The organism is Oryzifoliimicrobium ureilyticum, from assembly GCF_037199735.1.
Taxonomy (GTDB): domain Bacteria; phylum Pseudomonadota; class Alphaproteobacteria; order Rhizobiales; family Rhizobiaceae; genus Rhizobium; species Rhizobium ureilyticus.
The window spans coordinates 1-57671 of sequence record NZ_JBBBVQ010000025.1; the positions used below are offsets into that span (position 1 = coordinate 1).

Annotated in this window: 49 protein-coding genes, 3 tRNA genes and 2 pseudogenes; 40 read left to right on the forward strand and 14 right to left on the reverse strand. The window is 55.5% G+C overall.

The window, feature by feature from the left end:
* Window positions 1-10: 10 nt before the first annotated feature.
* A pseudogene (locus VQ830_RS24590) lies at window positions 11-1036 on the reverse strand (IS110 family RNA-guided transposase); the annotation flags it as partial.
* Window positions 1037-1666: 630 nt separating this feature from the next.
* Between VQ830_RS24590 and VQ830_RS24600 the strand changes: the two are divergent.
* The 26 genes and pseudogenes from VQ830_RS24600 to dnaE all read left to right on the forward strand — a co-directional run bounded on the left by VQ830_RS24600 (window position 1667) and on the right by dnaE (window position 28979).
* Window positions 1667-1743: transfer RNA gene (locus VQ830_RS24600), tRNA-Asp, on the forward strand.
* Between the two features lie 69 nt (window positions 1744-1812).
* A tRNA-Asp gene (locus tag VQ830_RS24605) sits at window positions 1813-1889 on the forward strand.
* A 69-nt stretch (window positions 1890-1958) separates the two neighbouring features.
* Window positions 1959-2035: transfer RNA gene (locus tag VQ830_RS24610), tRNA-Asp, on the forward strand.
* A gap of 248 nt (window positions 2036-2283) precedes the next feature.
* Entirely contained in the window at window positions 2284-2649 is a 366-nt protein-coding gene (locus tag VQ830_RS24615; RefSeq protein WP_337270808.1) for an NADH-quinone oxidoreductase subunit A, read from the forward strand.
* A complete protein-coding gene (locus tag VQ830_RS24620; RefSeq protein WP_337270809.1) occupies window positions 2640-3227 on the forward strand; it encodes a NuoB/complex I 20 kDa subunit family protein in 588 nt (195 codons plus the stop codon). Before VQ830_RS24615 ends, VQ830_RS24620 begins: the two co-directional genes overlap by 10 nt.
* Before the next feature lie 12 nt (window positions 3228-3239).
* Entirely contained in the window at window positions 3240-3842 is a 603-nt protein-coding gene (locus tag VQ830_RS24625) for an NADH-quinone oxidoreductase subunit C (protein ID WP_337270810.1), read from the forward strand.
* 278 nt (window positions 3843-4120) lie between these two features.
* On the forward strand, window positions 4121-5311 hold the full coding sequence (locus tag VQ830_RS24630; protein ID WP_337270811.1) for an NADH-quinone oxidoreductase subunit D: 1191 nt from the start codon (window positions 4121-4123) through the stop codon (window positions 5309-5311).
* On the forward strand, window positions 5312-5584 hold the full coding sequence (locus VQ830_RS24635; protein ID WP_337270812.1) for a hypothetical protein: 273 nt from the start codon (window positions 5312-5314) through the stop codon (window positions 5582-5584). It begins immediately after the preceding gene.
* A 16-nt stretch (window positions 5585-5600) separates the two neighbouring features.
* Window positions 5601-6386 (forward strand): annotated as a pseudogene (gene nuoE / locus VQ830_RS24640) (NADH-quinone oxidoreductase subunit NuoE); the annotation flags it as partial.
* A 126-nt stretch (window positions 6387-6512) separates the two neighbouring features.
* Complete coding sequence (locus tag VQ830_RS24645; RefSeq protein ID WP_337270813.1) at window positions 6513-6701, forward strand: hypothetical protein; 189 nt, start codon at window positions 6513-6515, stop codon at window positions 6699-6701.
* Between the two features lie 3 nt (window positions 6702-6704).
* On the forward strand, window positions 6705-8009 hold the full coding sequence (gene nuoF / locus VQ830_RS24650; protein WP_337270814.1) for an NADH-quinone oxidoreductase subunit NuoF: 1305 nt from the start codon (window positions 6705-6707) through the stop codon (window positions 8007-8009).
* Window positions 8010-8266: 257 nt separating this feature from the next.
* Complete coding sequence (gene nuoG / locus VQ830_RS24655; RefSeq protein ID WP_337270815.1) at window positions 8267-10348, forward strand: NADH-quinone oxidoreductase subunit NuoG; 2082 nt, start codon at window positions 8267-8269, stop codon at window positions 10346-10348.
* An 11-nt stretch (window positions 10349-10359) separates the two neighbouring features.
* Window positions 10360-11403: an NADH-quinone oxidoreductase subunit NuoH gene (gene nuoH / locus VQ830_RS24660; protein WP_337270816.1), complete on the forward strand. Its 1044-nt coding sequence runs from the start codon at window positions 10360-10362 to the stop codon at window positions 11401-11403.
* A 40-nt stretch (window positions 11404-11443) separates the two neighbouring features.
* The gene (gene nuoI, locus VQ830_RS24665; protein ID WP_337270817.1) at window positions 11444-11935 is read left to right on the forward strand and encodes an NADH-quinone oxidoreductase subunit NuoI; all 492 of its coding nucleotides are present in this window, start codon (window positions 11444-11446) and stop codon (window positions 11933-11935) included.
* Between the two features lie 118 nt (window positions 11936-12053).
* Window positions 12054-12668 carry an NADH-quinone oxidoreductase subunit J gene (locus VQ830_RS24670; protein ID WP_337270818.1) on the forward strand — a complete coding sequence of 205 codons (615 nt, stop codon included), beginning with the start codon at window positions 12054-12056 and terminating at the stop codon, window positions 12666-12668.
* 26 nt (window positions 12669-12694) lie between these two features.
* Complete coding sequence (nuoK, locus tag VQ830_RS24675) at window positions 12695-13003, forward strand: NADH-quinone oxidoreductase subunit NuoK (RefSeq protein WP_337270819.1); 309 nt, start codon at window positions 12695-12697, stop codon at window positions 13001-13003.
* A 7-nt stretch (window positions 13004-13010) separates the two neighbouring features.
* Complete coding sequence (gene nuoL, locus VQ830_RS24680; RefSeq protein ID WP_337270820.1) at window positions 13011-15008, forward strand: NADH-quinone oxidoreductase subunit L; 1998 nt, start codon at window positions 13011-13013, stop codon at window positions 15006-15008.
* Window positions 15008-16519 (forward strand): NADH-quinone oxidoreductase subunit M, encoded by a 1512-nt coding sequence (locus VQ830_RS24685; protein WP_337270821.1) that lies wholly within the window; start codon window positions 15008-15010, stop codon window positions 16517-16519. The genes nuoL and VQ830_RS24685 overlap by 1 nt, the downstream gene beginning before the upstream one ends.
* 18 nt (window positions 16520-16537) lie before the next feature.
* Window positions 16538-17983 (forward strand): NADH-quinone oxidoreductase subunit NuoN, encoded by a 1446-nt coding sequence (gene nuoN / locus VQ830_RS24690; protein ID WP_337270822.1) that lies wholly within the window; start codon window positions 16538-16540, stop codon window positions 17981-17983.
* Window positions 17983-18747, forward strand: coding sequence for a biotin--[acetyl-CoA-carboxylase] ligase (locus tag VQ830_RS24695; protein ID WP_337270823.1), 765 nt, complete (start codon window positions 17983-17985; stop codon window positions 18745-18747). The genes nuoN and VQ830_RS24695 overlap by 1 nt, the downstream gene beginning before the upstream one ends.
* 17 nt (window positions 18748-18764) lie before the next feature.
* Window positions 18765-20435 (forward strand): ribonuclease J, encoded by a 1671-nt coding sequence (locus tag VQ830_RS24700; RefSeq protein WP_337270824.1) that lies wholly within the window; start codon window positions 18765-18767, stop codon window positions 20433-20435.
* 209 nt (window positions 20436-20644) lie between these two features.
* Window positions 20645-20920 (forward strand): DUF1467 family protein, encoded by a 276-nt coding sequence (locus tag VQ830_RS24705; RefSeq protein WP_337270825.1) that lies wholly within the window; start codon window positions 20645-20647, stop codon window positions 20918-20920.
* 705 nt (window positions 20921-21625) lie between these two features.
* On the forward strand, window positions 21626-22948 hold the full coding sequence (gene proS, locus VQ830_RS24710) for a proline--tRNA ligase (protein ID WP_337270826.1): 1323 nt from the start codon (window positions 21626-21628) through the stop codon (window positions 22946-22948).
* 10 nt (window positions 22949-22958) lie between these two features.
* Window positions 22959-24263 carry a lipoprotein-releasing ABC transporter permease subunit gene (locus VQ830_RS24715; protein WP_337270827.1) on the forward strand — a complete coding sequence of 435 codons (1305 nt, stop codon included), beginning with the start codon at window positions 22959-22961 and terminating at the stop codon, window positions 24261-24263.
* A gap of 15 nt (window positions 24264-24278) precedes the next feature.
* Window positions 24279-24962, forward strand: coding sequence for an ABC transporter ATP-binding protein (locus tag VQ830_RS24720; protein WP_337270828.1), 684 nt, complete (start codon window positions 24279-24281; stop codon window positions 24960-24962).
* A gap of 516 nt (window positions 24963-25478) precedes the next feature.
* A complete protein-coding gene (dnaE, locus tag VQ830_RS24725) occupies window positions 25479-28979 on the forward strand; it encodes a DNA polymerase III subunit alpha (protein ID WP_337270829.1) in 3501 nt (1166 codons plus the stop codon).
* Between the two features lie 194 nt (window positions 28980-29173).
* Here the strand turns inward: dnaE and VQ830_RS24730 are convergent, their stop codons facing one another.
* Window positions 29174-30409, reverse strand: a complete 1236-nt coding sequence (locus VQ830_RS24730; RefSeq protein ID WP_337270830.1) for a L,D-transpeptidase family protein — start codon at window positions 30407-30409, stop codon at window positions 29174-29176.
* 380 nt (window positions 30410-30789) lie between these two features.
* Between VQ830_RS24730 and VQ830_RS24735 the strand changes: the two genes are divergently transcribed.
* On the forward strand, window positions 30790-32133 hold the full coding sequence (locus VQ830_RS24735; RefSeq protein ID WP_337270831.1) for a GntP family permease: 1344 nt from the start codon (window positions 30790-30792) through the stop codon (window positions 32131-32133).
* A gap of 173 nt (window positions 32134-32306) precedes the next feature.
* Here VQ830_RS24735 and VQ830_RS24740 read toward each other — a convergent pair whose 3' ends face one another.
* Both VQ830_RS24740 and VQ830_RS24745 read right to left on the reverse strand, forming a co-directional pair.
* On the reverse strand, window positions 32307-32954 hold the full coding sequence (locus VQ830_RS24740; RefSeq protein ID WP_337270832.1) for a hypothetical protein: 648 nt from the start codon (window positions 32952-32954) through the stop codon (window positions 32307-32309).
* 2 nt (window positions 32955-32956) lie between these two features.
* Window positions 32957-33265, reverse strand: a complete 309-nt coding sequence (locus VQ830_RS24745; protein ID WP_337270833.1) for a DUF3572 domain-containing protein — start codon at window positions 33263-33265, stop codon at window positions 32957-32959.
* 131 nt (window positions 33266-33396) lie between these two features.
* Here VQ830_RS24745 and VQ830_RS24750 point away from each other — a divergent pair, with 131 nt between their 5' ends.
* Window positions 33397-33768, forward strand: coding sequence for a response regulator (locus tag VQ830_RS24750; protein ID WP_337270834.1), 372 nt, complete (start codon window positions 33397-33399; stop codon window positions 33766-33768).
* An 18-nt stretch (window positions 33769-33786) separates the two neighbouring features.
* The gene (locus tag VQ830_RS24755) at window positions 33787-35154 is read left to right on the forward strand and encodes a PleD family two-component system response regulator (RefSeq protein WP_337270835.1); all 1368 of its coding nucleotides are present in this window, start codon (window positions 33787-33789) and stop codon (window positions 35152-35154) included.
* 1001 nt (window positions 35155-36155) lie between these two features.
* On the opposite strand, the gene rpmG is transcribed toward VQ830_RS24755, so the two are convergent.
* From rpmG to VQ830_RS24800, 9 genes are all read right to left on the reverse strand, one after another.
* On the reverse strand, window positions 36156-36323 hold the full coding sequence (rpmG, locus tag VQ830_RS24760) for a 50S ribosomal protein L33 (protein WP_003547442.1): 168 nt from the start codon (window positions 36321-36323) through the stop codon (window positions 36156-36158).
* 92 nt (window positions 36324-36415) lie between these two features.
* A complete protein-coding gene (locus tag VQ830_RS24765; RefSeq protein WP_337270836.1) occupies window positions 36416-37606 on the reverse strand; it encodes an MFS transporter in 1191 nt (396 codons plus the stop codon).
* A gap of 503 nt (window positions 37607-38109) precedes the next feature.
* Window positions 38110-38541 carry a DUF983 domain-containing protein gene (locus VQ830_RS24770; protein ID WP_337270837.1) on the reverse strand — a complete coding sequence of 144 codons (432 nt, stop codon included), beginning with the start codon at window positions 38539-38541 and terminating at the stop codon, window positions 38110-38112.
* Window positions 38542-38608: 67 nt separating this feature from the next.
* Complete coding sequence (gene rnr / locus VQ830_RS24775; protein WP_337270838.1) at window positions 38609-40957, reverse strand: ribonuclease R; 2349 nt, start codon at window positions 40955-40957, stop codon at window positions 38609-38611.
* A gap of 2 nt (window positions 40958-40959) precedes the next feature.
* Window positions 40960-43617 (reverse strand): type I DNA topoisomerase, encoded by a 2658-nt coding sequence (gene topA / locus VQ830_RS24780; protein ID WP_337270839.1) that lies wholly within the window; start codon window positions 43615-43617, stop codon window positions 40960-40962.
* Between the two features lie 215 nt (window positions 43618-43832).
* Window positions 43833-44984 (reverse strand): DNA-processing protein DprA, encoded by a 1152-nt coding sequence (gene dprA / locus VQ830_RS24785; protein WP_337270840.1) that lies wholly within the window; start codon window positions 44982-44984, stop codon window positions 43833-43835.
* Window positions 44985-45605: a glycerol-3-phosphate 1-O-acyltransferase PlsY gene (gene plsY, locus VQ830_RS24790; protein WP_337270841.1), complete on the reverse strand. Its 621-nt coding sequence runs from the start codon at window positions 45603-45605 to the stop codon at window positions 44985-44987. It abuts the gene before it with no gap.
* An 80-nt stretch (window positions 45606-45685) separates the two neighbouring features.
* The gene (locus VQ830_RS24795) at window positions 45686-46978 is read right to left on the reverse strand and encodes a dihydroorotase (RefSeq protein ID WP_337270842.1); all 1293 of its coding nucleotides are present in this window, start codon (window positions 46976-46978) and stop codon (window positions 45686-45688) included.
* A complete protein-coding gene (locus tag VQ830_RS24800; RefSeq protein ID WP_337270843.1) occupies window positions 46975-47931 on the reverse strand; it encodes an aspartate carbamoyltransferase catalytic subunit in 957 nt (318 codons plus the stop codon). The genes VQ830_RS24795 and VQ830_RS24800 overlap by 4 nt, the downstream gene beginning before the upstream one ends.
* A 180-nt stretch (window positions 47932-48111) precedes the next feature.
* On the opposite strand from VQ830_RS24800, the gene VQ830_RS24805 reads away from it, so the two are divergent.
* From VQ830_RS24805 to VQ830_RS24820, 4 genes are all read left to right on the forward strand, one after another.
* Window positions 48112-49761 (forward strand): acyl-CoA dehydrogenase family protein, encoded by a 1650-nt coding sequence (locus VQ830_RS24805; RefSeq protein WP_337270844.1) that lies wholly within the window; start codon window positions 48112-48114, stop codon window positions 49759-49761.
* 131 nt (window positions 49762-49892) lie between these two features.
* A complete protein-coding gene (locus VQ830_RS24810; RefSeq protein ID WP_337270845.1) occupies window positions 49893-50552 on the forward strand; it encodes a TetR/AcrR family transcriptional regulator in 660 nt (219 codons plus the stop codon).
* A gap of 161 nt (window positions 50553-50713) precedes the next feature.
* Window positions 50714-50866, forward strand: a complete 153-nt coding sequence (locus VQ830_RS24815) for a hypothetical protein (RefSeq protein WP_337270846.1) — start codon at window positions 50714-50716, stop codon at window positions 50864-50866.
* The gene (locus VQ830_RS24820; protein ID WP_337270847.1) at window positions 50863-51189 is read left to right on the forward strand and encodes a DUF6105 family protein; all 327 of its coding nucleotides are present in this window, start codon (window positions 50863-50865) and stop codon (window positions 51187-51189) included. The genes VQ830_RS24815 and VQ830_RS24820 overlap by 4 nt, the downstream gene beginning before the upstream one ends.
* Here the strand turns inward: VQ830_RS24820 and ruvX are convergent.
* Window positions 51132-51620, reverse strand: coding sequence for a Holliday junction resolvase RuvX (ruvX, locus tag VQ830_RS24825; RefSeq protein ID WP_337270848.1), 489 nt, complete (start codon window positions 51618-51620; stop codon window positions 51132-51134). The genes VQ830_RS24820 and ruvX overlap by 58 nt on opposite strands.
* A gap of 113 nt (window positions 51621-51733) precedes the next feature.
* On the opposite strand from ruvX, the gene VQ830_RS24830 reads away from it, so the two are divergent.
* The 7 genes from VQ830_RS24830 (at window position 51734) to VQ830_RS24860 (ending at window position 57666) form a co-directional block, all read left to right on the forward strand.
* Window positions 51734-52438 (forward strand): metal-dependent hydrolase, encoded by a 705-nt coding sequence (locus VQ830_RS24830; protein WP_337270849.1) that lies wholly within the window; start codon window positions 51734-51736, stop codon window positions 52436-52438.
* A gap of 70 nt (window positions 52439-52508) precedes the next feature.
* Complete coding sequence (gene gatC, locus VQ830_RS24835) at window positions 52509-52796, forward strand: Asp-tRNA(Asn)/Glu-tRNA(Gln) amidotransferase subunit GatC (protein WP_337270850.1); 288 nt, start codon at window positions 52509-52511, stop codon at window positions 52794-52796.
* 48 nt (window positions 52797-52844) lie between these two features.
* Window positions 52845-54326 carry an Asp-tRNA(Asn)/Glu-tRNA(Gln) amidotransferase subunit GatA gene (gene gatA / locus VQ830_RS24840; RefSeq protein ID WP_337270851.1) on the forward strand — a complete coding sequence of 494 codons (1482 nt, stop codon included), beginning with the start codon at window positions 52845-52847 and terminating at the stop codon, window positions 54324-54326.
* A 240-nt stretch (window positions 54327-54566) separates the two neighbouring features.
* The gene (locus VQ830_RS24845) at window positions 54567-55076 is read left to right on the forward strand and encodes a GNAT family N-acetyltransferase (protein WP_337270852.1); all 510 of its coding nucleotides are present in this window, start codon (window positions 54567-54569) and stop codon (window positions 55074-55076) included.
* 77 nt (window positions 55077-55153) lie between these two features.
* Window positions 55154-56656: an Asp-tRNA(Asn)/Glu-tRNA(Gln) amidotransferase subunit GatB gene (gene gatB / locus VQ830_RS24850; protein ID WP_337270853.1), complete on the forward strand. Its 1503-nt coding sequence runs from the start codon at window positions 55154-55156 to the stop codon at window positions 56654-56656.
* 42 nt (window positions 56657-56698) lie between these two features.
* Window positions 56699-57199 (forward strand): GNAT family N-acetyltransferase, encoded by a 501-nt coding sequence (locus tag VQ830_RS24855; protein WP_337270854.1) that lies wholly within the window; start codon window positions 56699-56701, stop codon window positions 57197-57199.
* Entirely contained in the window at window positions 57196-57666 is a 471-nt protein-coding gene (locus tag VQ830_RS24860) for a GNAT family N-acetyltransferase (protein ID WP_337270855.1), read from the forward strand. The genes VQ830_RS24855 and VQ830_RS24860 overlap by 4 nt, the downstream gene beginning before the upstream one ends.
* The last annotated feature ends 5 nt before the right edge of the window (window positions 57667-57671 follow it).

Here is a 57671-nt window from a genome sequence, read left to right on the forward strand (position 1 = left end):
TAGACAACCATCAGGACAACCGGGATATCGTCGACGCGCCTTCCGTGGTGCTGGTGTCGCGCGGCTCATAAGCGCGCTGGTCACGCAGGATCTGGAAGGCGATCGTCAAAAGCTTGCGCGCAATGGCAACACGCGCCTTGTTTACTCCTCTTATCTTCAGATGTTCGTACTGAACTCGCAACTGCGGGTCCGTGGCGATGGCCGGCTGGACGGCCTCGACGAAGGCCCAGCGCAGCCACTTGTTGCCCTGCTTGATGATCTTGCCGTGGAAGGTCTTCCCGCCGCTCGAATAGGTCGAGGGCACCAGACCGGCATAGGCGGCGAGCTTCTTCGGATTGCGGAACCGCGATATGTCGTCGATCTCGGCATCGATCAGCCTTGCAAAGAACTCGCCGATACCGGGGATCGTCTTCAACAGCTTGACGTTGCCATTGGTCTTCGTCATCACCCGGATCGTCGCCTCCGACTGCTTGATCCGGCCGTCGATGTCGCCGATGAAGGCAAGACCACGGTCGATCTGGATACGGTCGACCTCCGACACATTGAGTGCGGCGAGCTGCTGGCGTCCAGCCTTGCCGAACAAGTCGCCCAGCTTCTTCAACTGCGCCGTCTGCTCCGGATAGCGATCGAATACCGTCACGATGCGGTTCTTCGTCATCGTGCGCAGCCGCACGTAAAACATCCGCTCGCGCAGGGCGACGCGCAGCTCTCGGGCCTTGTCGCTCGGAGCCCAGGCCTCCGGCACCAGGTCGGCCCGCAGCAGATGCGCCAGCACCGTCGCGTCGATCTTGTCGGTCTTGATCTTGGCGTCGGCGATCGCCTTCACCTTCAACGGATGGGCGAGAACGACATCATCACAAATGTCGTCGAGCCAGTCGTACATCACCATCCAGTTGCGCGTCGCTTCGACAACCGCATGGCTGTTTTCCCGGTAGCGTTCGAGAAACCCACCGAGCGACTGGCGATCGTTCTTCACCCGGCCGGATCTCAGCGTCTTGCCGCTGCTGTCCTGGACGACAAGGTGGCTATAGGATTTGNCTCGACGACGGCATGCGAGTTCTCGCGATACCGTTCGAGAAACCCACCGAGCGACTGGCGATCGTTCTTCACCCGGCCGGATCTCAGCGTCTTGCCGCTGCTGTCCTGGACGACAAGGTGGCTATAGGATTTGTGGTAGTCCACTCCGATATGGTATTCATAAGAGGCAGTCATGCTTCCAACTCCCTTGTTGAGATCTGCGAAACCCCAATAAGGTAAGCCTAAAGGCTGGAAGTGTGACTGTCCCTCGATCATCACCGGCATCTCAGTGATCCATTCTCTCAGCGGGCGCGGCCTCTTTCATGCCACCTCCTGTGGAAAAGCTGGCTTAGCGCGGAGGAGGGCGCGCTGACAACCGTCACGACGTTGCTGACCCAAGGTGACGAGATGGTCCAGTCTCAGTGCTGCACATCTCCGGCATTTGAAGGCTAATGAAGCACTATTTTTGTGACGGAAGGGACCGCCTTTGCGAGCGTAAGAAGTGGACATGTGAACATTTATGAGCTTGTCACCGATTTGTCGTCCGAACGTGCTTGACACATAAAAGCGAACCCCGTAGTTAGCCGCACATCGAAGCGGCCGGTCTGCTTTGCCAGGGATGCGGATACGTCCGGATCGGAAATGAAATGCGGGTGTAGCTCAGTCGGTTAGAGTGCCGGCCTGTCACGCCGGAGGTCGCGGGTTCGAGCCCCGTCACTCGCGCCATCATTTCTGGTACGTCAGCGTACTCTAACGCTAGAAACCTTGTGTAGAAGGTCCGGAAACGCCATATGCGCGGGTGTAGCTCAGTCGGTTAGAGTGCCGGCCTGTCACGCCGGAGGTCACGGGTTCGAGCCCCGGCACTCGCGCCATCATTTCTGGTACGTCAGCGTACTCTAACGCTAGAAACCTTGTGTAGAAGGTCCGGAAACGCCATATGCGCGGGTGTAGCTCAGTCGGTTAGAGTGCCGGCCTGTCACGCCGGAGGTCGCGGGTTCGAGCCCCGTCACTCGCGCCATACTTCCTGACAGATATGCAATTTCGAGAGAGCGGCCTTGCGTAATTGAGGCAGTTGCGGCTGATTGCCGCTATCGCCGCATTCTTGCCGCATGAAGCTGCATCGCAGTACCGAAATGGGATTCTAAAAGTCTTGCACATAAGTCACGGCTGCGCTAACCACGGGCCTGTTGCAACGCATGTTCGCTTGCCGGGCAATTGCCCGATTGTGCGCCGGAACGGCGCAGCCGGCAGGCAGGGATGAACCTGATGACTGATCTTCTCAGTTCTTATCTTCCGATCGCGATCTTCATCGCGATTGCGCTCGTGATCGGCTTGGCACTTTTGATTGCGCCGTTCGCCGTCGCCTACAAATCTCCGGATCCTGAAAAGCTTTCCGCCTACGAGTGCGGATTTAACGCATTTGACGACGCGCGCATGAAGTTCGACATCCGATTCTACTTGGTGTCGATTCTCTTCATTATTTTTGACCTTGAAGTCGCCTTCCTGTTTCCTTGGGCCGTTTCCTTCGGCACGATCGGCTGGTTCGGCTTCTGGTCCATGATGGTTTTCCTTGGCGTGCTGACCATCGGCTTCATTTATGAATGGAAGAAGGGAGCCCTCGAATGGGAGTAGCCCGCACAGACAATACGTCGCTCGTGGCGCCGCATCCAAAGGATGTGATCGATCCTGCGACAGGCAAGCCTATCGGTAGCGATAGCGCTTTCTTCGGCGAGATTAACGACGAACTGGCCGATAAAGGGTTTCTCGTTACGTCTACCCGCGATCTCATCACCTGGGCACGTACCGGTTCGTTGATGTGGATGCAGTTCGGTCTAGCTTGCTGCGCCGTTGAAGGCCTAATGCAGGCCTCCGGTCCGCGTTACGACATGGAACGCTTTGGTGTGGCTCCTCGTGCCTCGCCGCGTCAGTCGGACGTTATGATTGTAGCTGGTACGCTGACGAACAAGATGGCGCCGGCTCTGCGTAAGGTCTATGACCAGATGCCGGAGCCTCGGTACGTCATCTCGATGGGCTCCTGTGCCAATGGCGGCGGTTATTACCACTACTCCTACTCGGTGGTGCGTGGCTGCGACCGGATCGTTCCGATCGATATTTACGTTCCTGGCTGTCCCCCCACTGCAGAGGCATTGCTTTACGGCGTATTGCTTCTGCAGAAAAAGATCCGCCGCACCGGCACGATCGAGCGTTGAGGCGGGATTGATATGAGCGAAGCGCTTTTCGAAATTTCAACTTATCTGCGTGAGATGCGCGGCGGCGACATACTTGAAGCAACCGTTGCAAACGCAGAGCTGACCGTCACGTCGACGCCGGAAGCGATTATCGGCCTGCTGACGTTCCTTCGGGATGATCCACGATGCGGTTTCGTCAGTATGATCGATATCTGCGGCGTTGACTGGCCGAGCCGTGCCAAACGTTTCGATGTCGTTTATCATCTCCTGTCTCCGAAGCGGAACGAACGGATCCGTATCAAGGTCGCTCTTGCTGACGGCGAGTCGGTTCCTTCGGCTACCTCGGTGTTCATGGGTGCTGATTGGTTCGAGCGTGAGGCCTGGGATCTTTATGGTATTCCATTCTCAGGTCACGCCGACCTTCGTCGCTTGTTGACCGACTACGGTTTCGACGGCCATCCGATGCGCAAGGACTTTCCACTCACGGGATATGTCGAGCTGCGCTACGATGACACGGCGAAGCGTGTTGTTTACGAGCCTGTCGAGCTTCGGCAGGAATTTCGCAGTTTTGACTTCTTGAGCCCTTGGGAAGGCACGGATTACATCCTGCCTGGAGACGAGAAAGCCAAAAGCTAAGGTTAGTTTGGTCGAGTGTGGCGGACCATCTTGTCCGTCGCGCACTGATAAGAATAAGCCGTTAGCCGTCCAGTTTGAGGCGGTGTGCGGGATGCCTGCTGCACTAAGTCATTTCGATGCCTCGTCAAGGTAATGGGCGCATGCCTGCTTTGCCTTCACCTTCAGGTGGTTCGGCGCGGTTGTTAGGGCGAGATGTGATGGGTGGGACGTGATATGAAGACGAACAAGAATATTGCTGGTGGCCATCGGGCCGATCTTTGCAATGCGGAGCTTTGCGCATGACTGAACATAACGTCCGCAACTTCACCATCAACTTTGGTCCAGAGCATCCGTCGGCGCACGGCGTTTTGCGTCTGGTTCTGGAACTGGACGGTGAAATCGTAGAGCGCGTCGATCCGCATATCGGGCTGCTTCATCGCGGCACGGAAAAGCTGATCGAGGCCAAAACTTATCTGCAGGCGCTGCCATACTTCGATCGTCTCGATTATGTCGCACCGATGAATCAGGAGCACGCGTTCTCGCTCGCGGTCGAAAAACTCCTGAAGCTCGAGATTCCGATCCGTGGACAGCTCATTCGCGTCCTTTATTCCGAGATCGGGCGTATCCTGTCTCACATCATGAACGTGACGACGCAGGCCATGGACGTCGGCGCGATGACTCCGCCAGTCTGGGGTTTTGAAGAACGTGAGAAACTCATGGTGTTCTACGAGCGCGCTTCAGGTGCTCGTATGCACGCGGCCTACTTCCGGCCAGGTGGCGTCCATCAGGATCTGCCGCATCAACTCGTCGAAGATATCGGTGCTTGGTGCGATCCATTTATTAAGGTGCTTGACGATATCGAAGGCCTGTTGACTGACAACCGCATTTTCAAACAGCGAAATGTCGATATCGGCGTAATCTCTCTTGCTGATGCGTGGTCCTGGGGCTTTTCGGGCGTGCTGGTGCGTGGCTCGGGTGCTGCGTGGGACCTTCGCCGGTCGCAGCCTTATGAATGCTATTCTGATCTCGAATTCGATATTCCGATCGGTAAGAACGGTGACTGTTACGACCGTTATTTGATTCGCATGATGGAAATGCGCCAGTCTGTGCGCATCATGAAGCAGTGCGTCAATCGCTTGCTCGGTGACGCCAAGACCGGCCCGATTTCCTCGACGGACGGTAAGATTGTGCCGCCAAAGCGCGGCGACATGAAGCGTTCCATGGAAGCGCTGATCCACCACTTCAAGCTCTACACTGAAGGCTATCACGTGCCTGCCGGTGAAGTTTATGCTGCCGTTGAAGCGCCAAAGGGTGAGTTCGGCGTCTATCTTGTGGCGGATGGCACGAACAAGCCTTATCGCTGCAAGATCCGCGCCCCTGGTTTCGCGCATTTGCAAGCGATGAATTACATGTGCACAGGCCATCAGCTTGCCGACGTCACGGCCGTTCTCGGATCTCTTGATATCGTGTTCGGTGAGGTTGACCGATAAATGAAAATCGGGCTGGCGGTATTTCTCTTCGTCCTCAGCGCTTTTAGCGCCGTGGCGGAGGATTCCGACGGCCTTGGCCTGAAGCTCGGGGGCGAACAACCCGTCAAACCCGGTTCCGTGGCAACCATGAGCGAACTTCTTGCAGGCGGTTATCAAATCAAAGCCGCGATTCCCAATGGTAGCAAGTTCGTGATATTTCTACAGAAAGACCGTTCCGCCTATGCCTGTGAGATGCAGTCGCTGACAGCATCGCGGTGTGGGACCATAAACTGATAAGGCGTGAGGAAGAATGTCCGTTCGTCGACTAGCCGAAGATCAATTTCAGCCATCTGCATTTGCGTTCAGTGACGACAATGCGGTGTGGGCGGAAAAGACGATCCAGAAATATCCCGCAGGTCGCCAGCAATCTGCTGTGATCCCGCTTCTGATGCGGGCACAAGAGCAGGAAGGGTGGGTCACGCGGGCAGCGATCGAGAAAATCGCCAATATGCTGGATATGGCCTATATCCGCGTTCTGGAAGTGGCGACCTTCTATACGCAATTTCAGTTGCAGCCGGTTGGCACTCGCGCGCACGTGCAGGTCTGCGGCACGACGCCATGCATGCTCCGCGGGTCAGAAGACCTGATGTCTGTCTGTCGCAAGAAGATCCACCAGCAGCCGTTTCATCGCAATGAAGAGGGTACACTCTCCTGGGAAGAGGTCGAGTGTCTCGGTGCATGCGTGAATGCGCCGATGATCATGATCGGTAAGGATACCTATGAGGACCTTACCCCGGAGCGTTTGGAAGAAATTATCGACACTTTTGCTGCCGGCAATGGCGCGAGCGTTAAACCAGGTCCGCAAATCGACCGTCATTACTCGGCGCCGATCGGCGGCTCGACCGTCTTGAACGGCGACGTGACGCCGGTGAAAACCTGGGTTGACGAAAGCCGTCCGGCCGAGGGTGCCTCGGTCCCTCCATCGGAAGCAGGGCGGCCGAAGAGCACGGACGCAGAAACCAACGCGGCGCTGAAGACGCCTGCCACGGAACCTGCCGCCGCAGCAAAAAATGCAAAGGAAGTCGAGAAGGCGCCTGAACAGCCTTCCGGCGAAAAGGCAAAGCCTAAGAAGTAGACTGATCGCAAAGGAAATATGCGGAAGTTCTCGCCAAGAGCGGTGAAGCCGAATATAGCAAGGCAATCAGTTTAAACGGAAATGGAAATGAGCACAGACCTCGACAGGCAAGCTGAAGGAACGATGCGGCACAAGACCGCGGCATTCAGTCTACGGCTGTCGAACATCTTACCCGTAGGGCAATATGTCTTTGGGGTAGAACAGCACTCAGCGCATCGATGCGGTAATGATTGCACCGACCAGCGTTTCAATGCTTTGGATGAATCGGCGGAATAAGCGATGTTAGAAGACAAAGACCGCATTTTTACCAATATCTATGGCCTGAAGGACAAGTCGCTGAAAGGCGCCATGAGCCGCGGCCATTGGGATGGCACCAAGCAGATCCTTGAAAAAGGACGCGACTGGATCATCGAAGAAATGAAGGCGTCAGGTCTTCGTGGACGCGGCGGAGCAGGATTTCCGACGGGACTGAAATGGTCGTTCATGCCCAAGCAAAGCGACGGGCGTCCGCACTATCTCGTCGTAAACGCAGATGAGTCGGAGCCGGGGACTTGCAAAGACCGCGACATCATGCGTCACGATCCGCACACGCTGATTGAAGGTTGTTTGATCGCGTCCTTTGCCATGGGCGCTCATGCGGCTTACATCTATGTTCGTGGCGAATATATTCGTGAGCGGGAAGCGCTGCAGGCCGCGATCGACGAGTGCTATGATGCTGGTTTGCTCGGCAAGAACAACAAGCATGGCTGGGACATGGACATCTATGTCCACCATGGCGCTGGCGCGTATATCTGCGGCGAGGAAACCGCACTTCTTGAAAGTCTCGAAGGCAAGAAGGGCCAGCCACGGCTAAAGCCGCCTTTCCCAGCCAACATGGGCCTTTATGGCTGTCCGACTACGGTGAACAACGTCGAATCGATCGCAGTAGCGCCGACCATCCTTCGTCGCGGCGCAGGCTGGTTTTCAGCCATCGGACGTCCGAACAATGTCGGCACGAAGCTTTTCATGTTGTCGGGCCATGTGAACCGTCCATGCACGGTGGAAGAGGCTATGGGCATCACGTTCCGCGAGTTGGTCGATCGGCACGCGGGCGGTATTCGCGGCGGGTGGGACAATCTTCTCGCGGTCATTCCTGGCGGTGCCTCGTGCCCGATCGTTCCGGCAAAAGATATTATGGACCTGCCGATGGACTTTGACGGGCTTCGCTCCGTTGGTTCCTCGTTCGGAACGGCTGCAGCGATAGTCATGGACAAGTCCACCGACGTGATCAAAGCGATCGCTCGAATCTCTGCCTTCTTCAAGCATGAAAGCTGTGGTCAGTGCACGCCATGCCGCGAAGGGACTGGCTGGATGTGGCGCGTCATGGAACGCATGGTGAAGGGCAATGCGCGCAAGAGCGAAATCGATATGCTGTTCCAGGTAACCAAGCAGGTCGAAGGTCATACGATTTGCGCGTTGGGTGACGCTGCGGCCTGGCCGATCCAGGGCCTCATCCGTAATTTCCGCCCGGAGATCGAAGCCCGCATCGATCAGTACACTGCCCGCGCGTTGGATGACGGCGCGGTTATGGAAGCCGCCGAATAGACGCGGAAGGGCGATAACCCTTCAATGATCTGCCTGATGCGGCGGATGTGACAATGCCGGGGCGCGAAAGGCTTGCGACCTGGAGGGCAATACAGCGGTATCGTTCTCGCTATTTTGGTGCCAGACGTCTGGCGAAGGCAGAGCGACCCAGGGATTTGTTGGCATGTTTGCATGGAAGGCCGGGTCCGCACATGCAACGTGTTGCACAACGAGATGTCTGTCGGTAAGCGACGGACTGCAAACAGGACTGAATGACGATGGCAAGATTGAAGATTGACGGCAACGAGATCGAAGTTCCCGATCATTTCACGTTGCTGCAGGCATGCGAGGAAGCGGGCATCGAAGTTCCGCGGTTCTGCTTCCACGAGCGCCTTTCGGTCGCCGGCAATTGCCGCATGTGCCTGGTGGAGGTAAAGGGCGGTCCGCCCAAGCCGCAAGCTTCTTGCGCTATGGGCGTGCGCGATATTCGCGGTGGTCCAAACGGCGAGTTGGCCGAAGTCTTCACCAATACGCCGATGGTCAAGAAGGCACGCGAAGGCGTGATGGAATTCCTGCTGATCAACCATCCGCTGGATTGCCCTATTTGCGATCAGGGTGGCGAGTGCGATCTTCAGGATCAGGCAATGGCCTTCGGTATTGATTCTTCGCGCTACAGCGAAGACAAGCGTGCCGTCGAAGACAAATATATCGGGCCTCTCGTCAAGACAGTGATGAACCGCTGCATTCACTGCACGCGTTGTGTCCGCTTCACCACCGAAGTCGCAGGCATTGCTGAACTTGGTCTGATCGGGCGTGGCGAAGATGCCGAGATTACAACCTATCTTGAGCAAGCAATGACATCCGAACTTCAGGGCAATGTGGTTGACCTTTGCCCGGTCGGCGCGCTGACGTCCAAGCCCTTCGCTTTCACGGCACGTCCTTGGGAGCTTGGCAAGACCGAATCGATTGACGTCATGGACGCTCTTGGATCGGCCATCCGTGTCGATACGCGCGGTCGCGAAGTCATGCGCATCTTGCCGCGCGTCAATGACGACATCAATGAAGAATGGATTTCAGACAAAAGCCGCTTCATCTGGGATGGCTTGAAGACGCAGCGTCTTGATCGTCCTTATATTCGTCGGGACGGGCGTTTGACGCCGGCGACCTGGGGTGAGGCTTTTGAAGCTGTCAAGTCGGCCGTGTCGGCCACGACTGGCGATAAGATCGGCGCGATCGCCGGAGATCTGGCATCCGTCGAAGAAATGTACGCATTGTCGGAGCTTGTCCGCTCGCTGGGGTCGGAGAACCTCGACTGTCGTCAGGACGGGGCAGCACTTGACCCGTCCCTCGGCCGCGCAAGCTATGTTTTCAACCCGACGATCATGGGCATCGAGCACGCGGATGCGCTGCTCATCGTGGGTGCCAATCCGCGGTTCGAAGCAGCCGTGCTCAATGCGCGGATCCGCAAGCGCTGGCGTCGCGGCAACTTCCCGATCGGTGTGATCGGGGAGGGTGGAGAGCTGCGCTATGATTACGAGTATCTAGGTGCAGGCACCGATACGTTGGCCGATCTGGCTGCTGGCAAGCTCGGCTTCTTGGAAGTCTTGTCGAAGGCTGAGCGTCCGATGATCATCATCGGGCAGGGCGCGTTGACACGTCCTGACGGAGCGGCAGTGCTTTCTGCTGTTGCCGATCTGGCCGGCAAGGTCGGAGCGGTCACGGACGGCTGGAATGGTTTCGCGGTCCTGCATACGGCGGCATCGCGCGTCGGCGGTCTGGACCTTGGCTTCGTTCCCGGGCCAAAGGGCAAGATCGCTGTGGAAATGTTGAGCGCCATGGACGTGCTCTTCCTGCTCGGTGCGGATGAGCTTGATTTCTCGCAAAAGTCGGCGAAGTTCACGGTCTATATCGGAAGCCATGGCGACAACGGCGCCATGAACGCCGATGTCATCCTACCGGCCGCGGCCTATACCGAAAAGTCCGGAACCTGGGTGAATACAGAAGGCCGTGTTCAGCTCGGATATCGGGCCGGTTTTGCTCCGGGTGAAGCGCGCGAAGATTGGGCTGTCTTGAGAGCGCTTTCGGATGTGCTCGGCAAGAAGCTGCCGTTTGATTCTCTTGCTCAGCTTCGGGCTCGGCTCCATGCCGCTCACCCCCATTTCGCGGAAGTCGATGAAATCGCTCCTGTCGATAGCGCCCAAATTGCCGCACTCGCGAAAAAAGGCGGGACCATGGCAAAATCCGGGTTTGCGTCGCCGGTCAAAGACTTCTATTTGACGAACCCGATAGCACGCGCATCAGCCGTCATGGCCGAGTGCTCGGCGCTGGCCCGCAACAATTTCAAAGTCGCGGCTGAGTAAGGGCAGAAACCATGGATTCTTTCTTTTCGACCTACGTCTGGCCGGCGATCATTATGGTCGGGCAGTCTTTGCTTCTGCTCGTCTGCCTCTTGGTCTTCATCGCCTACATTCTCCTTGCCGACCGTAAGATCTGGGCAGCAGTTCAGCTGCGTCGCGGACCGAACGTCGTCGGGCCATTTGGTCTATTCCAGTCTTTTGCGGACCTTGGAAAGTTCATTCTCAAGGAGCCGGTTATCCCGGCGGGTGCAAACAAGGGCGTCTTCCTGCTGGCGCCGCTCGTGACTGTGCTTCTTGCTCTCTCGACCTGGGCCGTGGTTCCGGTTGCGCATGGATGGGTGATCGCCAACATCAATGTCGGCATCTTGTACATCCTGGCGATTTCCTCTCTTGAGGTTTACGGAATCATTATGGGCGGTTGGGCTTCCAACTCCAAATATCCGTTCCTCGGTGCGCTCCGCTCTGCTGCGCAGATGGTGTCTTACGAAGTCTCTATCGGTCTTGTGATCGTGACGGTTCTTCTCTGCGTAGGCTCCTTGAATCTGACGGACATCGTGATGTCTCAGCAGACGGGTCTCGGCACCAAGCTTGGTTTGCCACCATCCATTCTGGACTGGCACTGGCTGTCGCTGTTCCCGATGTTCATCGTCTTCTTCATTTCGGCTTTGGCTGAAACGAACAGACCTCCGTTCGATCTTCCGGAAGCCGAATCCGAACTCGTCGCCGGCTTCATGGTTGAGTATGGTTCATCTCTCTACATGATGTTCATGCTTGGCGAATATTGCGCGATCGTTCTGATGTGCTCGCTGACGACGATCCTTTTCCTTGGTGGCTGGCTGCCACCTGTGGATTTCTGGCTGCTGAATTGGGTGCCTGGTATTGTTTGGTTCATGCTGAAGTCCTGCTTGGTCTTCTTCATGATCGCAATGGTGAAGGCATTCGTTCCGCGTTACCGCTACGACCAGCTGATGCGCCTTGGCTGGAAGGTGTTCTTGCCTCTGTCGCTCGCTATGGTCGTTATTGTCGCATTCGTGCTGAAGCTGACGGGATGGGCGTGATCATGCCTGTCTCCAGTTTTAGTCATCGTGGAGGTTAAAGATGGCCGCTTTGTCAAACGCCGTCAGCTCGCTCTTTCTGAAAGAATTTGTCTCGGCTTTCTGGCTGACCTTTCGTTATATCTTCAAGCAAAAGGCGACGGTGAACTACCCCTTTGAGAAGGGACCGGTTTCCCCAAGGTTCAGAGGCGAACATGCTTTACGCCGGTATCCGAACGGCGAAGAGCGGTGCATCGCCTGCAAGCTTTGCGAGGCGATCTGTCCCGCGCAGGCGATTACCATCGAGGCCGGTCCTCGCCGCAACGACGGAACGCGCCGTACGGTGCGTTACGACATCGACATGGTGAAGTGCATTTACTGTGGTTTCTGCCAGGAAGCTTGCCCGGTTGACGCGATCGTCGAAGGTCCGAACTTTGAGTTTGCGACAGAGACGCGCGAAGAGCTTTATTTCGACAAGGCCAAGCTTCTGGACAATGGCGATCGCTGGGAGCGAGAAATCGCTCGTAACATCGCTATGGATGCTCCGTATCGCTGATCATAATTCAAGTGCCGGGAAAGGTTTTCCGGCTGAAACATTGGGGCGCTGTCGTGAGGCACGTTCCGGCGGGCTGGCTGGCTAACCGCCGCCCGGGGAAGATGAAAAAGGCACCAACATGGGTCTGCAGGCTCTTTTTTTCTATCTTTTCGCCTTTGTCGCGGTCGCGTCGGCGTTCATGGTGGTCTGGGCGAAGAACCCTGTCCATTCGGTTTTGTTTCTCATTCTAGTCTTCTTCAACGCTGCTGGCCTTTTCCTGCTCCTCGGCGCTGAATTCCTGGCCATGCTGCTGTTGGTGGTCTATGTCGGCGCCGTTGCGGTTCTCTTCCTGTTCGTTGTGATGATGCTTGACATTGACTTCAAGGCACTTCGTTCCGGCGCGTTGAGATATGCCCCGGTGGGCGCCTTGATCGGTATCATTCTGGCTGCCGAGCTGGTGATCGTGGTTGGCGGCAGCGTGATTTCGCCGAACGTTGCCAAGACGGTTGCCATGCCGATCCCGCCAATCAGCCAGAGAACGAATACCGCAGCGCTCGGCGACATCCTCTATACGAATTACGTCTACTTCTTCCAGATCGCAGGCTTGGTCTTGTTGGTCGCGATGATCGGGGCGATCGTTCTGACATTGAAGCATCGCCAGGATATCAAGCGTCAGAACATTGCCCGTCAGGTTGCTCGCACCCCCGCAACGTCCATTGAGGTCGTTACGGTCAAGCCAGGCCAAGGTCTCTAGGCCGGGCTCGCAAAGGATAAGAAATAATGGTCATCGGACTTTCCCACTATCTGACGGTCAGCGCCATCCTCTTCGTGCTCGGCGTCTTCGGCATCTTCCTGAACCGGAAGAACATCATCGTTATCCTGATGTCGATCGAACTCATTTTGCTTGCGGTCAACATCAACATGGTCGCCTTCTCGTCGTTCCTCAACGATATCGTCGGCCAGGTCTTTGCATTGTTCATTCTGACAGTCGCGGCCGCAGAAGCTGCGATCGGTCTTGCTATTCTCGTCGTCTTCTACCGTAATCGCGGATCGATTGCCGTGGATGACGTCAATATGATGAAGGGCTGAGCGGCTCATGTTCCTCTATAAAGCGATCGTCTTTCTTCCCCTGATCGGCGCGATCATTGCCGGCCTGTTTGGCCGTGCGATTGGTGCGAAGGCTTCGGAATATGTAACCACTGGTCTTATGTTCGTTGCGGCGATCCTGTCTTGGGTCGTCTTCTTCACGGTGGCCCTCGGTCACCCCGATGGTGTGATCAAGGTCGAGGTTCTTCGTTGGATACAGTCGGGCGGCATTGACGTCTCCTGGTCTCTGCGGATTGACACGCTGACCTCGGTCATGTTGATCGTCGTTAATACGGTGTCGACTCTCGTTCACCTCTATTCGATCGGCTATATGCATCATGATCCGCATCGGCCGCGCTTCTTCGCCTATCTGTCGCTGTTCACCTTTGCGATGTTGATGCTGGTAACGTCGAACAACCTCGCGCAGATGTTCTTCGGCTGGGAAGGCGTCGGTCTTGCGTCCTATCTGTTGATCGGCTTCTGGTACACGAAGCCTTCGGCGACGGCTGCTGCGATGAAGGCTTTCATCGTGAACCGCGTTGGCGACTTTGGTTTCGTTCTCGGTATATCAGCCATCTTCGTGCTGTTCGGATCGATCAACTTCGATACGATTTTTGCCAATGCTCCAAGCTTTGCGCCGGCTGAAGCAGGGGGTGAGGGCGGACAAGTCTTCCTGACATTATTCGGCATGCATCTGGACAAGGCACACGCGCTGACGGCAACCTGCCTTCTGCTGTTCATGGGTGCGATGGGTAAATCGGCTCAGTTCCTCCTGCACACTTGGCTTCCGGACGCGATGGAAGGCCCAACACCCGTTTCGGCGCTCATTCACGCTGCGACCATGGTCACGGCAGGTGTGTTCCTTGTTGCGCGCATGTCGCCGATTTTCGAACTCTCGCCAGATGCTTTGGTGTTCGTGACCTTGATCGGCGCTATTACGGCGTTCTTCGCAGCGACTGTCGGTCTCGTTCAAAACGATATCAAGCGCGTCATCGCCTATTCGACCTGCTCTCAGCTGGGTTACATGTTCGTGGCGCTCGGCGTTGGTGCATACGGTGCGGCTGTCTTCCATCTCTTCACCCACGCCTTCTTCAAGGCGCTGCTGTTCCTATGCGCCGGTTCGGTCATCCACGCTGTGGATGGTGAGCAGGACATGCGGCATATGGGTGGGCTGCGTTCGCACATCAAGATTACCTTCTGGATGATGATGATCGGCACCTTCGCCATCACGGGCGTCGGGATTCCCTTCACGCCGATCGGTTTCGCAGGCTTCTTCTCGAAAGACGTGATTATCGAGGCAACTTATGCATCGCATTCGCCGCTCGCCGGCTTCGCCTTCACGCTTCTGGTTGTCGCTGCGGCATTCACGAGCTTCTACTCATGGCGCCTGATCTTCCTGACCTTCTTTGGAAAGCCCCGTGCGTCGCATGAAGTCATGCATCACGTCCATGAGTCGCCGAGCGTCATGCTCATTCCGCTCTACGTTCTCGCTTTAGGGGCGATCTTCGCGGGCGTTCTCTTCGAAGGCCGCTTCTTCGGCGAGGAATATGGCGAGTTCTGGAAAGGCGCGCTCTTCACCGGCAAGGAAAACGAATTGCTCGAGCAGTTCCATCATGTCCCGGCGTGGGTTGGCCTCAGCCCGTTCATCGCGATGGTCATCGGCTTCGTCACGGCATGGTTCATGTATATCAAGTCGCCCTCCACTCCGAAAGCTTTGGCCGAATCACAGCGCGGTCTTTACAAGTTCCTTCTCAACAAGTGGTACTTTGACGAGCTTTACGACTTCTTGTTCGTACGCAGTGCAAAGGCACTTGGCCGCTTCTTGTGGCAGAAGGGCGATGTTGGGGTCATCGACGCCTATGGTCCGAACGGCGTAGCCGCTCGCGTGGTCGACGTCACCAACCGCGTCGTTCGCTTGCAGACCGGTTATCTCTATCACTATGCATTTGCGATGCTTCTCGGCATTGCAGCTCTCGTTACCTGGATGATGCTCGGAGGGTCTATCTGATGACCGATTGGCCCATACTTTCAACGGTCACGTTTCTGCCGCTCGTCGGTGTCGTGCTTCTGCTCCTGATGAACGGTGAAGGCGCCAACGGGCGTCGGAACGTTCTGAATATCTCGCTTGCGACGACGATCGTAACCTTTGTCGTTTCGCTGTTTATCTGGATTGGCTTCGACAGCGCCAATCCCGGTTTCCAGATGATCGAGAAGCATGGCTGGCTCGGCACCGGCATGGGTTATCACGTCGGGGTCGACGGCATTTCCATGCTGTTCGTTATTCTCTCGACGTTCCTGATGCCCTTCTGCGTGCTGGCGAGCTGGTTCTCTATCGAGAAGCGTCTCAAGGAATACATGATCGCCTTCCTGGTACTCGAAGTGATGATGGTCGGCGTTTTCGTATCGCTCGATATCGTTCTCTTCTACGTGTTCTTCGAGGCAGGGCTCATTCCGATGTTCCTTATCATCGGCGTGTGGGGTGGGCAGAACCGCGTCTATGCGAGCTACAAGTTCTTCCTCTATACGCTGCTTGGCTCTGTGTTGATGCTGCTTGCCATCATGGCGATGTACTGGCAGGCTGGTACGACTGACATTTCCGCTTTGCTTGCCTATAAGTTCCCGCCGGCCATGCAGACATGGCTATGGCTTGCGTTCTTCGCGTCCTTCGCCGTGAAAATGCCAATGTGGCCGGTCCATACCTGGCTGCCGGATGCGCACGTTCAGGCGCCAACCGCAGGATCAGTTATCCTGGCTGGCGTTCTCCTGAAGCTTGGCGGCTATGGATTGATCCGTTTCTCACTGTCGATGTTCCCGGTTGCCTCAGAGCATTTCGCGCCGCTCGTTTTCGCAATGTCGGTGATCGCAATCATCTATACGTCGCTCGTTGCGATGATGCAGGACGATATTAAGAAGTTGATTGCCTATTCTTCGGTCGCTCACATGGGCTTCGTGACCATGGGTATCTTCGCAGCCAATGCGCAGGGCATTCAGGGCGCCATCTTCCAGATGCTGTCGCACGGAATTGTTTCCGGCGCTCTCTTCCTCTGCGTTGGCGTGGTCTATGACAGAACCCATACTCGCGAGATTGCCGCTTATGGCGGTCTGGTCAACAACATGCCGAAATACGCCGTCGCGATGATGGTTTTCACCATGGCCAATGTTGGTTTGCCAGGCACGTCCGGCTTCATTGGAGAGTTCCTGACCTTGATCGGTGTTTTCCGTGCCAATAGCTGGGTAGCACTTTTTGCCGCGACGGGGGTGATCCTGTCGGCCTGCTATGCGCTGTGGCTCTATCGCCGCGTCATCTTCGGCGCGCTTGAGAAGGAAAAGCTTAAGAAGCTTCTCGATCTTTCGCCGCGTGAACAGGTGGTGCTTTATCCTCTGATCGCGCTGACAATTTTCTTCGGCGTCTATCCAGCTCCGGTCTTCGATGTCACTGCGGCATCAGTTGACCAGTTGATCCATAGCTATTCGGCCGCCGTCGATGCAGCGCGCAATGTCGCTCTGTCGATGAAGTGATGACGGGATTTTTGGAACATGAACTCTGACTTGATTACCACAAGCCTGCATCTGGCGGTTCCGGAAATCATCCTCGCAATTGCGGCGCTGGTTCTTCTGATGATTGGCGTTTTCTCGGGCGAACGGTCAGGCAAGACGGTCGGCGCACTGGCAATGGTTGTCTTTGCTGTCGCGGTCCTATGGCTGATCTTTTTCCCTGCAGAGGGACGCGGCTTCGGCGGCGTGTTCATCGCCGACGGATTTGCCCGCTTCATGAAGGTCACAGCGCTGATAGGCTCGTTCGCGGCGCTTTTCATGTCGATGACGCATGCGCGGGAAAGTCAGCTCGATAAATTTGAATATCCTGTGCTGCTGACGCTTTCGACACTCGGAATCTTGCTGATGATCTCGGCGGGCGACCTGATTTCGCTTTACCTCGGGCTCGAGTTGCAGTCGCTGGCAATTTACGTGATTGCGGCTATCAATCGCGACCATCTGAAGTCGACTGAGGCAGGTCTCAAATATTTTGTCCTCGGCGCTCTGTCTTCGGGCATGCTGCTTTATGGAATGTCGCTGGTTTACGGTTTCACTGGCCATACACAGTTCATTGATATCGCCAAAGCGCTCACGATGGACGGCACGCGCTCTTTGGGTCTCGTGTTTGGTCTGGTGTTCATCCTCGCCGGTATCGCCTTCAAGATTTCTGCCGTGCCTTTCCATATGTGGACGCCGGACGTCTATGAAGGCGCACCGACGCCGGTGACTGCGTTTCTGGCAAGCGCGCCGAAGATTGCCGCCATGGCAATGATGGTGCGTATCGTGATCTCCGCGTTCCAGCCGATCCTTCCCGATTGGCAGCAGGTCATTATCTTTATTTCGATCTGCTCCATGCTGCTGGGATCTTTTGCTGCAATCGGCCAAAGAAACATCAAGCGACTGATGGCCTATTCTTCTATTGGTCATATGGGATACGCTCTGGTCGGTCTTGCGGCAGGCAATCAGGCTGGCGTGTCCGGTGTGATGCTTTATATGCTGATCTACATGGTAATGACGCTCGGCAGCTTCGCGATCATCATGTCGATGCGTCGCAAGGATGGAACTGTTGTCGAAGACGTGAGCGATCTGGCCGGACTGTCGTCCACTAATCCATTCATGGCGACTGTTCTGACCATTCTGATGTTCTCCCTTGCGGGCATCCCACCGATGGCTGGCTTCTTCGCGAAGTACTTTGTGTTTGTCGCTGCCATTCAGGCAAAGCTCTATGGCCTTGCTATTATCGGCGTTCTCGCCTCCGTCGTCGGCGCTTACTACTACCTGCGCGTCATCAAGCTGATGTGGTTCGATGATGCCGTGGCTGAGTTTGCTGGGCCATCTTTCACGCACAAGGTTGTCTTCAGCATTTCAGGCGTGTTTATCCTGGCATACGTTATCTTTGGTGGACCCATCGGCGGCGCCGCCGAGCTAGCGGCAGCGACTCTCTTCTGATGAGCGTACCAGTGAGGCGCTGGATGTCGATCGACGATTTCCGGCATGAGGCGCTGACTGAAACACCATCGACGAATACCGAGTGTATCGCCCGCGCCCGCGCGGGCGATACCGGTTTATTGTGGATCACGGCCGACAGACAAACGGCTGGCCGAGGCCGCAGAGGACGTTCGTGGACCTCAGAAGGCGGCAACCTTTACGCGTCTCTTCTTTTGATCGATCCTGCGCCAATGGCAAGGCTCGGTTCACTTCCGCTAGCAGCTGCCGTTGCGGTCCACCAAGCTATCCGCCAGGTTCTTCCTCCTGAAGCACGTCCCTTGGAGGTGAAGTGGCCGAACGATGTCATGATTGGTCGGAAGAAAACATGCGGGATCCTGATTGAGAGCGAATTAGGGAAAGACGGAAGATTAGCGGTCGTTGTCGGTATCGGCATAAACGTAAGGGTAAAGCCTAATCACGGGCTTTACCCGGTAACAAGTTTGGAAGATGAAGGCAGTGCTGCTTCGCCTGATGAATTGTTCGCGCGCCTTTTTTCCTCAATGGCATATGTCCTCGATTTGTGGGACGAGGGGCGGGGCATTGCCGACATCATGAACTACTGGCGTAGTGTTGCTTGCGGGGTTGGTGAGGCTATCACTGTCAACCTCCCGGATCGTTCGATCAGCGGGCGGTTCGCGGGGATTGACGATGACGGGCTGTTGAAGCTGCAGACCGCCGCAGGCACAGTAATGTCGATCGCCGCGGGCGACGTCTTCTTTGGATAGTGGAAAAAAGCGAGAAAATGGCAAAGCAGGACGAACTGGTATTTTTGCCGCTGGGTGGCCTCGGCGAAATCGGTATGAATCTGGCCCTCTATGGCTTTGGGCCGGCTGACCTACGCCAGTGGATCATGGTCGATTGCGGTGTGACTTTTCCTGGTCCAGATCTTCCCGGTGTCGATCTGGTTTTGCCAGATATCCGCTACCTCGCTGGCGAGCACAAAAGACTAAAGGGCATCTTCATCACGCATGCGCATGAAGATCACTACGGTGCGCTGGCCGATCTGTGGCCTGGCCTTAATGTGCCCGTCTATGCTTCTGGATTTACGGCAGGTCTCCTCGAAGCCAAGCGGAACTTTGAAAAGGCAGCTCTCAAGGAAATCCCCATCACGCCATTCAAGGCCGGTGATCGGATTAACGTCGGGCCATTCAGCGTGGAAGCTGTGGCTGTCAATCATTCGATCCCCGAGCCGATGTCGCTGGTCATTCGCACGCCGCTCGGCAATATTGTCCATACCGGCGATTGGAAGATCGACTATGAGCCTTCGCTTGGTCCGTTGACGGACGAGGCGCGTTTTCGCGCCCTGGGCGACGAAGGCGTTTTGGCACTGATGTGCGACTCGACCAATGCCTTGCGCGATGGTGTCTCACCATCCGAAAAGGACGTGTCTCAAAGTCTTCGCAAGCTCATCGAGAATGCCGAAGGAAGAGTTGCGATCACCACTTTCTCCTCGAATGTCGGCAGAATACGAACGATTGCCGAGGCCGCCGAGGCTGCTGGGCGCGAAGTTCTGCTTCTCGGCAGCTCGCTGAAAAGGGTCGTCGAAGTTTCGCGGGAAATCGGCTTGATGGAAGGCGTGAAGCCATTCATCTCCGAAGAGGATTACGGTTATATCCCGCGCGACAAAGTCGTTGTGATCCTGACAGGCAGTCAGGGAGAGCCGCGTGCAGCGCTTGCCAAGCTCTCGCGCGATGAGATGCGCAATGTGGCTCTCTCGTCCGGAGACATTGTCGTGTTTTCTTCGCGCGCAATTCCCGGCAACGAGAAGGCCATTCAAGATATCAAGAACGGACTCGTTGAACAGGGCGTGCATGTGGTGACGGATGCAGAGGCGCTCGTGCATGTATCCGGCCATCCGCGTCGGAACGAGCTGCAGAAAATGTATGAGCTAATACGTCCAGCGATCCTTGTGCCGGTGCACGGCGAAGCGACGCACTTGGTCGCGCACAAGGAGTTGGCCGAGCAATCCGGCATCAAGCAGGTGCCGCGTGTGCGCAATGGTGACATTCTTCGCCTGGCGCCGGGTTCGGCCGAAGTCATCGATGAAGCACCTCATGGCCGGATCTTCAAAGACGGTCAATTGATCGGCGACTTTGACGAAATGGGAATTGGTGAACGCCGCAAACTCTCATTTGTGGGGCATGTTGCTGTCAATGTCGTTTTGGATGCGCGCTTTGATATCACGGGTGAACCCGAAATCGTTCCGGTTGGCTTGCCGGTCTACGATCACGAGGGCGAGGATATGGAAGACACGCTTTATGACGCGGTCGTTGGTGCGATTGACAGCATTCCGCGCGCGCGCCGAAAGGATCTCGACCTTTTGCAGGAGTCGGTGAAGCGGGCTGTTCGGGCAACAGCCAATCATGTTTGGGGCAAGAAACCAGTGGTGACGGTTTTCATCACGAAGATTTAGCCAATCCCATAGTGAATCAATTGCTTCTCGGGAGATGAAAATCAATCAGAGCGACAACGACCTGTCACCCTACAGGTTAAAAGTCCTCTGTGCGGCTACGATGACTGAGGTCAACTCGTGCGACATTCTGCACTTTGGAACAATGCGCATCCCCCCACGACATCGGGGCGGAAAGACTCTATGCTAGGCGCGTTGATCGGGAGGATGTTATGTTACAAATCATTTTACAGGCCTTTGCTGTCTATTTCATCGTTTGGTGGTTGACGTTGTTCGCAGTTTTACCGATCGGATTAAGGACGCAGGCCGATGAAAAGGATGTCGTCTTGGGAACGGTCGCCAGTGCTCCCGCCAGGTTTCGGCCGATTTTCACCTTCTCGCTGACAACCCTGATTTCTGCGCTAATCTATGTAGGATGGTACGTCTCATCTACCTACTTTGGGTGGGGCTTCGATGCCTTGCCGCAGATTGGCCCTCATTTTCAATGAGGCTCAGATGATGACGAAAAGGTCGGTGCCTTTTTAATAGGCAAAATCGGACGACGATGTTCCGGCCCTAGGGAGCATCTGTCGTGTCATCAAATATTTATCGAAGCGCTGTAAGACAGAAACTGGTTCGAGAGCACCAACACCGATCAATCTCGATGCTACAAAGTAAAAAAAAACAAGGCTAAAAGCCTTGTTTTAAAGTATCGCGTGATCCTTAACCGTTGCCGGGGCTGCGAGCGAGCGCGCCTAAGATCTGATCCTCCCAAGACTTGACCGCGAATTGGCAATGATTTTCTTCAATGCCTGTTTTATGGGCTTAAGTTAGCTTAAACATTGAGCCTTGTCACGCAGTTTTTTGGTATTTTGGTGACACTCGGGCATATTTTTCCACCGCTGCAAATTTCGCCTTAATTGTTTGAACGTAATCGTCGCGCTGCTTCGCCGTCGCGCGGGGCGTCATATTCTTTGATGAATATTGTTGTGTACCGAGGCATTGCTTTAATGCAACTGGCGTTTTGAGAGCCTCGTCTTCACTGTTCTCTACAATATCCTTCGTTCCTATTCTTGATCTTATCCATCTTCCTTATCGCTTCCAGAATGGACGGGTTTTCTTCCTGTCAGGAAGCGGCTAAGAACGCACCCAAAGACGAAATAATGTCATGATTCCGCTTTCTAAGGCGGATCTCAACTGTTGTGGAATATGTCATGCGCCTTAGCCGCTTTTTCATGCCGATTCTGAAGGAAAATCCGAAAGAGGCGGAGATCGTTTCTCACCGCCTGATGCTCCGGGCCGGTATGATCCGTCAACAGAGTCAGGGTATTTATTCTTGGCTTCCGCTGGGAAAGAAAGTTCTCGATAAGGTCTGCACCATCATTCGCGAAGAGCAGGATCGCGCTGGCGCCAACGAAATCTGGATGCCGACGATCCAATCCGCGGATCTTTGGGTCGAAAGCGGCCGTTATAACGACTATGGCAAGGAGATGCTGCGCATCAGCGACCGCCAGGAACGGCCTATGCTGTACGGCCCCACCAACGAAGAAATGGTAACGGATATTTTCCGTTCTTACGTCAAGTCATACAAGAATTTGCCGCTGAACCTCTATCATATCCAGTGGAAATTCCGGGACGAAATCCGTCCGCGATTTGGAACCATGCGCTCGCGCGAGTTCCTGATGAAGGATGCCTATTCCTTTGACCTGACGAAGGAAGATGCGATCCATTCCTACAATAAGATGTTCACCGCTTATCTTCGCACCTTCACGCGGCTCGGACTGCGCGCGATCCCCATGCGCGCCGACACCGGACCGATCGGCGGCAATCATAGCCACGAATTCATTATTTTGGCGGAAACCGGCGAGTCGGAAGTTTTCTGCCACCGAAACTTTGTCGATTTCGATATTCCTGCCGAAGATACCGATTTCGACAATGTTGCGGGCCTCCAGGCCATCTTCGATAAGTGGACATCGCTATATGCCGCCACTTCCGAAATGCATGATGCGACCGCCTTTGACGCCATCCCGCAGGAAGAGCGTTTGTCCGCGCGCGGTATCGAGGTCGGCCATATCTTCTATTTCGGCACAAAATACTCAGAACCCATGGGGGCGAAAGTACAGGGGCCAGACGGCAAGGAACATCTGGTTCATATGGGATCTTACGGGATCGGTCCTTCGCGCCTCGTTCCTGCCATCATCGAAGCGTCGCATGATGAAAACGGAATCATCTGGCCGGCCTCGGTTTCGCCATTTGATGCAGTGGTCATCAACATGAAGGCTGGAGATGCTGCCTGCGACAGCGCTTGCGAAAAGATCTATTCGTCTTTGACCAATGCAGGCAAGGACGTTCTTTATGACGACACGGATGATCGCGCAGGCACCAAGTTTGCCACAGCTGATCTTATCGGCGTCCCCATGCAGATCATTGCCGGACCGCGTGCTGTTGCCAATGGCGAAGTCGAAATCAAGGATCGCCGAACCGGTGAGCGTGAAACGATGACGATCGAGGCAGCGATCAACAGGCTGTCGGCCTAAGGGAGGCAATATGGCGAAGGCAAAGGCGGAGCAGGCGTCGAGCAAAGTTCCGCGCGTTGGAAGCAGGCCCTTTGGCGCGCTTGAGCGTATCGTCGCCTGGCGCTATCTGCGGGCGCGCCGAAAAGAGGCTTTCATCTCCGTCATCGCCGGTTTTTCCTTCATAGGTATCATGCTCGGTGTTGCGACTTTGATCATCGTCATGGCCGTCATGAATGGGTTCAGGACGGAGCTGATATCGCGGATCCTCGGCATCAATGGTCATATGATCGTGCAGCCTTTGGATAAGCCGCTGAACGATTACGTCGCTATGACTGATCGTATTTCGGCGGTCCCTGGTGTGAAATACGCATTCCCGCTTGTTGAGGGGCAAACGCTCGCTTCTGGGCAGGGCGGAGCAGGCACTGGCGCGTTGGTTCGTGGCATCAGGTCAGAAGACCTGAAAAAGCTAAAAACGGTCGCGACAAATATCAAGCAAGGCGATATGTCGAGCTTTGATACCGGCGAGGGTGTTTTGATCGGCTCGCGCATGGCCACCCAGCTGGGCTTGCAGGTCGGTGACAACATCACGCTGATTTCACCGGATGGTGACGTCACCCCGATGGGCGTCAATCCGCGGGTCAAGTCCTACAAGGTTTCAGGCATCTTTGAGATTGGCATGTCTGAATATGATGCCTCGATTATCTATATGCCGCTCCAGGAGGCACAGCTTTATTTCAATGCTGAAGGCCTTGTTCAATCCATCGAAGTCTTCGTCAATGATCCTGACGCCATCGACACGATGCGCCCGAAGATCGAAGAGGCCGCCAAGGAACAGGTTGGGATTACCGACTGGCGCCAGCGTAACCAGACATTCTTTTCTGCACTTCAAGTCGAGCGCAACGTCATGTTCATGATCCTGACGTTGATCGTGCTCGTTGCAGCATTGAACATCATCTCGGGCTTGATCATGCTCGTGAAAGACAAAGGAAGCGATATCGCCATCCTGCGGACCATGGGCGCAAGCTCAGGCGCCATCATGCGGATTTTCTTCATGACGGGTGCGGCAATCGGTATTGTCGGCACGCTTGCCGGCGTTGGTCTTGGCGTCCTTGTCTGCGTGAATATAGAAAAAATCCGTGAGTTCTTCTCGTGGGTTTCAGGGACGGTGCTTTTCGATCCGCAACTGTATTTTCTGAGCCAGCTGCCGGCCGAAATGAACCTTCGCGAGACGCTCTCGGTGGTGGTGATGGCACTGTCGCTTTCTTTCCTTGCGACCATCTTTCCCGCTTGGCGCGCGTCGAGGCTCGACCCCGTCCAGGCACTTCGCTACGAATAAGGAATAACGATCTCGATGACGCGGAATACCGTTTTGAAGCTTACCGGGGTCGAACGCCATTACGGGCAAGGCGAAACGGTTCTAACCATCCTTAAAGGCGCCGATTTTTCTCTTTCGAGAGGCGAAATGGTCGCCTTGGTCGCCCCCTCTGGGACAGGAAAATCAACGCTTCTTCACCTTGCAGGTCTGCTGGAGCAGCCAGATGCGGGGGAAGTGTCGATCAACGGTCAGTTGTGCAATGGCCTTCCAGATCAGAAGCGGACGGCTATTCGTCGCTCAGAAATCGGGTTCGTTTACCAGTTTCACCATTTGCTGCCGGAGTTTTCTGCACTCGAAAACATCATGATCCCGCAGATGATCGACGGCCTGTCAAAGGCCGAAGCTAAGACGCGGGCAAGCCAGCTGCTCGATTACATGCGCATCGGTCATCGCGGCACGCACCGTCCGGCCGAGCTTTCCGGCGGCGAGCAACAGCGCGTGGCGATAGCCCGTGCCGTCGCCAATGCGCCGCGTCTGCTGCTCGCCGACGAACCCACTGGCAATCTTGACCCGGGAACGGCGAATTACGTTTTCGATGCGCTAGAGGCCTTGGTCCGCCAATCGGGACTTGCCGCATTGATTGCGACGCACAACCACGAGCTTGCCTCAAGGATGGATCGTCGCGTGACCATCTCCGAGGGAAAAGTCGTCGACTTCTGAGAGAGCAGACGCTTTTTACGTCCGCCGGGCGCCGTGAAGCCAGACCTCCTCAGCATTGATAGGCTTAGAGTGTTTGCCGCCTCTCTGGGTAAGGGGCCGAAGAGTGCATGCGGCTTTGCGCTTGCGGAGCAAGGACCGTCGATCAATAGAGAGCACTCCCTCTAGCGCGTCATGCCATGACGTCTTGATCCCTAGCGCAAATTCAGATCATACGCCAAGCGATGTTAACTATGTCTCCGCTTGACCGCAGATTTCCGCTTGACGGAACGAACAAAAATAGAACAAAATAAGAACATAGAAAGAAGGAGAGTCCGATGTCACTGATCGTACGCGATATTGCAGCATTCGCTTCTATTATGTTGTTCGTTGCCGGTTTTTCGATTTTCTGTATGAGCCTCTAGCATTTTTCAGGGGATCGCATGGCTGCCATGCGGTCGCCGGCTCTGCAAAGTCTGGACAGAATCGTCGTGAAATCCCAGTGTATGTCCTCGTGCAGAGACATCGAAAGGATCGACCATGGCGGAAGCGAGCAAGGCTGGCGCGGATGACTTCATGGGCGAAACGCCGGGGTTCGTGCATCTGCGTGTCCATTCGGCCTATTCCCTGCTGGAAGGCGCGCTTCCGCTCAAGAAGATCCTGGCCAAAGCAAAGTCCGACAATCAGCCGGCTATTGCGATCACCGATACAAATAATCTGTTTGTAGCACTTGAATTTTCACAGAAGGCGATGGACGATGGGATACAGCCCATCGTTGGCTGCCAAGTTTCCATCGACATGGAAGATGGCTTGGAAAGCGAGAGACGAGGCGGCGCGCAACAGGCGCTGGTGAAGCTTCCCTCAATCGTTCTTCTTTCGTCAACCGAAGAAGGTTACGAGCGTCTGGTGGATCTGATCAGCCGTGCCTATCTCGGGGGCGATGGCCAGCAGGCGACTCACATCCGTTTGTCTTGGCTTGATGAAATCGGCACCGAAGGCCTCATCCTTTTGACCGGCGCATCGACAGGGCCCGTCGACACCATTTTGAAAGACGGCAAGCCCCATGAGGCTGCTCTTCGTCTGCAGGCACTAAAGACAAGGTTTGGAGAACGTCTTTACATAGAGCTGCAACGCCAAGGAACCTATGACCGTCACCACGAAAAGCGGATGATTGCGCTCGCCTACGAGCATGACTTGCCTCTGGTGGCGACCAATGAAGCCTTCTTCCCCGCACGTGACGATTATGATGCACATGATGCATTGATGGCGGTCGCCCATAACGCCATCGTCTCGGATGACAAACGATTCCGTCTGACGCCCGATCATTATCTGCGAAGCAGGGCGGAGATGATGAAGCTGTTCGCCGACATTCCCGAAGCCCTCGATAATACGGTTGAGATTGCCCGCCGTTGCTCCTTCGTGCTGAAAACGCGCAAACCGATTTTGCCACGCTTTACTGGAGGCGTCGCCGATCCCGACGAGGCGGAGCGCGCAGAAGCTGCCGAGCTACGCCGGCAGGCGATTGAGGGCCTTGAGGAGCGCATCGCAAAGCTTGGTATGGCGCCAGGCTACAGTGATAACGATTATCGCGAGCGCCTCGATTTCGAGCTCAGCGTGATTGAACGCATGAAGTTTCCGGGCTACTTTCTCATCGTTTCGGACTTCATCAAATGGGCCAAGCAGCATGACATTCCTGTCGGCCCAGGACGTGGTTCTGGGGCAGGCTCCCTAGTCGCCTATGCGCTCACCATCACGGACGTGGATCCGCTTCGCTTTTCTCTTCTTTTCGAGCGCTTCTTGAACCCAGAACGTGTCTCGATGCCCGACTTTGATATCGACTTTTGCCAGGATCGCCGCGAAGAGGTGATTCGATATGTGCAGGCCAAGTATGGCCGCGATCAGGTTGCGCAGATCATCACCTTCGGATCGCTACAAGCGCGTGCCGCTTTGCGCGACGTCGGGCGTGTGCTCGAGATGCCCTATGGCCAGGTCGACAAGATCTGCAAGTTGGTGCCGAACAATCCCGCAAATCCAACACCGCTTTCCAAGGCCATCGAGGAAGAGCCGAGACTGAAGGAGGAGGCGGAGAAAGAGCCTGTTGTTGCAAGGCTTTTGAACATCGCCCAGAAGATCGAAGGTCTTTATCGCCACGCGTCCACCCATGCAGCCGGGATCGTGATTGGCGACAGACCGCTCTCCAAGCTGGTTCCGATGTATCGCGATCCGCGCTCCGATATGCCGGTTACGCAGTTCAACATGAAGTGGGTTGAGCAGGCCGGTCTCGTCAAGTTCGACTTTCTCGGTCTGAAAACATTGACGGTTTTGAAGGTTGCGGTGGACTTTGCCGCAAAGCGTGGCGCAGCGATTGATCTTGCCGCCATACCGCTGGACGATAAGAAGACCTACGACATGCTGTCCCGCGGCGAGACAGTCGGCGTGTTCCAGGTGGAAAGCGCCGGCATGCGCAAGGCGCTGATCGGTATGAAGCCGGACTGTATCGAAGATATCATCGCGCTCGTCGCGCTGTATCGCCCAGGTCCGATGGAAAATATTCCGACCTACAACGCCCGCAAGCACGGCGACGAGGAGATCGAATCGATCCATCCGATGATCGATCATCTCCTGAAGGAAACGCAGGGCGTTATCGTCTACCAGGAACAGGTGATGCAGATCGCTCAGGTTCTATCCGGCTATTCGCTCGGCGAAGCTGACCTGCTCCGCCGCGCGATGGGCAAGAAGATCAAGGAGGAGATGGACAAGCAGCGTGAGCGCTTTGTCGATGGTGCTGTGGCCAACGGTGTGAACAAGCCGCAGGCGGAAAATATTTTCGAGCTCTTGGCGAAGTTTGCCAATTACGGCTTTAACAAATCGCATGCGGCAGCCTATGCGATCGTGTCTTATCAAACCGCCTTCATGAAGGCGCATTATCCGGTGGAGTTCCTGGCAGCGTCCATGACGCTCGATATGGCCAATACGGAAAAGGTCAACGACTTCCGTCAGGATGCGCGCCGTCTCGGAATCGACGTCGTTCCACCGTCAGTGCAGACATCCTTCCGGCATTTCGAGACAGGTGAAAACCGGATCTATTACGCCCTGGCGGCATTGAAGGGCGTCGGCGAAAACGCCGTGGATCACATCGTTGCGGTCCGTGGCGACAAACCTTTCGAAAGTCTTGAAGATTTCTGCCTGCGGATCGATCCGCGGCAGGTGAACCGCCGGGTGATCGAAAGCCTGATCTACGCCGGCGCTTTCGATTGCTTCGGGATAGACCGTGCGCAGCTTGCCGCTGGCCTTGATCGTGTTTTGGGATACGCTCAGCGGGCGCAGGAAAACAAGTTGAGCGGTCAGTCCGACATCTTTGGTGGAGCGCTTTCCACCGGGCCTGAGAAGATTGCTTTGCCGCCTTTTTCGCCGTGGCTCGCCTCCGAGCGCCTTTTGAAAGAGTTTCAGGTACTTGGCTTTTATCTGACGGCGCATCCGCTCGATAGCTACAAGGCGATCTTGGAAAAAATGCGCGTTCAATCCTTCGCCGAGTTCTCGACCGCCGTTAAACAAGGTGCTGCTTTCGGTCGTCTAGCCGGCACTGTCATTTCACGTCAGGAACGTAAGACCCGCACTGGCAACAAGATGGGCATTGTCGTGTTTTCCGATGCGTCTGGCCAGTTTGAGGCGGTGCTCTTTTCTGAAGTCCTCATGCAGTATCGAGATGTTTTGGAACCGGGAAAATCCTTTGTCATTACGGCTGCTGGTGAAGAGCGCCCTGAGGGTATCAGCCTCCGTCTCCAAACTGCGCAGTCCTTGGAGGAGAAGTCGCTCGAAATGCAAAAGGCGCTGCGTGTTTACGTGCGCGATTCAGGACCCTTGCGCATGGTAGCTTCCCACCTGAATTTGAAAGGCGACGGTCTCGTCTCCTTCATCGTGGTGAAGGATGAGGGGCGCCGCGAGGTCGAGGTTGAATTGCCACAGCGCTATCGGATTACACCAGAGATTGCTGCGGCTTTGCGCAGTGCTCCTGGCGTCGTGGATGTGGAACTCGTCTAAACTACGTGGAAAGGCCGGCTGTCGCCTTTCTGAATAGGCAAGCAGCACGCAAAAGAATGCAGCGCGCATCGATCAAGATGAACGCTGCATTAGGAAGATCAGGTCAAAGCGACAATTCGTTCCGCTGCCTTTTCCAAAGCGCGTTCAATGCCGTCGATGTGCTCGATCGGAACAGCCGTCTTTATTAATCAAAGTCACCGATGGGTGACTGTGATAAAATCTGTCCCGTTGCCAGTCTCCGCACCTAAGCCGCTGTCTGAAATCGTAACGGTTGTGCCCGCCACCAACATATCGGCTATCTTCTGCTTCGCTTCGTCTGAAACGGTAATGCGCCCGAGGGCACCTTCCAGCGGTGTTGCAAAATCGAGGCTCGACATCTGGGATTGGATACCAAGCCGCTTCATCATTTGAGGCGGTAGCTTGTTTTCAAGCGTGACACCCAGCCATTGCTGGCCATCCTTGCCATCCGTCGCGGATTGAAGGATCAGAAAATGAGTGCCAAGAGCCTGTTGCGCAGAAGCGATGTCGACCGGAGCCTCGAACAACGGTTTAAAACCCTTGCGTACCATGATGACACCGTTGGGCGGCGAACCTTTTCCGGCCGCCTCATAGACGGCGCGCAGAAGGTTGTCGCTTATCAGGCTCTTGTCTTTGGCGAATGTCTCGGGCCGCAGTTTCTTGAAAGCGTTGATGGCATCGATCGTTGCATCGCCAATCAGGCCGTCTGCAGGACCGGGCGCAAAGCCAAGCTGTCCAAGGAGAGTTTGCAGATCGATGACCGTCTCGCGCTGGCTACGGCGCGTGATCAAAATTTTGATCGGCTCCGCCGTATCATCGGCTGTTGCATCGTGAAGTATCGGCGAAATCGGCCTGACGGCATTCATCGCCAGCTCGATAGGCTTCCCGGTTGGGTCGCCGACGCCAGGGCGCAAAGTCGCATCTGAAAATAGCTGTGGTGCAGGAGGCGTCGCTTCAAAAAGGCTGACATTGTTCACTGGAGCGGGCTCAACTGCCGTATCGCTAATGATGACGGGCACGCCGAGTGTGGTCATCTTATAGAGCTGCTTGGCAAAGGCGGAGGGTAGGCGGACGCAACCGTGAGATGCACGATAACGAGGTACCGATTTTGATTCATGCAGCGCAATGCCTGACCAAGTCAGTCTCTGCATGAATGGCATCGGCGCCGCCGAATAGATATTCGACTCGTGGTAGATCTGCTTTTCCAAAACGGAGAAAATCCCGGTCGGTGTATCGTGTCCTGGTTTTCCCGACGAGACGCGGGAGGTGGCGACCGGTTCTTGGCCATCATAGACCACCAGCGATTGATCTTTCTTCGAAACGAAAATCTGCAAAATGGGCCGATCGCCGGCCAATGCTGGACTTATCAATGCGGTAGCTGCAAGCCAGCCAATGAGGAGACGCGAAAACATGACACACTCAACTGAGACGCAATACTGGAAGCTAAGGCTAACGAGGGAGTCTTAAAGAATGCCTGCTTTTGATCGGACAGCATTTTCACAGTTTCGCGATCTTGCATGGCGTCGGCTCGGCTTGCTCTAACGATCACGTCTTAATTCGCATGGCTTCAAACAATAGAACCATTGCGCCCTTTCTCATTCCTCGCGTCTTTATCGTTGAGTCACCTTGCCGAACCGCGTTGCGCTGCCACCTTTGGTGGAAGCCCTTGCGGAAAACTTCGAGACTTAATCGCCGTGACTTTGCGGCGTTCGATGAAGGCCGGGGGCAGTGAATTGCATTGAGGCGTTGATCATTGTTGTGATCGACGTGCAGGAGAACAAAGATGCTAGGCATGAGCCGGGAAACTTTTCTCATCGCTGACACAGCGGTGACCATCATCGGTCTTATTCTATTGATTACGCGATTTAAGGTTCATCCCTTCATCGCATTGACCATCGCAGCCGGTTTCCTCGGATTGACTTCCGGAATGGGGATCGATCTGATCATGAAGTCGTTCCAAAGCGGCTTTGGCGATGTTCTGGGCTTCGTTGGCATCGTACTGGGGCTCGGCACAATGTTGGGCAAGCTCATGTCAGAGTCCGGCGGGGCAGATCAGATCGCACAAACGCTGATCCGTGCGTTCGGAAAGGAACGTGTGCACTGGGCAATGATGGTGGCAGCCTTCATCGTCGGGTTCCCGCTGTTCTTCGAGATCGGCTTTGTTCTACTGATCCCGCTTGTTTATATCGTGGCGCGCAAATCGGGCGTCTCGATCATCAAGGTTGGCATTCCCTTGCTTGCAGGGCTCTCGGTTGTTCACGCCCTTGTGCCGCCTCATCCAGGCCCGCTTCTGGCCATCAGTGTCTTTGGTGCAGATGTTGGGAAAACGATTTTATACGGCTTGATCATCGGTCTTCCGACCGCGGCTATCGCCGGACCAATCTTCGCGAGCCTCATTTCAAAGCGCGTTCCGGGTGTCGCCTCACCGGAACTCAGCAAACAGTTCGTTCGCGAAATTGACCCCGAGCGTCTGCCGAGTTTTGCGATCACCATGGCAACCTTGATGTTGCCGGTTGTACTTATGCTTTTAAAGGCGCTGGCCGATATTGCCCTCCCAGAACATCACGTCGTCAGGAACTGGATGGACCTCATCGGACATCCGATTACCGCTCTGCTTCTGGCCTTGCTCTTCAGCTTTTACAGTTTTGGCGTGTTAGCCGGTCTTTCCAAGGAAAAGATGAGCGATCTGTTGAACGAGAGCTTAGGTCCTGTGGCATCGATCATTCTCATCGTCGGGGCTGGGGGTGGTTTCAAGCAGATGCTGATAGCGAGCGGCGTTGGTGATGTGATCGGCAAACTGGCTGTTCAGGCATCGGTATCGCCAATTCTTCTCGCCTGGCTCGTGGCAGCGCTCATTCGCGTTGCGACAGGATCGGCAACAGTAGCAACAATTACCGGCGCGGGAATTGTCGTTCCTGTCGTTTCCGTCATGCCCGGCGTCAACAAAGAACTTCTTGTGCTTGCTACGGGCGCCGGCTCAGTCATTTTCTCCCACGTCAACGACGCCGGCTTCTGGCTCGTGAAGCAGTATTTCAACATGACGGTCGGTGAGACCTTCAAGACATGGAGCTTGATGGAAACCATCGTTTCCGTTGTCGGGCTCGCGTTGGTCCTGCTGTTATCACTCGTCGTTTAAACGCGTTTGAGAAGAGATAGCTTCCTTAGGTGACAGGCACCCAGCGGATCCAACAAGGGCATCAGAAATGGAAAGATGCTCTGCCAATTGTGCATCGGCCCGCTCGCTCTTCGAGCATGGGCCGATGATGCAGGGCAGGGCGTCCAGCGCCATCTGCGTTGGCACGGGCAGCGTTAAGTCGGCAATCCGAAGTGTGTTCTGATAAGTCTGTCGGCGTCGGCCCATGTGGTCGCTGCAGCAATTTTTCCGCTGACCGGCGGGGCCAAATGCCTGAACTCGTCATTCGCCATGAGGTGGACGAGAAAGCAATCAGGAAGGTGCTCGCTGACGGAAATGAGGTTCGACAGGATATCGTCTATGAAAGCAACCGGCAGGTTGCGGTCGCCATGAAGTCTCGCAACGACAGGACCTTTTGGTTCTTTCGTTGCCACCATCTGTTGATACAGGCCGAGCCGATCGAGAAGGCCACGTCGTATCCGTTGATGGCGTGGCGGCATCGCCGTTAAAAATACGACATCGCAATCGTGGGAAAGCAGATCGAGGCTTTCGACCGCTGCATTGGCAGGTGTCTGCCAGTCTGCCTGCGCAAGGAAAAAGGATTCGAGGAAATCATCGACACTTTCTTTTCGAGCTTCAGCGCCTGTTGTCAGAGACACGATGTTCCCATGCAGCCTGAAAGAGCGGGGCAAAAGCTCATACCCCTGGCTTCGCAAGAAGGCTGCAAAGGGGGTAACGAATTCGAGAACGACTTCATCGAGATCGCAGACGAGCAAAGGTCGATTGCTCAGTGCGACGTGTGCTACATCGGTCACGACCGACATCGTCAATATTCTCCAGAATCCAGGCCGGGTTTGGAAAAGTGTCGCCACACCATCGTCAGATCTTCAGGCGTTCTTCCAGATGCGGCACAAAATTCAAGCGCCGTCGGTTCGTGTGCCATGATGAAATCCAGCATCGCACTCATAAAGCCGGGATCGCTCGCAGCGCGCCTGATCTGTTCAGGCTCGACCCCGGTCAATGCAAGAAAACGGGCTAATAATTCGCTATCGGACGCAAGCCAGGCAAGAACTTCGACTGAAACCTCCGTCGGATCGGGCGAGGTTGGCTGCGTTCTCTTGAAATTGCTTTTCATCGGGAGACCTAAGTTACCTTTTTCTAAACATATTTCTGTAGCCTCCGGCCGTGGTTACACGAACCGTCGCATCTTTTTCTGCGAATCAGTCTGCGGCGTGATGACCCGGCAAGTATGTAGGACGCCCTGATATGCCCAAACAGGTGATGATAGTAGAAGATAACGAGCTCAACATGAAGCTCTTTCGCGACCTCATCGAAGCGTCTGGCTATACCACTATTCAAACGCGAAACGGGATGGAAGCGCTTGAGCTCGCGCGCCGTCATCGTCCTGATCTTATCCTGATGGATATCCAGCTTCCTGAGGTTTCGGGACTGGAAGTGACGAAATGGCTGAAAGAGGATGACGATCTTCATATGATTCCGGTCATCGCCGTCACAGCTTTTGCAATGAAGGGCGACGAAGAGCGTATACGCCAGGGCGGATGTGAAGCCTATGTTTCCAAACCCATCTCCGTGCCGAAGTTTCTCGAAACCATCAAGATCTACCTTGGCGATGCTTGAGGCTGGAAGAGGACATTTATGACTGCGCGCATTCTTGTCGTTGATGACATTCCGGCAAACGTGAAGCTTCTCGAAGCGCGGCTGATTGCCGAGTATTTCGATGTGTTGACGGCAGTCGATGGATTTGAAGCACTCTCGATTTGTCAGACCGATCAGGTGGATCTAATCCTGCTCGATATCATGATGCCCGGTATGGACGGATTTGAGGTCTGTGAGCGCCTGAAGGCTGATCCGCATACCGCCCATATTCCGGTTGTAATGGTCACTGCACTAGACCAACTCGCAGACCGCGTGCGCGGTCTAAGAGCGGGAGCGGATGATTTTCTGACGAAGCCGGTCAACGACCTGCAGCTTGTATCCCGTGTGAAGAGCCTATTGCGGTTGAAGGCCCTCAGCGACGAACTGCGTGTTCGATCTGAAGCCGCCCGCTCATTTGCGGTAGGAGAGGCTTTCGAAGATAACGGCGCCGAAGAGAACGCCCGGATACTCTTGGTCGACTCCCGACCCAGTTCCCAAGAACGTATCATCAAGACGTTGAAGCCAATTGCCGATATCATGGCTGTCTCGGATACCCAAGCCGCTCTTTATACGGCAGGAGATGCTCCCTTCGAACTCGCAATCGTCAATGGCGTGGCGGACAGTTTCGATCCTCTGCGCCTTTGCTCACAATTTCGTTCTCTCGAGCGCACCCGCGTGCTTCCCATCCTGATCGTTGCCGAAAATGGCGACGACGAAATGCTGGTCCGCGCTCTCGATCTTGGCGTCAATGACTACATCCTGCGCCCGATCGATCCAAATGAACTAATTGCACGCTGCCTTACACAGATAAAGCGGAAGCGTTACAACGATCTGCTAAGGGCGAGTTTGAACCAGACAATCGAGCTTGCCGTCACGGATCCGCTGACCGGCCTGAACAACAGGCGCTACCTGGACAACCATCTGACAACACTCTTCAGCCGTTCCATGGCGCGGGGTCGGCCACTCTCTTTGGTAATTACCGACATCGATCGCTTTAAGAGCGTCAATGATGCTTATGGCCATGCCGCTGGCGACGAAGTTCTCAAAGAATTTGCGCGGCGCCTTCGCGCCAATGCGCGCGGAGCAGATCTTCTTTGCCGCTATGGTGGCGAAGAGTTCGTTCTCATCATGCCGGATACATCGGAAGAACTCGCTGCAGCAGCCGCCGAAAAGCTTCGTGCGGCAATTGAAACAGAGCCTTTTGTCGTAGCCTCTTCAGGACAAAGCATCAGCTTGACCGCGTCTTTCGGTCTCGCGTTCCGTAGTGCTTCCATTTTGACACCACATCAGCTCTTGAACCAGGCCGACACTGCACTTTACCAAGCCAAGAACGGCGGTCGCAACAAGGTGGTTGCAGCCGCAGCGTGAAGTCTGATCTGGCAGGGGCGATTCGAAGGCCAACGATAGCATTAGAACAAGAAGATCGCGAGTATTGATCTGATATGATGAGAGTGCGCTGTACTAGAGCTTGGTGATGCGCTTGTGGTTTGCCCTTTCATTTGTCCGAATCACCGATAGCTACAGCCGCTAAAACCCTCACCGACGGAACACATTCCGGCCATATAGGGCAAAATTGGGAGCCTGGTGTCGAAGTAGCAAAATCGAGCTATATTCGATTAATCCTCATCTTTCGTTGCGAACTCAACGCATCGCTGCGGCACCGGCGACCTGCAACGAACAATTCCTCACAGCCACTTTTTGAATTTGATGTATCGAAAAAAGATATTGTTAGAAATCCCTAATAAAAAGCCACAGAATATTTCTCGAATATTTGGGGACTAATTTAGAATGTTATAAGTTCAAATAATAATATTTGAATATTCTCTTCAGTAATCGTCCCGTTCTTAACCATAAAATAAACTGTTTTGCAGGTTTGTTAAGAAATTGTTGATTTTCTTTCCCATTAGCGCAATTAGTTGGGGCATAAATTAGTAGTTCCGATACCCCATGATGTCAGGTCCGCCGCATCTCCTGGGTCGTGGGGTCGGTCGACCGGTTGACGATAGTAAGCGGTTCCTCGTGCCGTGTCGCTCGCTGGTCGACCCCCAATTGAAACGCCGTCTTTCTAACTGGAAGGGCGGCGTTTATTTTTGCGTTTTGCAAGTGCCTGATTGACTTGTGCAGCACAGGCTTGAACTACGAGGATGGAAGCGCGGTTTCCCCTTCATTCTGGAAAGGGGATAAGGGTCTTCTGCCTTCCCTGAAGGTCGGATCACATTTCGCACGATTCATCCGGGCAGGAGAAATTCCACGTGTTGAGCACGCTCGCCTGAACGTGGAGCGCCAAGCGCTTTAGCTGATATGGCAACGGCACATAAAAAAACGCAGGCCCTAGGACCTGCGTCTTGGAAAAAATCTGTATTGGAAACTTACTTGATCTTCGTTTCCTTGAACTCGACGTGCTTCTTAGCAACCGGGTCATACTTCGTCTTTGTCATTTTGTCCGTCATCGTACGGCTGTTCTTCGTCGTGACGTAAAAGAAACCGGTGTCGGCTGTCGACAGCAGCTTGATCTTGATAGTGGTAGCCTTGGCCATGGTCGTCCTGCCTTAAATAAAATCAAAGCCGTGGACGGCCTATTAAGCTCCACGGCAATTCTGGCGCGAAACTACGAATCTCGCTCGAAAAGTCAACCCTGCTTGCGCAGGAAAAGAAGCCTGCCCCCGGAAAGAACGGCATAGACTCCAAAAAATGCGGCAATGCTCCAGGAGAAACCGTTGTTGTTCGTGCCGGGAAGATCCATAGCGGCGCCAATGACCTGCGGACCGGCGACAGTGCCGACGGCGTAGCAGAAAACAAAGGCCGCATTGGCAGCCGCAAGGTCGGATCCAGTCAGACGAGACCCAAGGTGGGCGAGACCAACCGTGTAGAGCCCTGACACGCACCCGCCCCAGAAGAGGAGAACACCTGCCATCAAAAACCAATTGTGCGATATGACAGGCAATAACAGCGAGCCAGCCATGCCCAGCAGCGCCATGACCGCAAGGATCGGGCGCTTATCGCGCATCCGGTCTGAAATGAGCCCCACCGGGATCTGGAAGAGGACATTGCCTATCCCCATGACCGTGAGGAGGAGGGCGGCCTGCGCCTCACTGAAATGCACCCGCACGGCATAGATCGGGAAAAGCGACAGCCCACCGGCTTCCACGGCACCAAAGATAAAGACCGCAGCTGTCGCGGTGGGGACCAGGAAGATATATCGCATGAAATGCAATTCCGGCTTTTCGTCCAAAACCGGACTTTCGCCACGAGCGATATAGATCGGGATCGCGGCCGCCAGAACGGCCAGAGCGCCTACAAGAAATGGCGCAATTCCGTCACTGCCGAGCAGCGAGAAGAGCAGGGGACCGGCGGCAAAGCCGAGCGAGAGCACGGTAGCGTAAATACCAAGCACAAAGCCGCGCTTGCGTGGCGGAGAGGCGGCATTGATCCAAAACTCGGAAAGGATGAACAACGTCGTGGTTGCGCCATGAAAAGCAAATCGAAGCGGAAACCACATCCATAGATCGGGCGCGTAGTAAAAGCCGATGGCACTCACGGCCGAAATAAAAACCGCCCAAAGCATGGTGGATGCCACACCGTAATTATGGGCAAGCTTTGTGGTAATCGGCGCGGCGATCATCGCCGCAATCCCAGCCATTGCAGTGTTCAGGCCAATCAGGGTTGATGGCACGCCTCGTTTTTCAAGGATGATGCTGAGAAGCGGCAATCCAAGCCCAATGGCGATGCCAACGGCGGAAATCGCCGAAATTGCAGCAACAAGCGACGGCCAATGAATATGTTCCAGGTCGCCGGCTATACCGTTTTGCGGCTGAGACATTGTCTACCTTCGCGCGCTGGCCGCGACTGTTCGCCGGGCTGGATATGAACAAAAAACGGCTCTCTCGAGCCGGCATGACGCGCCGTGCTTTACAGGATGTTGAGGGGGAGGGGAATGACCTACCGATGAACAGCGTAAAGATAGATTCGCAGACAATAAACCAACCACGTTTCGTTGTTGACGGTATACGCTAGATGCCAAGTGGCAAGGACTTGCCGCGCACTATACCCCAATTATGTCGTCAAGGTGAAAGCCGGGGAATCTTCTATGACGGCAAGAGCTTCCTGCTCTACTGCGAGCCTCTACGACTATATCTTGACGGCGGATCATGTCGATGCCGCAAGTAGCTCCATTCCGTCTCAAAATGTCGGTTGGAATACTCGTTCGAGCTAACGTCCCTCTTTCATCTCCATTAGCATGGACGACAGAAAGGAGCGTGTGCGGTCAGAAGTCCTCGTCCTCAGAGTATCAAGGCGAAGGCGGCGCGTCGATAGCGCCGCTGCCTAAGGATGTTCAGGCTGCTCTTCGATGCCGCTGAAACCGTGCATTCGGAGTGCCCACTGCAAGCCGATGACAGCGCCCTTGATTGGCTGGATGGATAAGAGGGCGACAACAATGGTCACCGGCGTCCAGAGAGCAAATGTCGCCAAAAGCGAGAGCGGCATAATCTGGTCCTGCGCCATGTAGCCGCCGATAACCACGTGTCCCAGGACGAGAATGACGAGATAGGGGGGCAGATCGTCGGCCCGTTGATGATGCATCGCCTCCCCACAATGGGCGCAGCTGTCCACCGGCTTCAGAAAGGCCTTGAACAATCGACCTTCCCCGCAGGATGGACATCTGCAAAAAAGGCCGCGTCTGATCGATTGCCACAAAGGTCTTTCAGCTTTCGGTGCTTCGCCAAAACGCAAATTGCTGCTCACCGGCTTATCCATTGTCTTCCTACCTTGCCGCAAACGCGGACCGTTCGACGCCGTTTGACGATCGCGAACCAAACGTAGCTTAGCGCCGTCCTCTTGGCGGGCGTGTGCCAGCCTTTTTGCGCGCTCTCGCTGCATCTCGCCTGCCGGCTTTGTGGAATGATCTTGTCGCAGCTGGCATCGATCTGCCTTCGCTGACCATCTCAAACCGCAAAGCGCCTGCGAGCGGGATTGCCTCCGCCAACCGGACCGTGACGCTATCTCCTAGCCGATAGCCGAGCCCTGACTTTTCGCCGGTCAAGGCCTGATGAGCTTCGTCATAGATGAAATAATCGCTGCCTAAGGTAGATATAGGAATGAATCCATCGGCGCCATAGTCAGGAAGCGCGACGAAAAGTCCTGCTTTTGTGACTCCTGACACGCGTCCGTCAAATTGCTCACCGATTCTGCCAGCGAGATGATGGGCAATCAACCGGTCGACGGTTTCCCGCTCAGCTGCCATGGCGCGGCGCTCGAAAGTTGAAATCTCAGCTGCGATGTCGTCAAGTTTGGCTTCTTCATCCGGCGTAATACCGCCTTCTCCAAAACCTAGTGAGCCAACAAGCGCCCTATGAACGATCAAGTCAGCATAGCGGCGAATAGGCGAGGTAAAATGCGCGTAGCGGATAAGGTTCAGTCCAAAGTGGCCGATGTTCTCCGAGCTGTAAATCGCCTGGCTTTGAGATCTGAGAACCATCTCGTTGACCATAGTCTGATACGGCGTCCCTTCTGCCTTCGACAGGATGCCGTTGAAGTTGTTAGCGCGCAGGTTGCCGTGCGAAAGCGCAATGCTAAGCGTCGCTAGAAACTCTCTCAGCACTTCCTGCTTTGCCAAAGAAGGACCGTCATGGATGCGGTAAACCAATGGCTGGCGCTTCTTTTCCAGGGTTTCTGCAGCCGAGACATTCGCCTGAATCATCATTTCTTCGATAAGCTTATGGGCATCAAGGCGCGCCGGCACATAGACGCGATCGACAGTTCCATCAGCCTTCAGCAGGATCTTGCGTTCCGGCATATCGAGCTCGAGCGGTTGGCGCTTATCGCGTCCCCGTTTGATGATGCCATATGCCTTCCACAGCGGCTTGAGGATCGACTCAAGAATAAGGCCAGTCTTATCGTCGGGGTTGCCATCGATTGCTGCCTGAGCCTGCTGATAAGACAGCTTGGCAGAACTCTTCATCATGATGCGATGGAAGGTATGGCTGACCTTGCGTCCTTCTGCAGAAAAGGTCATGCGCACGGCAAGCGCCGGTCGCTCGACACCTTCGCGCAGCGAGCAAAGATCGTTTGAAATGCGTTCGGGCAACATAGGAACGACCCGATCGGGGAAATACACCGAGTTTCCGCGCTTCAGTGCTTCGCGGTCCAAAGGCGAATTCGGACGCACGTACCAGGACACATCAGCGATAGCCACCGTGACGATAACGCCGCCCTTATTGTCTTCTGAGGGGTCTTCTTCTGCAAAAACCGCATCGTCATGATCCTTGGCGTCCGCCGGATCGATCGTCACGAGCGGCACATCGCGCCAATCCTCTCGGTGCGCCATCGTTGCCGGCTTTGCCGCATCGGCTTCGGCAAGAACGGTTTGTGGGAAAATGTGAGGAATTCCATGCGCATAAATTGCGATCATGGAAATTGCCTTTTCCGATGCCACGGATCCTATGGCGGACAGAACGCGCGCCCGCGGCAGCCCAAAGCGACCGCCTCGTGCCACTTCAACCTCGACAAGGTCGCCATCATGCGCCTCACCGATATCTTCCGGGCCAACGGCCATTTCCTCGCCGCGACGCTCGATCGGCATCAGGCGTCCGGCTCCGCCGGGCATAGATCTGAATACGCCGAGGCTTGCGCCTTTTCGTTTGTCGATAAGCTTGATGATGCGCGCCGTGTAAGCCGGACCACTCCGGTCGCTTGAAGCGAAGATTTTCGCGAGAATGCGATCACCGAGACCCGCGACCGGGACTTTGCCACGACCGTTATTGTCACTGGATTGGCGGATCGAGACAGCAGGCGCCGCTCCTTGATCGTCAGGCCATTCGGCAGGACGGCCGATCAGCCCGCCGTCGCTATCCCTTGTGGTGATATCGAGCACCGTGACCGGCGGCAGCGCGCCGGGTCGGGTGAGAGATTTCCGGTTTTTCCGGAGAAGGCCTTCCTCCTCGAGGTCGCGCAGCAGGTCTTTCAACTCGATGCGAGCCTCGCCCTTCAGGCCGAAGGCTTTCGCGATCTCGCGCTTTGACGCCTGCTGAGGATGCTCTGCGATGAACCGGAGAAGAACATCACGCGGCGGCACGGCGCCGTGGATGATTTTGCTTTCGTCAGTCGCGGGCTTTGTCCCCGCACGCCCAGACCGTTCGGATGACTTCGTGTTTGGACGCGGGGACTTGCTCACAATCAGCTCTTCTTTGTCTTCGTTGACTTGGTCGCGCTGGCCTTTGCCGGCTTGGCTTTTGTCGTCTTCTTTTTTGCGCTGGCCTCGTCACCGCTTGATGTGGTCTTCGCCTTAGATTTGGCCTTCGTCTTGCTCGGCTGTCCGCCTTTTGCGGCAATCAGTGCGAGCGCTTCTTCCAATGTGATAGCGCCAGGCTCGCTTCCCTTCGGAAGGGTCGCATTGACTTTGCCCCAATTCACATAGGGGCCGTATCGGCCGTCGCGCACGGTAATGGCTCCGCCATCGGGATGTTGGCCAAGTTCCTTGAGCGCGGCAGGCGTTGCTCTCGTGCGCCCGCCTGGTCCCTTATTGGCCTTTTCCGCGATCAGAGTGACAGCTCTGTTGAGGCCAATCGAAAAGACGTCTTCAACGCTTTCCAAGTTGGCATAGCTGCCGTCATGCAGCAGGAAGGGACCGTACCGTCCGATCCCCGACGAAATCATCTTGCCGGTCTCCGGATGCTTTCCGATGTCGCGCGGCAACGAGATAAGGGCCATGGCCTTTTCGTAATCGATATCTTCAGGCTTCCAGCCCTTTGGCAAGGAAGCGCGTTTGGCTTCTTTTCCATCCCCGCGCTGGACATAGGGGCCAAATCGGCCGGTGCGCAACGTAAGTTCTTCGCCGGTATTGGGATCGGCGCCAAGGGCTTTTGGCTCATTGAGCGCAGCGGCGCCTTCTGCGTCTGCGCCTTCCGACGAGAGTTGACGGGTGTAATTGCACTCAGGGTAGTTCGAGCAGCCGACGAAGGCGCCGTACTTGCCAAGTTTCAACGAAAGCTTGCCGGTACCGCAGACTTGGCAAATCCTCGGGTCTCCACCGTCTTCGCGGATTGGGAACACCAGGGGCGCAAGGGATTCGTTAAGGGAATCGAGCACGTTGGTTACACGTAACTCTTTGGTATCCTCGATTTGGGCAAAGAAATCCTGCCAGAAGTCACGGAGAACCTGCTTCCAGTTCAGTTCGCCGGCAGAAATGCGGTCGAGTTTCTCTTCAAGGTCAGCGGTGAAGTCGTACTCGACATATTTGGTAAAAAAGCTCTCTAGGAATGCCGTGACCAGACGGCCCTTCGGCTGCGGCGTCAGCTTGCGCTTGTCGATGGTGACATAGTCACGGTCCCGCAAGGTGGCAAGCGTCGCTGCATAGGTCGATGGCCGACCGATGCCGAGCTCTTCCATCTTCTTGATCAGCGAGGCTTCCGAGTAGCGCGGCGGCGGTTCGGTAAAATGCTGGCTCGCGTTGATCTTTTCCTTAGCGAGTTTCTCGCGGGCATTAATCTGCGGCAGACGACCTTCGTCATCGCCGTCTTCGGCTGGCTCGCCTTCTTCGCGTTGATCGGTGTAAGCCGCAATGAAACCGTCAAAGCGAATGACGGAACCCACAGCACGAAGCCCAGCCTTCTGACCGTTATTGTCGGCCGTGATCTCGACAGTGGTGCGTTCGATTTCAGCCGAAGCCATCTGGCTCGCAATACCGCGCTTCCAAATCAACTCGTAGAGCCTGATCTGGTCGGCATCGAGGAATTTCCGGACGCTATCGGGCGTGCGATTGAAATCCGTCGGGCGGATCGCTTCGTGAGCTTCTTGGGCATTCTTTGCTTTGGTCGAGTAAAAACGCGGTTTTTCAGGCAGGTAACGACTGCCAAACTGCTGTCCAATAGCATGACGGGCGGCATCGATCGCTTCTGGAGCCATCTGCACACCGTCGGTACGCATATAGGTGATAAGACCAGCCGTTTCGCCGCCGATATCGACGCCTTCATACAGTTTTTGCGCAATTTGCATTGTTCGCGATGCGGAAAAGCCGAGCTTCGATGAAGCTGCCTGCTGCAGTGTCGATGTTGTGAAAGGCGGTGAGGGGTTCCGCTTGACGGGCTTTGCCTCAACCGAATCCACAACGTAGCTCGCGCCTTCAAGCAGAGTCTTTAGACGCTGCGCCTCTTCTCCGGTTGCAACGGAGCGGGGTTGAAGACGCTTGCCATCGGCCGATACAAGTCGCGCTTCGAAGCTCTCATGGCGCGGTGTGTTCAAGAGCGCAGAGATATTCCAATATTCTTCCGAGACGAAACGCTCAATCTCGGACTCGCGGTCGCAGACCAGACGCAGCGCTACCGACTGCACACGGCCGGCAGAGCGCGCACCAGGCAGCTTGCGCCATAAGACCGGCGAGAGATTGAAGCCCACGAGATAATCAAGAGCGCGTCTTGCAAGATAGGCGTCTACCAGCGCGACATCGATATCGCGTGGTTCTGCCATCGCGTCGAGCACGGCCTTCTTGGTGATTGCATTGAACACAACGCGTTTAACCGGCTTGCCATTGATCAACTTCTTCTTCTTCAGAAGGTCCAGGACATGCCAGGAAATTGCCTCTCCCTCGCGATCCGGGTCGGTTGCAAGGATAAGGCCGTCTGAGTTCTTCATCGCATCCGCGATGTCTTTCATGTGCTTGGCGGAGGAGGAATCGACCTCCCAAACCATCTCGAAATCCGAGTCTGGAAGGACGGAACCATCTTTCGCCGGCAAGTCACGCACATGACCGAACGAAGCCAGGACCTTGTATCCGCTACCGAGATACTTGTTGATCGTCTTGGCCTTCGCAGGCGATTCTACCACGACTACATTCATTATGATTCTCTGAAATTAAACATCGCCGGCCTAAATGCTGGCGGATGGCGGGACGCGACCCGGCAAGTCATATTTCGAAATGGACAGACAATTGCCCGCGGTCAAGTGTTTTCAGGGATTTTGTCCTCGTCTATTTCCGGCGATCCCATAGGGATCGAATGTTTTTTAGTGAGCACGTCGCTCCTTTTGCCACACAGATTGCAGCTTCGTTTTTCTCAGTCGGTCCCCATGGACATGGACACCAAGCCTCCCTCATGACGATGGAGTCTTCCCGCCATGTCAAGCTCGAGAAGGACGAGATAAACAGAAGATGCCGTCAAACCAGTATGGCGAATAATGTCATCAACCTCGACCGGCGTTGTTCCCAGTGCCGTGACGATACGGTCCCGGTCGCTGTCATCTGGCAGAGAGGAAATAGGTCGAGATGTCGGTTCCGATTCCTTGGCGACGGTCTGGCGGAAGAGATCGGGTTCGGCCATGGGTGCCAACGCTTCTGTCACGTCTTCCGGCGCCGTCACAATGATGGCTCCGTCTTTTAGCAGAAGATTTGTACCGCCGGCTCTTGGATCAAGTGGCGATCCGGGAACTGCAAACACAAGACGTCCATTCTCGCCGGCCAGACGAGCGCTGATCAGCGAGCCGGAACGGGTTGCCGCCTCAACGACAACGAGCCCGAGACCGATGCCGGCGATCAGACGATTGCGCCGCGGAAAATCTCGAGCGCGTGGTTCCCAGCCGAATGGCATTTCGCTGATCGCAACGCCATTGCCGTTCCAGATCTCATGAAGAAGCGGAATGTTTTCAGGAGGGTAGGGTCTGTCAAGGCCGCCGGCAATCACTGCAATTGTGCCTGTAGCAAGACTGGCTCGATGTGCTGCAGTGTCGATGCCGCGGGCAAGGCCTGATATAATAGTATAACCGCTACGACCACAGTGCTGGGCAACCATGGCGGCAAGTTTCATCCCGCTTATCGATGCATTACGTGCCCCCACGATAGCAACGGCTGGATGACGTAATACGCCCGGATCGCCCTTAATCGCAAGCAGCGGGGGCGCTCCGTGAATGGCCCGCAAGACGTGTGGATAATCCGGTTCGCCGATCCCGATGAAACGCGCTCCAAATCGCTCTGCGATCTCAAGTTCACGCAGCGCTTCGGCCTCACTGGCAACACGAATAGGGCGAGTGCCTCCGCCGCGGGCAGAAAGTTCTGGAAGCACAGCAAGCGCTGTCTCAGCGGAACCGAATTGATTGATCAGGTCACGAAAGGTCGCCGGGCCGACATTGTCTGAGCGGATCAGCCGCAACCAAGCGATCTTCTGCTTCTCTGTCAGCGCAATTCCCTTTGGTCTTGCGCTCAAAAGCGGCATTTACCCCTTGGCTCCAATCTTACTTTCCGTTCCGTTCAACAGGCGTGCAATGTTCGCGCTATGCTTGACATAAGAAATTACCGACATCACCGCCAGAACGGCCGCAACCTTTTCCTCCCCCAGTATCCACAAGGTAACTGGAATTACAAGCATTGCGAGTAGCGCCGACAGGGACGAATAGCGTGTGATGAAGGCGGTAGCGAGCCAAATGACGGCGAAGGCAAGCATCATCAGCGGCGCGACACCTAATAGCGTACCAATATAGGTTGCAACACCCTTGCCGCCCCTGAAGCCGAGCCAGACAGGATAAAGGTGGCCGATGAAGGCAAAGAAGCCGGCAATCAATCCGGCTTCATGGCCAAAGAAGTAAGAAACGGCCCACGCAGCCACCGAGGCTTTCAAAGCGTCGAGGAGAAGCGTCGCGGCCGCAAGTTTCTTATTTCCTGTCCGCAGCACATTGGTCGCGCCAATATTGCCGGATCCTATTTTACGGACATCGCCCAGGCCCGCTGCTTTAGTCAGGATGAGGCCGAAAGGGATCGAGCCGAGCAGGTAGCCGATTGCCGCCGCAAGAAGCGCGATCGGCAGCGTGAGCTGCCAGTTAGTCAGATCCGAAATCATGTCCCCTCCCACTCCGCCTTTGTCGACGGACGATCCCAAGCAGGCGTCGTTCCACTTGTTTGTACGGCAATTTTGATCGTTCAGTCCAGGTCGTGAACCAGGACGCCCCCAACATAAGTCGAAACGCACCTGCCGCTGAAACGGGCATCCTCAAACGGCGTATTCTTAGAACGCGACAGCAGCATATCCTTTGCCACGATCCATGGATGCTCCAGGTCAATCAAGCAGATATCGGCTGCCGCACCCGGCTGCAAGGTACCGGCAGGCAAGTCGAATATGCGCGCCGGCCTTGTCGACATGGCATCAATCAGACGCATCAGGCTGACTTCGCCGCTATGATAGAGGCGAAGCGCTGCCGAAAGCATGGTTTCAAGCCCTACTGCACCATCGGCCGCCTCGGCGAAGGGCAGGCGTTTCGTATCGACATCCTGCGGATTATGAGAGGAGACGATGATGTCGATCTCGCCCTTCGCAAGAGCCTGCACCATGGCGACGCGATCATCTTCGCCGCGCAGCGGCGGGTAGAGTTTGAAGAATGTCCTGTATTCGCCGATGTCATTTTCATTCAGCGAAAGATTGTTGATCGAGATGCCGCAGGTCACCTGTGCGCCGCGTTGTCGCGCAAGGTTAATTGCTTCGACCGATTCCGGCACAGAGATCATGGCGGCGTGATAGTGCCCGTGTGTCAGGCCGGCGACACGAAGATCGCGCTCCAGCGGAATGAGTTCGGCTTCCTTGGGAATACCGCCCAATCCCAGCCAGCTCGCGAACAAACCTTCATTCATGACGCCAGATGCGCCAAGATAACGGTCACGGGTTTCGCAGGCGATGACCGCTCCGAATTCCCTGCCATAGGTCATGACACGACGCAGGACCTGCGTGTCGCGCAGGCTCCTGGATCCATCGGTAAAAGCAACGGCGCCTGCCTCCTTCAGAAGGCCGATTTCCGTCATTTCTTCGCCGGCCAACCCCTTGGTAATAGCGCCGGCTGGATAGACACGAACAGTGGCCTTGTCGTGTGCCGTTTTCTTGACGAATTCAACGAGCGCGATGTCGTCAATCACCGGATCCGTATCCGGCATCATGATCATCGATGTCACGCCACCAGCCGCTGCCGCACGGCTTGCCGAAGCAATCGTTTCTCGATGTTCTCCGCCCGGTTCGCCAATATGCACGCGCGCGTCTACCAGACCAGGAACGGCGACAAGGCCCGTCCCATCTCGTAAAGCCGCGTCGGCGGGTAGACCCTGATTCAGGGCTCCAGCCCCTGCGGCGGCTATTTTTCCATCGACAATCACGATCGCGCCGACCTCGTCGAGATCCCGCGATGGGTCGATGATCCGAACATTCTGAAGAACGGCAGGCTTTGTCATGCGCTCAATCCTTCGGTGCGCGGACCCTGGTTTTGAGAGACGAGCAGGGTTTCCATGACGGCCATTCGCACGGCCACGCCCATTTCGACCTGCTCTGCGATCACACTTTGCGGACCGTCGGCAACTTCCGAGGCAATCTCAACGCCGCGGTTCATCGGGCCTGGATGCATCACGAGCGCATCGTCCTTGGCCGCTTTCAGTGTTTCGGCATCGAGGCCGTAGAAGTGGTAATACTCGCGTACCGATGGCACGAATGCTCCGGACATCCGTTCGCGCTGCAGACGCAGCATCATGACGACGTCTGCATCTTTCAGGCCTTCCTTCATCGAATGAAAGACTTCAACGCCCATCTGCGCGATACCGGCCGGCAGAAGGGTCGCGGGCGCGACAACACGCACACGCGCTCCCATTGCATTCAAAAGCAGGATGTTTGAGCGCGCGACTCGCGAATGCAGAACATCTCCACAGATAGCGACGATGATCCGGGAAAGCCGGCCCTTGGCGCGCCGGATCGTCAGCGCGTCGAGAAGTGCCTGGGTCGGATGTTCATGCTGCCCGTCTCCCGCGTTGACAACCGAACAGGAGACCTTCTGCGCTAAAAGTGCAGCTGCGCCGGCGCTGGAATGTCGGATGACCAGAACATCCGGTCGCATGGCGTTCAGCGTCATCGCCGTGTCGATCAGGGTCTCGCCCTTTTTCACGGAGGAATTGCTGACCGACATGTTCATGACATCGGCGCCTAGCCTTTTGCCGGCAAGTTCGAAAGACGATTGGGTCCGGGTGGAGGCTTCGAAAAACAGATTGATCTGCGTAAGGCCTCTCAGCGTCGAGGTCTTTTTCTCTCTCTGCCGACTGATTTTGACGGCTTCGTCCGCCTTGTCGAGCAGGTAGGCGATATCCTGCTCGGTCAGGCCTTTGATGCCGATGAGGTGGCGATGCGGAAAGAAGACCATGGCCCTGCCTCTCATTGATACTGGCGGCTCTATAAAGAGTGCGGGACATGGGGGCAAGCGCACCCTTCAAGCAAACACCGATGTCCCCATGCAATTCGTCGCACAATCGGTTAGGACTCGAACGGGGAAAGGATCAACTTCCCATTTCCCTTTGCACGGCTCTTGCAATAGAAGCGATTCATGACACCCGCCGAAGACAAATTTGCCGAACTTAATCAGCCGAGCCTCTGGTCCGGCATCAACGCCTATCGCTCGGATCCGTTGATCGTCGATCTGACGGGAACCTTGCCGCGCCCTATCCGAGACGAGCTTGAGGGGATCGGTCGATATGTCACTTCGGCTGAAGCGCAGGAATTGGCGCGGATGGCAAATCAGGGCGTTCCGCAGCTACGCACGCATGGTCCGCGCGGCGAGCGTCTGGACGTTGTTGAATTTCATCCCGCCTGGCATGCGTTAATGCGCCGCTCGGTTTCAATCGGTCTGCATTCTTCCGTCTGGGACCCGCAGGCCGACGTGGAGGCTAAAGACCAGGCGCATAAAGTCAGGGCTGCGCGCTTTTATCTAACGTCGCAACTCGAATGCGGGCATCTTTGCCCGCTGACGATGACGAACGCTTCAGTGGCTGCCCTGTCTGTGGCGCCCTCTGTGCAAAAGGACTGGGCGCCCAAGATCCTGTCGCGCAAGTATGACTCGTCCAATAAGCCTGCCATGCAAAAAAGCGGCGTGACCATTGGCATGGGCATGACGGAAAAGCAGGGCGGTACAGATGTTCGCGCCAATACGACCTCCGCTGAAAAAGTGAGTGACGGCATCTATCGCCTGTCGGGACACAAGTGGTTCATGTCGGCGCCCATGAGCGATGCATTTGTGATGCTTGCTCAGACCAAGGACGGTATGGGTTGCTTCCTTGTACCCCGCCTTCTTGAAGATGGCTCTGCCAATGGACTTCAATTCCAGCGCCTGAAGGACAAGATCGGCAATCGATCAAACGCGTCCTCGGAAGTCGAATTCAGCGACACCTTCGGTTTTCTCCTAGGTGCGCCTGACGCCGGCATTCGCACCATCCTCGATATGGTGACGTTGACGCGTCTTGATTGTGCGCTTGCCTCATCGGGCATCATGCGCGCCTCGTTGGCCGAGGCTGTCCATCATACGCGGGGTCGCAGCGTTTTTGGGAAAATGCTCGTCAATCAGCCGATCATGACGCGTGTCCTTGCAGACATGGCGCTCGATGTGGCGGCGGCAACGGCTCTATCCTTCCGTCTTGCCGATGCTTTCGATCGCGCCCGCAGCAGCCCCGAAGAAGCGGCTTATGCGCGGGTCATGACGCCAGTCGCGAAGTACTGGTGCTGCAAAATTGCGCCCGCCCTAATCTACGAAGCCATGGAATGCATTGGCGGCAGTGGTTACATCGAAGAGCGCCCGATTGCACGGCATTACCGGGAAGCACCGGTTAACGCGATTTGGGAAGGCTCCGGCAATGTGATGGCGCTCGATGCCTTGCGTGTTCTGTCACGCGGCAAAGATCTTTTTGAAACGGTGTTTAGCGGCTTGGCGCGGGATCTCGGTCCAGCGGGCAAGAAGACGATCGACGTACTTCGCGCGGCCACCGCTTTGTGCGAACGCGACGAGGGGGCCGCTCGGCTTCTCGTAGAGCAGCTGGCCCTGGCTGCTGCCGCTGCCGAGCTCTATCGGCTGGGGGCAGGGCGGATCGCGGATGCCTTCATAGAAAGTCGTCTGGCCGGTGGCTGGCGCTCTACTTACGGCATGCTCGATTCGCGCTTCGATGCCGGTTACATCGTCGATCTTCTCTATCCTGCATCAGCTTAAGGGCTAATCTGCGTCGGAAACGATCTTTTGCGGGCCTGTCTCGGGGCTTTTCCCCAGACTTTGTCGAAATCTCTATTGTCGCGCATGTGTGGCTTGTTTACCCCTCAGGTAAGACCAGCTGGACATCGCCGATGTTAACAGATCCTTCCGGCCATGCAGCCGCTTCCCAGCCCTCGGGCGAGGCCGATAAACGTGTTCGTGATCGGCCACGCACGGAGAAATCTATTCTTGAAGCTGGCAAGATGCTACTTGCCGAGGAGGGCTTCCAAAATTTCGGCATCAACGCGGTTGCAAGACGCGCAGGCTGCGACAAGCAATTGATCTACCGCTATTATGGCGGTCTTGATGGTCTTGTAGAGGCAATCGGTGCCGATCTTGGAAATTGGGTCAAGGAACGCATTCCCGAAGATACCGGGGGAATGTTTCTACTCACCTATGGCGATCTGATGGAGCGGCTTGCGCTATTGCTGCTAAGGGCTCTGCGTGATGATCCTTTGATGCGGCGTATTCTCGCCTGGGAGATCTCTGAAGAAAATGCCCAGGTAAAACGGCTATCCGAGGCCCGGTCCAAAGCTTTGGTGCAATGGCTAGACCGGATGCGTGGCACTCTGGCCGTGCCAAAGGGCATCGATACGGTTTCCATAAACGCGGTTATCATATCGGCCATTCAGCATCTTGCTCTGTCTCATGCAGCAGGGGGCCAATGCGCCGGACTTTCGCTCAAAACGAACCGTGATTGGGATAAGGCCGAAGGCGCACTCAAAAGAATAGTGCGCGGCGTGTACGGCTGAAATATTCCGAAGCATTCCGCCGCTGGCCGTCGGAGACCTTCAATTGCGTCACGCAAAGGCCATGCTGTTAACCTTAACAAATGGTTTACGTTGCACCGTGGTGGTTAACGAGCAAAGGTGCGTTAACTAAGCATTTACCATGCAATGACGGCGCGCTGAGAATGAAGATAGCTTTTTTGATGATTGCAACAATGTTCTTCTCTGCATTGGCGTTGGACCTGTGCGCGCCCGTGGTGGTGCTAAGCCTGATGGCGCTCTCGATCGAGTTGGTCAACAGCTTGCCAGAGCGCGGCGGAAAGGCGACAACGGCATGAAATGGTTCTTAATTTTCTGGGCTGGCCCCATTATCTTCCTCGGAAGCTGGTATTGGCTGTCGTATTACGACATGAGTTTCGGGATCTTCATGTTCTCGCGTCAGGTTCATGATCTGACGTTCGATCTCTATGGGAAGATGCTGGGCCTGCCGCCGGCTGATATTCCAGCGCTCGTTGCTCGGGCGATTGTCGTTGACAGTCTTATTGTCTTCTCGCTCCTTGCATTCCGACGCCGCGCGAAGATTTTGGCGTGGTGGAGGACCCGTCAGGTATCGAAAGTCGACGACCGGGAAAGGGCTGCAAGCCTGTCCAAGGCGCCCTGAAGAATGAAGCTTGCCGCTGCCGAATCAATTCTTTCGGCTCGCTTGGCACGTGATACATCCATCTCCAAAAGGGCGCGTTCGGCGGCAACGGTGGACAGTCTCTCATCCCAGTAAACGAACGGAATCTGGGTCTTGGGCTCCATATTGCGAACAAAGGCACGTGTCGCCTGAACCCGTGGTCCGGAACTCCCGTCCATATTGACGGGGAGCCCGATGATAAAGGCTGCCACTTTTTCCTTAAGTGCGAAGGCAAGCAACGCTTCGGCATCCGCTGTAAATTTTGTGCGCTTCAGGACAGGGCGCGGAGAGGACAACCGTCGTCCGAGATCAGACATCGCCAGTCCGATCGTTTTCGTTCCAAGATCAAGACCTGCAATTGCCTGACCGGGCTGCAGAAGGCTAGCTAGTTCCTCAATCGTTACGACACTCATACCCAAACCGTCATATTAAAGTGATAGCGAAGCGCTTTCCTTCGCAAGGTCTTCGTTTATGTCGATACCGACTTATATCGTCCACCACAGTTTCAAAAAATAAGGAGAATGCGATGAAACTTACTTGGCTGGGTCACGCCGCTTTTCGCATCGAGACAGGCAATGCGACGATTTTGATGGATCCGTTCCTGACGCATAATGCCTCCTTTTCAGGGCAGGACAAAAAAGATGTCGCAAAGGGCGTGACGCACATCCTGTTGACGCACGGTCATGGCGACCATGTTGGCGATACAATCGAGTTGGCGAAAGAAACCGGTGCCGTGGTATTGGCAAATGCCGATCTGGCAACCTGGCTCGGGAAAAAGGGTGTGGAAAAGATTGAGATGGGCAACACTGGAGGCACGGTGTCGTTCGGAAGCTTTTCGGCAACCTTCACCAACGCCTTGCACTCTTCGGCCCAGATCACGGAAGACGGCGTTTCGCATGCCCTCGGCAACCCGAACGGTTTGATGTTGCACTTCGAGGGGGAAGCCAGCCTCCTACATATGGGCGATACAGATATCTTCTCCGATATGGCTCTGATTAACGAATTGCACCAGCCGGATATTGGCCTCGTCCCTGTCGGAGATCGCTTTACGATGGGCGGTGCCGTTGCTGCGCTTGCCTGCCGTCGCTACTTCAACTTCAAGACGGCAATTCCTTGCCATTATGGCACCTTCCCGATCATTGATCAGACGGCGGACAAGTTCATCGCCGGCATGGAAGGCGCTGAGACGCAGGTGAAGGCGCCGAAGCCAGGCGAGACCGTCTCGCTCTGACGCGAAAGCCCGTTGCGCAAGGCGGACATGGTCTTTATAGCGGGGACTATCAACTTACCCGGAGAAGACTATGTCCGTCGATCTTGCCACTGTGAAACGCGTTGCGCGTCTTGCTCGAATAGCCGTTACCGAGGACGAGGCTGGCCGGATGGTGGGTGAATTGAACGGCATCCTCGGTTTCGTCGAACAACTTTCTGAAGTCGATGTCGAGGGTGTCGAGGCAATGACCTCCGTTACGCCCATGGAGATGAAGAAGCGCCAGGACCAGGTGACGGATGGTAATAAAGCCGAAGACATCGTCGCCAATGCGCCCGTCACCGACCATAACTTCTTCCTGGTGCCGAAGGTCGTTGAGTAAGATCTCCGACTTGCGCCTGCTGTCCTCTTTGACGATTTGAGAAATAAGATGAGCGAACTCACCAGCCTGACCATTGCCGAAGCCCGCGCCAAGCTGCGCAGCAAGGACATCACCGCCGTCGAATTGACGGAGGCTTATCTCGGTGCGATCGAGGCTGCCAATGAACAGATCAACGCCTACATCAAGGTGACGCCCGATATCGCCCGCACAATGGCCAAAGCGTCCGACCAGCGCATTGCGGGCGGAAAGGCCGGTGATCTTGAGGGAATACCGCTTGGCATCAAGGATCTCTTCGCGACTGTTGGCGTTCATACGCAGGCCTGCAGCCACATCCTCGACGGCTTCGAACCACGTTACGAATCGACCGTAACGCAGAATTTATGGGACGACGGCGCCGTCATGCTCGGCAAACTCAACATGGATGAGTTTGCTATGGGGTCGTCGAACGAGACGTCATATTATGGGCCGGTCATCAATCCCTGGCGGGCGCAGGGCTCCAACCAGCAGCTTGTCCCGGGGGGGTCATCGGGTGGCTCGGCCGCAGCCGTTGCTGCGCATCTTTGCGCTGGCGCAACGGCGACGGACACCGGCGGCTCCATTAGACAGCCGGCTGCCTTCACGGGTACAGTTGGCATCAAGCCGACTTATGGTCGCTGCTCACGCTACGGCACCGTTGCTTTTGCCTCTTCGTTGGACCAGGCCGGGCCCATTGCACGTGATGTTCGCGATGCCGCAATCCTGCTGAAGTCGATGGCAAGCGTCGATGCGAAGGATACCACCTCTGCGGATTTGCCTGTGCCTGACTACGAGGCCGCCATCGGTGGATCGCTGAAGGGTATGAAGATCGGAATTCCGAAGGAATATCGCGTCGATGGCATGCCGCAGGAGATTGACGACGTCTGGCAACGCGGCATTGCCTGGTTGAAGGACGCTGGCGCGGAAATCGTCGATATTTCCCTTCCGCACACCAAATATGCCCTGCCTGCCTATTATATCGTTGCGCCGGCTGAAGCGTCTTCGAACCTTGCCCGCTATGACGGCGTTCGCTACGGCCTGCGCGTTGATGGCAAAGACATAGTCGACATGTATGAAAAGACCCGAGCTGAAGGATTTGGCAAGGAAGTAAAGCGTCGAATCATGATCGGCACTTACGTGCTCTCGGCCGGCTACTATGACGCCTATTACATTAAGGCGCAGAAGGTACGCACGCTGATCAAGCGCGACTTTGAGACTGTCTTTGCCGCAGGCGTGGACGCCATTCTCACGCCGGCTACACCATCGTCGGCCTTTGGTGTCGCGGATGAAGATCTCGCCTCCGATCCCGTCAAGATGTACCTCAACGACATCTTTACGGTCACCGTGAACATGGCCGGCCTTCCGGGCATTGCTGTTCCAGCCGGGCTCGATCAGAAGGGTCTTCCGCTTGGCCTACAATTGATCGGCAAACCGTTCGATGAAGAAACGCTGTTCAAGACGGCCTTCGTTATAGAGCAAGCAGCCGGCAAATTTACACCGTCGAAATGGTGGTAATCTGCTGAAGTCAAACCAGATGCGGCGCCTTTTGAGGCGCCGTTTCTTTTTGGTCGAGGCGGTTTGCGCCCCGATCGTTCGACGCCAGCGCCATAGCTTGACAAGGCCTGTTGCCTATGACCTCCTGAGTGAGGAGATCAGGGTTCTTCTTGATTATGTGTCTTCCAGTTTCCGCCTCCGCGCTAATGGCTTCAACACAGAAATCGTGGGCGCGCTCTGCATTCGATGAGGTAGTCGCGATTGATCGGTATTCGTCCTGCAAGGGAAGACGATGCGCAGCTTGTCGCTGAGATAGGAATGCGCGCCTGGCGCCGGGCGATCGAAGCCATTGGCGAAACGGAAGCTATGGCGAAGGCTGCCCGCGATGCATTCGACGTTTTCGCCGCCGATGGCTGGCGCACGATTACCGTGGTGGAAGATGCAGGACAGATCGTTGGCTGGGCGGCACGACAGACGCAGGATGCGACCATTTCAGATTTCTGGATCGAGCCAGGATTTTTTCGCCAAGGTTACGGCTCCCTCCTGCTGCACAGAATTGAGGCCGATATCGCTGCGCAAGGCTTCGACAGCGCTTTGATCGACACCCACTCGGGCAACGAGCGCGCCATCGCTTTTTTCAAAAAGCATGGATATGCGATCCATGCGTTGACCGTAGCTTATAATCCGGCACTTGATCGGGACGTTCCGACAGTGAGCCTGTCTAAAAATCTCGCCGGTAGCGAGAGCGATCTTTACACCGGGAATGGCTGAGCGCTGAAAGTCTTGCGCCATCAGGTCATTTCCTTTACCTGACGATTTAAAGAAACAGCCCTTCGTAAGAGCATCAGATGACTATTGTCGACGTCCGCACGCCCGATCCGAAACGCTTTATTGCTGGTGCTACCGGTGACTGGGAGGTCATCGTCGGCATGGAGGTCCATGCGCAAGTTCTTTCCAATTCGAAGCTCTTTTCGGGAGCGTCTACCGAGTTTGGAAAGCCACCGAACGCCAATGTCTCGTTGGTGGATGCGGCGATGCCCGGTATGCTTCCGGTGATCAACGAAGAGTGTGTCAAGCAGGCCGTGAGAACGGGTCTTGGCTTGAAAGCACAGATCAACAATCGCTCCGTGTTCGATCGTAAGAACTATTTCTATCCTGACCTTCCGCAGGGCTACCAGATCTCGCAATATAAGGATCCGATCGTCGGCGAAGGCAAGATCATCATCTCTCTAGGCCCGGACCGGCAGGGTCAGTTCGAAGATATCGAAATCGGGATCGAACGTCTGCACCTTGAGCAGGACGCTGGTAAGTCGATGCACGACCAGCATCCGACAATGTCTTATGTCGATCTCAATAGATCGGGCGTGGCATTGATGGAAATCGTGTCGAAGCCCGACATGCGCTCGTCGGACGAAGCCAAAGCCTATATGACGAAACTTCGTTCGATCGTTCGCTATCTCGGCACATGCGACGGCAACATGGACGAAGGTTCCATGCGCGCCGACGTCAACGTATCGGTTCGCCGGCCAGGCGAGGCTTTCGGTACGCGCTGCGAGATTAAGAACGTCAACTCTATCCGCTTTATCGGTCAGGCCATTGAATACGAAGCACGCCGACAGATCGGCATTCTTGAGGATGGCGGCACCATCGATCAGGAAACGCGTCTGTTTGATCCGGTCAAAGGCGAGACGCGTTCGATGCGGTCCAAGGAAGATGCACATGATTACCGCTACTTCCCTGACCCCGATCTCCTGCCGCTGGAGTTTGACGACGCCTTTGTCGCAGAGTTGAAGGTGGATCTTCCGGAATTGCCGGATGACAAGAAAGAGCGCTTCGTGCGTGAGCTCGGCCTGTCCGTATACGACGCGTCTGTCCTGGTTTCTGAAAAATCGATTGCCGACTATTTCGAAGCGCTTGCAGAAGGTCGCGATGGGAAAATGGCTGCCAACTGGGTCATCAACGACCTGCTAGGCGCCTTGAACAAATCCGGAAAAACCATTGAAGAGACTCCTGTTTCTCCATCTCAGCTCGGCGCCATCATCGATCTCATCAAGTCGGAAACGATTTCGGGTAAAATTGCCAAGGACCTGTTCGAGATTGTGTGGAACGAAGGCGGCGATCCGGTAGAGATCGTTGACAGCCGCGGCATGAAACAGGTCACAGATACGGGCGCCATTGAAAAGGCGGTCGATGACATCATTGCAGCCAATCCGGATCAGGTTGCAAAGGTGAAGGCGAAGCCGACGCTCGCCGGCTGGTTTGTCGGTCAGGTGATGAAATCAACCGGCGGTAAAGCCAATCCGCAGGCTGTTCAGGCGCTGGTGAAAGCAAAGCTTGGTATTGAGGAATAGGGGACGCTTCCTCCTGGCAATATCTTACAACAGGAGGCGCCTATGGCCTACTTTGTGCGAACCGCAAGCGAACGCGACGTTGAAGCGATTCGTCGCGTCCTTCGCGAAACCTGGCACGCGACTTATGACGCAATCTACGGTCCACAGAAGGTACAAGCGCTGACGTCCGTCTGGCATCAGGCTTCTGCTATTCGTCGCAGCATCGAAAGCAAATCGGGAGAGTTTCTCGTGGCTGACGATGGCCGGCGTCTCGGCGGTGTCGCCTATGCGGCGATGTCCGAAAAAATGGCGAAGACGGCGATCCTCCATCAGCTCTATGTTTTGCCGTCCTGCCAGCGGCAGGGGATTGGGCGGGATCTTTTTGCCGAGCTGGAAAGCTGCTTTCCCGATGCGGAAATCATGAGACTGGAGGTCGCTGAACAAAACGCTGCTGCCGTCAGCTTTTATCTAACGCACGGGTTCACTGAAGTGGACCGGGTTAAGGACGCGGATTTGGCGGAGCTCCTGATCATGGAAAAGCCGCTGAACAGGAGGCACGGATGAGCAGCTTCCTAAATCTGACGATTCGCCCAGCTACCGAGGATGACATCCCGGCTGTCGTCGAACTCTTCGCGGCCGATGAAGTCGGCGGTCACGGTGATACCACCGATGCCGCCGCCTTGCCGGATTACATCGCCGCTTTCGAGCGTATTTCGGCATCCTCTCATGAAACGCTTTATGTTGCGGAGTTGGATGGAACGGTTGCCGGTACATTTCAAACGACGATCACAACCTCTATGACGGGACGCGGGTCGTCATCCATAATCGTGGAGGCGGTCCAGACGCGCGCCGATCTAAGGGGGAGGGGTATAGGTGCAGCGATGATTGCTTATGCCGTTGAAGACGCCAAAAAGCGCGGATTGCGTCTTGTTCAATTGACCTCCAACAAGAAGCGCACGGACGCACATCGGTTTTACGAACGGATCGGTTTTGCGCCTTCTCATCTTGGCTTCAAGATGCGATTGAAATGACGCCG

What these genes read in the sequence shown, in the direction of transcription:
- VQ830_RS24745 (WP_337270833.1), bottom strand. Translation starts at nt 33,265, where the DNA reads ATGAAAAGCAATTTCAAGAGAACGCAGCCAACCTCGCCCGATCCGACG.
- VQ830_RS24820 (WP_337270847.1), top strand. Translation starts at nt 50,863, where the DNA reads ATGAAATGGTTCTTAATTTTCTGGGCTGGCCCCATTATCTTCCTCGGA.
- VQ830_RS24815 (WP_337270846.1), top strand. Translation starts at nt 50,714, where the DNA reads ATGAAGATAGCTTTTTTGATGATTGCAACAATGTTCTTCTCTGCATTG.
- nuoG (WP_337270815.1), top strand. Translation starts at nt 8,267, where the DNA reads ATGGCAAGATTGAAGATTGACGGCAACGAGATCGAAGTTCCCGATCAT.
- VQ830_RS24730 (WP_337270830.1), bottom strand. Translation starts at nt 30,409, where the DNA reads ATGTTTTCGCGTCTCCTCATTGGCTGGCTTGCAGCTACCGCATTGATA.
- VQ830_RS24755 (WP_337270835.1), top strand. Translation starts at nt 33,787, where the DNA reads ATGACTGCGCGCATTCTTGTCGTTGATGACATTCCGGCAAACGTGAAG.
- VQ830_RS24670 (WP_337270818.1), top strand. Translation starts at nt 12,054, where the DNA reads ATGGGTCTGCAGGCTCTTTTTTTCTATCTTTTCGCCTTTGTCGCGGTC.
- VQ830_RS24770 (WP_337270837.1), bottom strand. Translation starts at nt 38,541, where the DNA reads ATGGATAAGCCGGTGAGCAGCAATTTGCGTTTTGGCGAAGCACCGAAA.
- VQ830_RS24800 (WP_337270843.1), bottom strand. Translation starts at nt 47,931, where the DNA reads ATGGTCTTCTTTCCGCATCGCCACCTCATCGGCATCAAAGGCCTGACC.
- VQ830_RS24645 (WP_337270813.1), top strand. Translation starts at nt 6,513, where the DNA reads ATGAGCACAGACCTCGACAGGCAAGCTGAAGGAACGATGCGGCACAAG.
- VQ830_RS24855 (WP_337270854.1), top strand. Translation starts at nt 56,699, where the DNA reads ATGGCCTACTTTGTGCGAACCGCAAGCGAACGCGACGTTGAAGCGATT.
- nuoI (WP_337270817.1), top strand. Translation starts at nt 11,444, where the DNA reads ATGGCCGCTTTGTCAAACGCCGTCAGCTCGCTCTTTCTGAAAGAATTT.
- nuoK (WP_337270819.1), top strand. Translation starts at nt 12,695, where the DNA reads ATGGTCATCGGACTTTCCCACTATCTGACGGTCAGCGCCATCCTCTTC.
- gatA (WP_337270851.1), top strand. Translation starts at nt 52,845, where the DNA reads ATGAGCGAACTCACCAGCCTGACCATTGCCGAAGCCCGCGCCAAGCTG.
- VQ830_RS24705 (WP_337270825.1), top strand. Translation starts at nt 20,645, where the DNA reads ATGTTACAAATCATTTTACAGGCCTTTGCTGTCTATTTCATCGTTTGG.
- VQ830_RS24830 (WP_337270849.1), top strand. Translation starts at nt 51,734, where the DNA reads ATGAAACTTACTTGGCTGGGTCACGCCGCTTTTCGCATCGAGACAGGC.
- gatC (WP_337270850.1), top strand. Translation starts at nt 52,509, where the DNA reads ATGTCCGTCGATCTTGCCACTGTGAAACGCGTTGCGCGTCTTGCTCGA.
- plsY (WP_337270841.1), bottom strand. Translation starts at nt 45,605, where the DNA reads ATGATTTCGGATCTGACTAACTGGCAGCTCACGCTGCCGATCGCGCTT.
- VQ830_RS24765 (WP_337270836.1), bottom strand. Translation starts at nt 37,606, where the DNA reads ATGTCTCAGCCGCAAAACGGTATAGCCGGCGACCTGGAACATATTCAT.
- nuoF (WP_337270814.1), top strand. Translation starts at nt 6,705, where the DNA reads ATGTTAGAAGACAAAGACCGCATTTTTACCAATATCTATGGCCTGAAG.
- proS (WP_337270826.1), top strand. Translation starts at nt 21,626, where the DNA reads ATGCGCCTTAGCCGCTTTTTCATGCCGATTCTGAAGGAAAATCCGAAA.
- VQ830_RS24715 (WP_337270827.1), top strand. Translation starts at nt 22,959, where the DNA reads ATGGCGAAGGCAAAGGCGGAGCAGGCGTCGAGCAAAGTTCCGCGCGTT.
- VQ830_RS24635 (WP_337270812.1), top strand. Translation starts at nt 5,312, where the DNA reads ATGAAAATCGGGCTGGCGGTATTTCTCTTCGTCCTCAGCGCTTTTAGC.
- dnaE (WP_337270829.1), top strand. Translation starts at nt 25,479, where the DNA reads ATGGCGGAAGCGAGCAAGGCTGGCGCGGATGACTTCATGGGCGAAACG.
- dprA (WP_337270840.1), bottom strand. Translation starts at nt 44,984, where the DNA reads ATGCCGCTTTTGAGCGCAAGACCAAAGGGAATTGCGCTGACAGAGAAG.
- nuoL (WP_337270820.1), top strand. Translation starts at nt 13,011, where the DNA reads ATGTTCCTCTATAAAGCGATCGTCTTTCTTCCCCTGATCGGCGCGATC.
- topA (WP_337270839.1), bottom strand. Translation starts at nt 43,617, where the DNA reads ATGAATGTAGTCGTGGTAGAATCGCCTGCGAAGGCCAAGACGATCAAC.
- VQ830_RS24625 (WP_337270810.1), top strand. Translation starts at nt 3,240, where the DNA reads ATGAGCGAAGCGCTTTTCGAAATTTCAACTTATCTGCGTGAGATGCGC.
- rpmG (WP_003547442.1), bottom strand. Translation starts at nt 36,323, where the DNA reads ATGGCCAAGGCTACCACTATCAAGATCAAGCTGCTGTCGACAGCCGAC.
- VQ830_RS24735 (WP_337270831.1), top strand. Translation starts at nt 30,790, where the DNA reads ATGAGCCGGGAAACTTTTCTCATCGCTGACACAGCGGTGACCATCATC.
- VQ830_RS24860 (WP_337270855.1), top strand. Translation starts at nt 57,196, where the DNA reads ATGAGCAGCTTCCTAAATCTGACGATTCGCCCAGCTACCGAGGATGAC.
- nuoH (WP_337270816.1), top strand. Translation starts at nt 10,360, where the DNA reads ATGGATTCTTTCTTTTCGACCTACGTCTGGCCGGCGATCATTATGGTC.
- VQ830_RS24615 (WP_337270808.1), top strand. Translation starts at nt 2,284, where the DNA reads ATGACTGATCTTCTCAGTTCTTATCTTCCGATCGCGATCTTCATCGCG.
- nuoN (WP_337270822.1), top strand. Translation starts at nt 16,538, where the DNA reads ATGAACTCTGACTTGATTACCACAAGCCTGCATCTGGCGGTTCCGGAA.
- ruvX (WP_337270848.1), bottom strand. Translation starts at nt 51,620, where the DNA reads ATGAGTGTCGTAACGATTGAGGAACTAGCTAGCCTTCTGCAGCCCGGT.
- VQ830_RS24700 (WP_337270824.1), top strand. Translation starts at nt 18,765, where the DNA reads ATGGCAAAGCAGGACGAACTGGTATTTTTGCCGCTGGGTGGCCTCGGC.
- VQ830_RS24805 (WP_337270844.1), top strand. Translation starts at nt 48,112, where the DNA reads ATGACACCCGCCGAAGACAAATTTGCCGAACTTAATCAGCCGAGCCTC.
- VQ830_RS24620 (WP_337270809.1), top strand. Translation starts at nt 2,640, where the DNA reads ATGGGAGTAGCCCGCACAGACAATACGTCGCTCGTGGCGCCGCATCCA.
- VQ830_RS24795 (WP_337270842.1), bottom strand. Translation starts at nt 46,978, where the DNA reads ATGACAAAGCCTGCCGTTCTTCAGAATGTTCGGATCATCGACCCATCG.
- VQ830_RS24685 (WP_337270821.1), top strand. Translation starts at nt 15,008, where the DNA reads ATGACCGATTGGCCCATACTTTCAACGGTCACGTTTCTGCCGCTCGTC.
- VQ830_RS24720 (WP_337270828.1), top strand. Translation starts at nt 24,279, where the DNA reads ATGACGCGGAATACCGTTTTGAAGCTTACCGGGGTCGAACGCCATTAC.
- VQ830_RS24740 (WP_337270832.1), bottom strand. Translation starts at nt 32,954, where the DNA reads ATGTCGGTCGTGACCGATGTAGCACACGTCGCACTGAGCAATCGACCT.
- VQ830_RS24750 (WP_337270834.1), top strand. Translation starts at nt 33,397, where the DNA reads ATGCCCAAACAGGTGATGATAGTAGAAGATAACGAGCTCAACATGAAG.
- VQ830_RS24810 (WP_337270845.1), top strand. Translation starts at nt 49,893, where the DNA reads ATGTTAACAGATCCTTCCGGCCATGCAGCCGCTTCCCAGCCCTCGGGC.
- VQ830_RS24695 (WP_337270823.1), top strand. Translation starts at nt 17,983, where the DNA reads ATGAGCGTACCAGTGAGGCGCTGGATGTCGATCGACGATTTCCGGCAT.
- VQ830_RS24630 (WP_337270811.1), top strand. Translation starts at nt 4,121, where the DNA reads ATGACTGAACATAACGTCCGCAACTTCACCATCAACTTTGGTCCAGAG.
- gatB (WP_337270853.1), top strand. Translation starts at nt 55,154, where the DNA reads ATGACTATTGTCGACGTCCGCACGCCCGATCCGAAACGCTTTATTGCT.